The organism is Brevibacillus sp. TJ4, from assembly GCF_044627595.2.
Lineage (GTDB): Bacteria > Bacillota > Bacilli > Brevibacillales > Brevibacillaceae > Brevibacillus.
Map to the genome: position 1 here is coordinate 3,760,172 of NZ_CP185865.1, position 52,329 is coordinate 3,812,500.

General features: G+C 54.0%; 46 protein-coding genes, 14 tRNA genes, 1 rRNA gene and 2 riboswitches (2 of these 63 only partly in view). Of the genes, 3 read left to right on the forward strand and 58 right to left on the reverse strand.

The genetic code is table 11. The features are described 5' to 3' along the window. The 5 genes in view from purF to purC are tightly spaced (at most 3 nt apart) and all read right to left on the reverse strand, a layout consistent with a single transcriptional unit that may run on beyond the window. Positions 1 to 972 carry the 5' portion of an amidophosphoribosyltransferase gene (gene purF, locus ACAF76_RS18450; protein WP_421617140.1) on the reverse strand. Its footprint begins 447 nt before the window's first position, so 972 of the gene's 1,419 nt are visible here — the first part of the coding sequence; it begins with the start codon at positions 970 to 972; its stop codon lies beyond the left edge, outside the window. Further along, positions 957 to 3,200 (reverse strand): phosphoribosylformylglycinamidine synthase subunit PurL, encoded by a 2,244-nt coding sequence (purL, locus tag ACAF76_RS18455; RefSeq protein ID WP_421617141.1) that lies wholly within the window; start codon positions 3,198 to 3,200, stop codon positions 957 to 959. Before purL ends, purF begins: the two co-directional genes overlap by 16 nt. Continuing rightward, positions 3,181 to 3,873, reverse strand: a complete 693-nt coding sequence (purQ, locus tag ACAF76_RS18460) for a phosphoribosylformylglycinamidine synthase subunit PurQ (protein ID WP_421617142.1) — start codon at positions 3,871 to 3,873, stop codon at positions 3,181 to 3,183. Before purQ ends, purL begins: the two co-directional genes overlap by 20 nt. Before the next feature lie 3 nt (positions 3,874 to 3,876). Further along, positions 3,877 to 4,125 carry a phosphoribosylformylglycinamidine synthase subunit PurS gene (purS, locus tag ACAF76_RS18465; protein WP_421617143.1) on the reverse strand — a complete coding sequence of 83 codons (249 nt, stop codon included), beginning with the start codon at positions 4,123 to 4,125 and terminating at the stop codon, positions 3,877 to 3,879. After that, on the reverse strand, positions 4,118 to 4,837 hold the full coding sequence (gene purC, locus ACAF76_RS18470; RefSeq protein WP_421617144.1) for a phosphoribosylaminoimidazolesuccinocarboxamide synthase: 720 nt from the start codon (positions 4,835 to 4,837) through the stop codon (positions 4,118 to 4,120). The genes purS and purC overlap by 8 nt, the downstream gene beginning before the upstream one ends. Before the next feature lie 279 nt (positions 4,838 to 5,116). On the opposite strand from purC, the gene ACAF76_RS18475 reads away from it, so the two are divergent. After that, positions 5,117 to 6,316: an iron-containing alcohol dehydrogenase gene (locus tag ACAF76_RS18475; protein WP_421617145.1), complete on the forward strand. Its 1,200-nt coding sequence runs from the start codon at positions 5,117 to 5,119 to the stop codon at positions 6,314 to 6,316. Positions 6,317 to 6,397: 81 nt separating this feature from the next. Further along, complete coding sequence (locus tag ACAF76_RS18480; protein ID WP_421617146.1) at positions 6,398 to 7,513, forward strand: aminopeptidase; 1,116 nt, start codon at positions 6,398 to 6,400, stop codon at positions 7,511 to 7,513. Positions 7,514 to 7,591: 78 nt separating this feature from the next. Here ACAF76_RS18480 and ACAF76_RS18485 read toward each other — a convergent pair whose 3' ends face one another. The 39 genes from ACAF76_RS18485 to ACAF76_RS18675 form a co-directional block, all read right to left on the reverse strand. After that, positions 7,592 to 8,902 carry a VWA domain-containing protein gene (locus ACAF76_RS18485; protein WP_421617147.1) on the reverse strand — a complete coding sequence of 437 codons (1,311 nt, stop codon included), beginning with the start codon at positions 8,900 to 8,902 and terminating at the stop codon, positions 7,592 to 7,594. Positions 8,903 to 8,951: 49 nt separating this feature from the next. Then, on the reverse strand, positions 8,952 to 9,608 hold the full coding sequence (locus ACAF76_RS18490; protein WP_421617148.1) for a Tad domain-containing protein: 657 nt from the start codon (positions 9,606 to 9,608) through the stop codon (positions 8,952 to 8,954). 5 nt (positions 9,609 to 9,613) lie between these two features. After that, entirely contained in the window at positions 9,614 to 10,027 is a 414-nt protein-coding gene (locus tag ACAF76_RS18495; RefSeq protein WP_421617149.1) for a TadE family protein, read from the reverse strand. A 37-nt stretch (positions 10,028 to 10,064) separates the two neighbouring features. Beyond that, complete coding sequence (locus ACAF76_RS18500; protein WP_421617150.1) at positions 10,065 to 10,781, reverse strand: hypothetical protein; 717 nt, start codon at positions 10,779 to 10,781, stop codon at positions 10,065 to 10,067. Between the two features lie 46 nt (positions 10,782 to 10,827). After that, positions 10,828 to 11,670 (reverse strand): hypothetical protein, encoded by an 843-nt coding sequence (locus tag ACAF76_RS18505; protein ID WP_421617151.1) that lies wholly within the window; start codon positions 11,668 to 11,670, stop codon positions 10,828 to 10,830. 15 nt (positions 11,671 to 11,685) lie between these two features. After that, on the reverse strand, positions 11,686 to 12,903 hold the full coding sequence (locus tag ACAF76_RS18510; protein ID WP_421617152.1) for a hypothetical protein: 1,218 nt from the start codon (positions 12,901 to 12,903) through the stop codon (positions 11,686 to 11,688). Between the two features lie 106 nt (positions 12,904 to 13,009). Next, the gene (locus ACAF76_RS18515) at positions 13,010 to 14,452 is read right to left on the reverse strand and encodes a vWA domain-containing protein (RefSeq protein ID WP_421617153.1); all 1,443 of its coding nucleotides are present in this window, start codon (positions 14,450 to 14,452) and stop codon (positions 13,010 to 13,012) included. A gap of 25 nt (positions 14,453 to 14,477) precedes the next feature. Further along, on the reverse strand, positions 14,478 to 15,713 hold the full coding sequence (locus ACAF76_RS18520; RefSeq protein ID WP_421617154.1) for a vWA domain-containing protein: 1,236 nt from the start codon (positions 15,711 to 15,713) through the stop codon (positions 14,478 to 14,480). 303 nt (positions 15,714 to 16,016) lie between these two features. Continuing rightward, a complete protein-coding gene (locus ACAF76_RS18525; RefSeq protein WP_421617155.1) occupies positions 16,017 to 16,232 on the reverse strand; it encodes a hypothetical protein in 216 nt (71 codons plus the stop codon). Positions 16,233 to 16,353: 121 nt separating this feature from the next. Next, positions 16,354 to 17,295, reverse strand: a complete 942-nt coding sequence (locus ACAF76_RS18530) for a type II secretion system F family protein (protein ID WP_421617156.1) — start codon at positions 17,293 to 17,295, stop codon at positions 16,354 to 16,356. 4 nt (positions 17,296 to 17,299) lie between these two features. Then, the gene (locus ACAF76_RS18535) at positions 17,300 to 18,226 is read right to left on the reverse strand and encodes a type II secretion system F family protein (RefSeq protein WP_421617157.1); all 927 of its coding nucleotides are present in this window, start codon (positions 18,224 to 18,226) and stop codon (positions 17,300 to 17,302) included. Then, a complete protein-coding gene (locus tag ACAF76_RS18540; protein ID WP_421617158.1) occupies positions 18,204 to 19,583 on the reverse strand; it encodes a CpaF family protein in 1,380 nt (459 codons plus the stop codon). The genes ACAF76_RS18535 and ACAF76_RS18540 overlap by 23 nt, the downstream gene beginning before the upstream one ends. A 12-nt stretch (positions 19,584 to 19,595) precedes the next feature. Continuing rightward, complete coding sequence (locus ACAF76_RS18545) at positions 19,596 to 20,753, reverse strand: AAA family ATPase (protein WP_421617159.1); 1,158 nt, start codon at positions 20,751 to 20,753, stop codon at positions 19,596 to 19,598. Positions 20,754 to 20,756: 3 nt separating this feature from the next. Then, positions 20,757 to 21,584, reverse strand: a complete 828-nt coding sequence (locus ACAF76_RS18550; protein WP_421617160.1) for a flp pilus assembly protein CpaB — start codon at positions 21,582 to 21,584, stop codon at positions 20,757 to 20,759. Between the two features lie 150 nt (positions 21,585 to 21,734). Then, positions 21,735 to 22,181, reverse strand: coding sequence for a prepilin peptidase (locus ACAF76_RS18555; RefSeq protein ID WP_421617161.1), 447 nt, complete (start codon positions 22,179 to 22,181; stop codon positions 21,735 to 21,737). 255 nt (positions 22,182 to 22,436) lie between these two features. Next, complete coding sequence (gene ggt, locus ACAF76_RS18560) at positions 22,437 to 24,047, reverse strand: gamma-glutamyltransferase (protein WP_421617162.1); 1,611 nt, start codon at positions 24,045 to 24,047, stop codon at positions 22,437 to 22,439. Positions 24,048 to 24,119: 72 nt separating this feature from the next. Beyond that, entirely contained in the window at positions 24,120 to 24,659 is a 540-nt protein-coding gene (locus tag ACAF76_RS18565; RefSeq protein ID WP_421617163.1) for a chromate transporter, read from the reverse strand. Further along, positions 24,656 to 25,237 carry a chromate transporter gene (locus ACAF76_RS18570; protein ID WP_421617164.1) on the reverse strand — a complete coding sequence of 194 codons (582 nt, stop codon included), beginning with the start codon at positions 25,235 to 25,237 and terminating at the stop codon, positions 24,656 to 24,658. Before ACAF76_RS18570 ends, ACAF76_RS18565 begins: the two co-directional genes overlap by 4 nt. Before the next feature lie 20 nt (positions 25,238 to 25,257). After that, complete coding sequence (locus ACAF76_RS18575) at positions 25,258 to 26,244, reverse strand: ABC transporter ATP-binding protein (protein ID WP_421617165.1); 987 nt, start codon at positions 26,242 to 26,244, stop codon at positions 25,258 to 25,260. Then, a complete protein-coding gene (locus ACAF76_RS18580) occupies positions 26,241 to 27,215 on the reverse strand; it encodes an ABC transporter ATP-binding protein (protein WP_421617166.1) in 975 nt (324 codons plus the stop codon). The genes ACAF76_RS18575 and ACAF76_RS18580 overlap by 4 nt, the downstream gene beginning before the upstream one ends. An 18-nt stretch (positions 27,216 to 27,233) precedes the next feature. After that, positions 27,234 to 28,064, reverse strand: a complete 831-nt coding sequence (locus tag ACAF76_RS18585; RefSeq protein WP_421617167.1) for an ABC transporter permease — start codon at positions 28,062 to 28,064, stop codon at positions 27,234 to 27,236. After that, positions 28,064 to 29,020, reverse strand: a complete 957-nt coding sequence (locus tag ACAF76_RS18590; RefSeq protein WP_421617168.1) for an ABC transporter permease — start codon at positions 29,018 to 29,020, stop codon at positions 28,064 to 28,066. The genes ACAF76_RS18585 and ACAF76_RS18590 overlap by 1 nt, the downstream gene beginning before the upstream one ends. 46 nt (positions 29,021 to 29,066) lie before the next feature. Next, positions 29,067 to 30,635, reverse strand: a complete 1,569-nt coding sequence (locus ACAF76_RS18595) for an ABC transporter substrate-binding protein (protein ID WP_421617169.1) — start codon at positions 30,633 to 30,635, stop codon at positions 29,067 to 29,069. A 116-nt stretch (positions 30,636 to 30,751) separates the two neighbouring features. Continuing rightward, positions 30,752 to 31,228 (reverse strand): Lrp/AsnC family transcriptional regulator, encoded by a 477-nt coding sequence (locus tag ACAF76_RS18600; RefSeq protein WP_421617170.1) that lies wholly within the window; start codon positions 31,226 to 31,228, stop codon positions 30,752 to 30,754. Positions 31,229 to 31,516: 288 nt separating this feature from the next. Then, positions 31,517 to 31,987 carry a nucleoside deaminase gene (locus ACAF76_RS18605; protein ID WP_421617931.1) on the reverse strand — a complete coding sequence of 157 codons (471 nt, stop codon included), beginning with the start codon at positions 31,985 to 31,987 and terminating at the stop codon, positions 31,517 to 31,519. Positions 31,988 to 32,051: 64 nt separating this feature from the next. Continuing rightward, on the reverse strand, positions 32,052 to 33,941 hold the full coding sequence (locus ACAF76_RS18610; protein WP_421617171.1) for an FtsX-like permease family protein: 1,890 nt from the start codon (positions 33,939 to 33,941) through the stop codon (positions 32,052 to 32,054). Continuing rightward, positions 33,916 to 34,686, reverse strand: a complete 771-nt coding sequence (locus ACAF76_RS18615; protein ID WP_421617172.1) for an ABC transporter ATP-binding protein — start codon at positions 34,684 to 34,686, stop codon at positions 33,916 to 33,918. Before ACAF76_RS18615 ends, ACAF76_RS18610 begins: the two co-directional genes overlap by 26 nt. Positions 34,687 to 34,753: 67 nt before the next feature. Beyond that, the gene (locus ACAF76_RS18620; RefSeq protein WP_421617173.1) at positions 34,754 to 35,770 is read right to left on the reverse strand and encodes a sensor histidine kinase; all 1,017 of its coding nucleotides are present in this window, start codon (positions 35,768 to 35,770) and stop codon (positions 34,754 to 34,756) included. Beyond that, positions 35,770 to 36,465 carry a response regulator transcription factor gene (locus tag ACAF76_RS18625; RefSeq protein ID WP_421617174.1) on the reverse strand — a complete coding sequence of 232 codons (696 nt, stop codon included), beginning with the start codon at positions 36,463 to 36,465 and terminating at the stop codon, positions 35,770 to 35,772. Before ACAF76_RS18625 ends, ACAF76_RS18620 begins: the two co-directional genes overlap by 1 nt. A gap of 83 nt (positions 36,466 to 36,548) precedes the next feature. After that, positions 36,549 to 37,064, reverse strand: a complete 516-nt coding sequence (locus ACAF76_RS18630; protein WP_421617175.1) for a sigma-70 family RNA polymerase sigma factor — start codon at positions 37,062 to 37,064, stop codon at positions 36,549 to 36,551. 295 nt (positions 37,065 to 37,359) lie between these two features. Next, positions 37,360 to 38,655: an adenylosuccinate lyase gene (gene purB / locus ACAF76_RS18635; RefSeq protein WP_421617176.1), complete on the reverse strand. Its 1,296-nt coding sequence runs from the start codon at positions 38,653 to 38,655 to the stop codon at positions 37,360 to 37,362. Between the two features lie 16 nt (positions 38,656 to 38,671). Further along, complete coding sequence (purK, locus tag ACAF76_RS18640; protein WP_421617932.1) at positions 38,672 to 39,814, reverse strand: 5-(carboxyamino)imidazole ribonucleotide synthase; 1,143 nt, start codon at positions 39,812 to 39,814, stop codon at positions 38,672 to 38,674. After that, a complete protein-coding gene (purE, locus tag ACAF76_RS18645; protein ID WP_421617177.1) occupies positions 39,814 to 40,299 on the reverse strand; it encodes a 5-(carboxyamino)imidazole ribonucleotide mutase in 486 nt (161 codons plus the stop codon). Before purE ends, purK begins: the two co-directional genes overlap by 1 nt. A gap of 342 nt (positions 40,300 to 40,641) precedes the next feature. Beyond that, the gene (locus tag ACAF76_RS18650; protein ID WP_421617178.1) at positions 40,642 to 42,015 is read right to left on the reverse strand and encodes an NCS2 family permease; all 1,374 of its coding nucleotides are present in this window, start codon (positions 42,013 to 42,015) and stop codon (positions 40,642 to 40,644) included. A 123-nt stretch (positions 42,016 to 42,138) separates the two neighbouring features. Then, a riboswitch (purine riboswitch) is annotated at positions 42,139 to 42,240 on the reverse strand. A 98-nt stretch (positions 42,241 to 42,338) separates the two neighbouring features. Then, entirely contained in the window at positions 42,339 to 43,877 is a 1,539-nt protein-coding gene (gene guaA, locus ACAF76_RS18655; protein ID WP_421617179.1) for a glutamine-hydrolyzing GMP synthase, read from the reverse strand. A gap of 132 nt (positions 43,878 to 44,009) precedes the next feature. Continuing rightward, positions 44,010 to 44,111: riboswitch (purine riboswitch) on the reverse strand. 20 nt (positions 44,112 to 44,131) lie between these two features. Continuing rightward, positions 44,132 to 46,381, reverse strand: coding sequence for a transglutaminase TgpA family protein (locus tag ACAF76_RS18660; protein ID WP_421617180.1), 2,250 nt, complete (start codon positions 46,379 to 46,381; stop codon positions 44,132 to 44,134). Between the two features lie 3 nt (positions 46,382 to 46,384). Next, positions 46,385 to 47,605, reverse strand: coding sequence for a DUF58 domain-containing protein (locus ACAF76_RS18665; protein WP_421617181.1), 1,221 nt, complete (start codon positions 47,603 to 47,605; stop codon positions 46,385 to 46,387). A gap of 12 nt (positions 47,606 to 47,617) precedes the next feature. Then, entirely contained in the window at positions 47,618 to 48,571 is a 954-nt protein-coding gene (locus tag ACAF76_RS18670) for an AAA family ATPase (RefSeq protein ID WP_421617182.1), read from the reverse strand. Positions 48,572 to 48,888: 317 nt separating this feature from the next. Then, a tRNA-Gly gene (locus ACAF76_RS18675) sits at positions 48,889 to 48,964 on the reverse strand. A gap of 492 nt (positions 48,965 to 49,456) precedes the next feature. On the opposite strand from ACAF76_RS18675, the gene ACAF76_RS18680 reads away from it, so the two are divergent. Further along, entirely contained in the window at positions 49,457 to 49,813 is a 357-nt protein-coding gene (locus ACAF76_RS18680) for a hypothetical protein (protein WP_421617183.1), read from the forward strand. Between the two features lie 117 nt (positions 49,814 to 49,930). Here the strand turns inward: ACAF76_RS18680 and ACAF76_RS18685 are convergent. The 14 genes from ACAF76_RS18685 to ACAF76_RS18750 form a co-directional block, all read right to left on the reverse strand. Then, positions 49,931 to 50,012, reverse strand: a tRNA-Leu gene (locus ACAF76_RS18685). 43 nt (positions 50,013 to 50,055) lie between these two features. Next, positions 50,056 to 50,131 (reverse strand) — tRNA-Lys (locus tag ACAF76_RS18690). A gap of 7 nt (positions 50,132 to 50,138) precedes the next feature. After that, positions 50,139 to 50,213: transfer RNA gene (locus ACAF76_RS18695), tRNA-Gln, on the reverse strand. A gap of 5 nt (positions 50,214 to 50,218) precedes the next feature. Next, positions 50,219 to 50,294 (reverse strand) — tRNA-Thr (locus ACAF76_RS18700). Positions 50,295 to 50,308: 14 nt separating this feature from the next. Further along, positions 50,309 to 50,384, reverse strand: a tRNA-Phe gene (locus tag ACAF76_RS18705). Between the two features lie 31 nt (positions 50,385 to 50,415). Continuing rightward, a tRNA-Asp gene (locus ACAF76_RS18710) sits at positions 50,416 to 50,492 on the reverse strand. Between the two features lie 139 nt (positions 50,493 to 50,631). Then, positions 50,632 to 50,708 (reverse strand) — tRNA-Met (locus ACAF76_RS18715). Between the two features lie 51 nt (positions 50,709 to 50,759). Beyond that, positions 50,760 to 50,835 (reverse strand) — tRNA-Val (locus tag ACAF76_RS18720). A gap of 80 nt (positions 50,836 to 50,915) precedes the next feature. Next, positions 50,916 to 50,992 (reverse strand) — tRNA-Glu (locus tag ACAF76_RS18725). Between the two features lie 14 nt (positions 50,993 to 51,006). Continuing rightward, positions 51,007 to 51,091, reverse strand: a tRNA-Leu gene (locus ACAF76_RS18730). 7 nt (positions 51,092 to 51,098) lie between these two features. After that, positions 51,099 to 51,175 (reverse strand) — tRNA-Met (locus ACAF76_RS18735). A 36-nt stretch (positions 51,176 to 51,211) separates the two neighbouring features. Then, positions 51,212 to 51,302: transfer RNA gene (locus ACAF76_RS18740), tRNA-Ser, on the reverse strand. Positions 51,303 to 51,309: 7 nt separating this feature from the next. Next, a tRNA-Asn gene (locus tag ACAF76_RS18745) sits at positions 51,310 to 51,385 on the reverse strand. 55 nt (positions 51,386 to 51,440) lie between these two features. After that, positions 51,441 to 52,329: ribosomal RNA gene (locus ACAF76_RS18750) — 23S ribosomal RNA — on the reverse strand; it runs 2,040 nt beyond the window's last position.

Consider the following 52,329-nt stretch of genomic DNA (forward strand, 5'->3'; position numbering starts at 1 on the left):
GGTGCGGCCCACATAGCGGTTTTTGATCAGGCCGATCTCGTACGGAATTCCTGTCGCTTCGGCAAATCCGATCGCCGCCGAAATGCTGGAATCCGGTACACCTGTCACCACATCGGCTTCAATCGGCGACTCGATCGCCAATTGCTTGCCCAGCCGTTTGCGCGCCATATGGACGTTGATCCCGTCAATATCGCTGTCGGGACGGGCGAAGTAGATGTATTCAAACGTGCAAATCTGGCGCTGTGTCTGCTGCGTAAATTTCTTTTCGTGTATTCCCTGCTCGTCGATCACGATCAGTTCGCCGGGCTGTACATCGCGCCAGTATTCCGCCCCGATGATGTCAAAGGCGCATGTCTCGGAGGCGACGCAAATCGCATCTCCCAGCCGTCCCAGCGAAAGCGGGCGCAATCCGTTGGGGTCGAGGGCGATCACCAGTTGCTTCTCGTTCATTACGAGCAACGCGTACGCTCCCTTGATGTGCTGCAAGGCATCCTCGACCGCACCCGGCAGGTCGCTTTTTTCCGAACGGGCGATGAGATGGGCGATGACTTCCGTGTCGCTGGTCGTTTGAAAAATAGAGCCCTTTGCTTCCAAATCTTTGCGCAGGACGTCAGCGTTGACGAGATTTCCGTTGTGCGCGACCGCCATGCTTCCCTGGGCGTAGCGGAAAAACAGCGGCTGCGCGTTTTCGATCTTGCTGGAGCCGGCGGTGGTGTACCGCGTATGGCCGATGGCGATGTGACCGCTGAACTTTTCCAGATCGCCTTTGCCAAACGCTTCAGATACCAATCCCATGCCGCGATGCTTATACCACTTCACACCGTCGGAGGCGCAGATTCCTGCGCTCTCCTGTCCACGGTGCTGCAAGGCATGCAATCCGAGATAGGTCAATGTAGATGCTTCCTTGTGGTTGTAAATGCCAAAGACGCCGCATTCTTCATTCAGTTTGTCCCAGATTAGCTGATCAAACATGGAATCGCATCCTTCCAGGCTTCTTTCACCTCACGTACGGAGGTGTGGATCGCTTCTTTGCCGTTCACGTTCACCACGAGGCTGTCTCCGCCGGTCGTCCCGATCACCTGGGCTGCTACCCCGCGCTCGGCCGCCAGCGCCAGAATCGCCTCTGCATGCTGTTGGTCAGCGCTGAGCAAAATACGCGATTGCGACTCGCTAAACAGCAGGACGTCAGGACGCAGCGAGCTGTCCAGCGTCACCTGTGCGCCGATTTCCGCCTGGAAGCAGGATTCTGCCAGCGCTACGCCAAGTCCGCCTTCCGACAGGTCGTGCGCGGATTGCACCAGCCCTTTGCGGATCGCGTCGAGCACGAGCTTTTGCACAGCCGCTTCCTTGTTCAGGTCGATTTGCGGCGGACGTCCGGAGATCGATCCGGTCACAAGCTTTTGATATTCGCTTCCGCCCAGCTCGGCAAAAGTCTCGCCGATCAGGATGATCGCGTCTCCTTCGCGTTTGAAATCCTGGGTCGTAATATGGTCGACGTCTGCGATCAAGCCTACCATCCCGACAGTCGGGGTCGGATAGATCGCATCACCGCTGCGTTCGTTGTAGAAAGACACATTTCCGCCGATTACAGGCGCATCCAGCGCGAGGCAAGCCTCGCTCATGCCCTCGCACGCTTTTTCAAACTGCCAGAATACTTCCGGCTTCTCCGGGCTGCCGAAGTTGAGGCAGTCGGTAATCGCCAACGGCTCAGCACCGGAGCAGACGACGTTGCGCGCCGATTCGGCGACAGCGATCGCACCGCCGACTTTGGGGTCGAGGTAGACGTAGCGTCCATTGCAATCCGTGCTCATCGCCAGCGCCTTGCGAGTGCCGCGCACCATTACCACGGCGGCGTCAGAGCCCGGCTTTACGGCAGTGTTGGCGCGAACGATGTGGTCGTACTGCTCGTAGACCCATGCTTTGCTGGCGACAGTCGGCTGGGCCAGAAGCTGTTTCAGCGTCACATTCAGGTCAGACGGTTCGCTGATCGCTGCCAGCACGTCAACCTGTGCGTTTTTCTCGTAATACGCAGGCACTGCGGACGGGCGGTGATAGACAGGTGCATCCTCAGCCAGACTGTCTACCGGCACCTCTGCCACTACTTCCCCTTTGTGCAGCAAGCGCAGCATGCTGTCGTCAGTCACCTTGCCGACGACGGCGGAGGCGAGGCCCCATTTGTCAAATATCGCGATTGCTTCTGCTTCTTTGCCGCTCTCGACGACGACGAGCATGCGCTCCTGCGATTCGGACAGCATCATTTCATAGGCAGACATGCCTGCTTCCCGCTGCGGCACCAGGTCGAGATTCATCTCGATGCCGTTACCCGCCTTGGATGCCATCTCCGAGCTGGAGCTGGTCAATCCGGCGGCGCCCATGTCCTGGATGCCGACGACGATTCCCGCATCGATCAGCTCCAGGCAAGCCTCCAGAAGCAGTTTTTCCATAAACGGATCGCCCACTTGTACAGCCGGGCGCTTTTTCTCCGATTCTTCGTTCAGTTCCTCCGACGCGAAGGTAGCGCCGTGAATCCCGTCACGTCCCGTGCTGGAACCGACGTAGATCACCGGGTTGCCGATCCCCGAAGCCACGCCTTTTTGAATCTGGTCGTGGTCCAACAGGCCGACGCACATCGCGTTTACGAGCGGATTGCCTTCGTAGGTCGGATCGAAGTTGACTTCGCCGCCCACAGTCGGGATTCCGATACAGTTGCCGTAACCGGCGATCCCTGCCACCACGTGCTCAAACAAGTATTTTACGCGCGGGCTGTTCAACTCCCCGAAGCGCAGCGAGTTGAGCAGGGCAATCGGGCGCGCCCCCATCGAAAAGACGTCGCGGATAATTCCGCCGACACCGGTAGCAGCGCCTTGATACGGCTCGATCGCGGACGGGTGGTTATGGCTTTCGATTTTGAATACGACTGCCTGGTTGTCCCCGATGTCGACAATCCCAGCGCCCTCGCCCGGTCCTTGCAGAACACGCGGCCCCTTGGTAGGGAATTTGCGCAGCACAGGCTTGGAGTTTTTGTACGAGCAATGCTCCGACCACATGACGCTGTACAGACCCGTCTCCGTCCAGTTGGGCTTGCGGCCGAGAATGTCGACCACACGCTGGTACTCGTCGTCAGTCAGTCCGATTTCACGGTAGAGCTTCTGATCGGCAATTTGTTCGGCTGTCGGTTCTTTATGCGTGAGCTGTGACACTGTTTCGTTCCCTCCACGTCTTCAGGATCGAGGTAAACATGCGGCGTCCGTCGTCCGATGTCATCCACTTGTGTACGGCGCGTTCCGGGTGCGGCATCATGCCCAGGACGTTGCCTTTTTCATTGCAAATGCCGGCGATGTCTTCCAGCGAGCCGTTCGGGTTCTCACCGTGATAGCGGAACACGATCTGCTTGCCCGCCTTCAATTTTGCCAGCGTCTCTTCATCACAGTAGTAATTGCCTTCGCCATGCGCGATCGGAATGTGAATGACCTCGCCCTGGGCGTAATCGCGGGTAAATGGCGTGTCGTTGTTCTCCACCTGCAATGCAGACAGCTTGCAGCGGAATTTCAGCGAGCGGTTGCGCAGCAAAGCTCCTGGCAACAGTCCCACCTCGGTCAAAATCTGGAACCCGTTGCAAATACCCATGACCAGCTTGCCTTCTTCAGCCGCTTTCACCACTTGCTCCATGACCGGCGAAAAGCGGGCTACTGCTCCACAGCGCAGGTAGTCTCCATAGGAGAAGCCGCCTGGCAACAAAATCACGTCGTAGGCAGAAAGGTCGGTATCGGAATGCCAGACGTAATCGACCGGCACTTCCATGACGTCTTCCACAGCGTTGTACAAGTCAATGTCGGCGTTGGAGCCGGGAAAAACGATGACAGCTACTCGCATGGCTCAGCCCTCCACGATCTCATAGCGGTAATCTTCAACCACCGTATTGGCCAGCAGCTTTTCGCACATGTCGCGGACGCGCTCTTCCGCCTGGGCACGATCGTTCGTTCCGAGCTCCAGCTCCATGTACTTTCCGATGCGCACACTTTTCACCTCGTCAAATCCGAGTGTGTTGAGCGCTCCTTTTACAGCGTGTCCTTGCGGGTCCAGCACACTCTCGCGCAATGTTACGTATACGACTGCTTTAAACATGGACGTCTCCTCCCAATCGTTTCAACATTTCCTTGTACGCTTCCTCGACATTTCCCAAATCGCGGCGGAAGCGGTCTTTGTCCAGCTTTTCGTTTGTTGTGGAATCCCAGAACCGGCATGTGTCCGGCGATATTTCATCTGCCAAGAGGATGTTTCCTTCCGGCGTTCTTCCAAACTCTAGTTTAAAGTCGACCAGCGTGATGTTTCGCTCACGCAAGTACGGCTGAAGCACTTCGTTTACTTCCAGGCCCATCCGCTCAAGCGTTGCCTGGTCTTCCTCACTGGCGATCCCCAAAACCTTGATGTGGGACGCGTTCACCAACGGATCGCCCAAGGCGTCATCCTTGTAGTAAAACTCGACAACCGGGTGCGGCAGCACGGTGCCTTCGGCCATACCCAATCGCTTGGCCAGCGAGCCGGCAGCAATGTTGCGAACCACGACCTCCAACGGAATGATCTCCACTTTGCGCACCAGTTGCTCGGTAGCGGACAACAGACGAATGAAATGGTTGTCGATGCCGCGCTCTTGCAACATCGTGAAAAAAATCGCGGTGATACGGTTGTTCAGTTCACCTTTTCCCGTAATGTGCGCTTTTTTCTCCCCGTTGAAGGCGGTCGCGTCATCCTTGTACTCCACCCAGTACTGATTCTCCAGGGAAGTCCGATAAATGCGCTTCGCCTTTCCTTCATAAAGTTGTTCTTGTTTTTCCACAACAGAAGCCACCTTTCCCAGCAAAAAGGTTGAGATTGACTAAATATACGAACGATTCAACTACATTAAAACATAAACATACGCATTTATCAACGAAATATCCCGTTCTTAACTTCGACAAATGTTCGGATATTAAATGTTATTTAACCTGACATGAGTGTTATTGTTCGCAAAATAGCGCGTATTGGTATTCGAACTGCCGACCGCGACATCTTTGCCTTCATTCTGTGATACACTGAATTGGGAAGAATTACGTGTTAGAAGGAAGGTTGTTATCCGATGATTCCGTTTGAAGTCTCTTTTCCTACCTATATCCTCTTTGGCACCAACACGATTGACCAACTGGGCGAACAGGCAGCGAAACTGGGCAAAAAAGCGCTGCTCGTGACCGGGGGAAGCTCCGCAAAGCGGACAGGTCTGTTGGATCGCGTGCAAACCTTGCTCAAACAAGCCGGTCTGGACTTTGTTCTGTTTGATAAAATCGAGCCCAATCCCCGCACTACCTCTGTAGACGCTGCTGCTGCGCTGGCGCGGGAACACGGCTGCGACTTCGTCCTCGCTGTAGGCGGGGGCTCTGTCATGGACGCGTCCAAAGCGATCGCCGCTGCCGCCGTCTCCGGAAGACCGATCTACGACTACATGCGCGGCAATCCCAAAGGAACGGCCAAGGACCTTGTCCCCGTCCAGGAAGCGTTGCCGCTGCTGACTGTACCGACAGTGGCTGCCACCGGATCGGAAGCCAACTGGACGAGCGTGCTGACCCACTGGGAGACGCATGAAAAGTCGTCGATCATCGGGCCTGCACTCTATCCGAAAATCTCCATCCTCGATCCGTCGCTTACGTACACCGTTCCCGCCAACGTGACGGCTGAAGCGTGCGCCGATATTTTTTCGCACATTTTTGAAAGCTATCTGATCAGCGCCGAAGGGACACATGTACAGGACGGAATTTCCGAGACGCTGATTCGTCTTTTGGTCACATATTCGCTTGTCGCCATCGAACGGCCGGATGACGAAGAAGCCCGCTCTACGCTGCTGTGGACCAGCACCTTAGGCATCAGCCCGTTTGCCCTCGCCGGACGTGGCGCTGGCATGCCGCTGCACGGGGTCGAGCATCCGCTGAGCGGTCATTTCGACATGGCTCACGGCCGCGGTCTGGCTATCCTCTCGCTGCCGTACTTCGAACAGATCATTTTGCCGGAGCGGCCGGAGCGGCTCGCCCGGATGGGACGCAACTGCTTCGGTCTGGCAATCGAGGATGAGCAGGAATGTGCCCGCGCGACCATCGAAGCGGTACGCAACTGGTATGAACAGATGGGCATTACGCAGCGCCTGTCCGATTTCGGCGTCACTCGCGAAGCGTTGCCGGCGATGGCGGAAGAAGCGATCCGGATCGGCGGTCGCGGCCTCGGATACTTGCCCAGCTCGCGCAATCTGAATGCCGATGATGTCGTCGCGCTGTACGAGGCATGCCTGTAGCTTTTGCTGGTGGAAACCTGCAACCAAGTTATGCCATAATGAACCCAGAAAAAATTTTTTATCAAGGAGGCTGTTGGAGACATGGCAGATCCCCGGATTCAAGAATTGGCCAGTCGCCTGATTCGTTATTCACTCAATCTGCAAAAGGGAGAAAAGCTGCTGATCGAAAATACAGGACTTCAGCCGGCGATGGTTCGCGCTCTCGTCCGTGAAGCGTTCGCTGTCGGCGCGCTGCCGCTGGTGACGCTAAAAGACGAGCAAGTGCTGCGCGCGCTGTACGAAGGGACGAGCGATGAGCATATGGCGCTTATGGCCAAGTTCGAGTATGAGCGGATGAAAGAGATGGATGCCTATATCGCCATCCGCGCCTACGAAAACATCAACGAGCTGTCCGATGTGCCCGAGGACAAAATGGGCATTTACTCCCGCCTCTTGTACCAGCCTGTACATACAAACGAGCGCGTCGCCAACAAGCGCTGGGTCGTCCTGCGCTACCCGAACAAGTCGATGGCGCAGCTCTCTGGCATGAGCCTGGAGCGATTCGAAGACTTCTACTTCGACGTCTGCAATCTGGACTACGCGAAAATGTCCAAGGCGATGGACCCGCTCAAGGAACTGATGGACCGCACCGACCGCGTTCGCATCGTCGGACCGAACACCGATCTTCGCTTCTCGATCAAAGGTATCGGCGCCATCAAGTGCGACGGCAAGCGAAACATCCCGGACGGCGAAGTGTACACGGCTCCCGTACGCGACTCGGTTGAGGGAACGATCTACTACAATACGGCCACGAACTACCACGGCACTTCCTTTACCGACGTGCAGTTTACGTTCAAGCAAGGAAAGATCGTCGAGGCGACCAGCTCCAACACCAAAGCGCTCAACGACATTTTGGACACCGACGAAGGAGCTCGCTACATCGGCGAATTTGCGATCGGCTTCAACCCGCACATTCTGCATCCGATGCAGGACATCCTGTTTGACGAAAAGATCGCCGGCAGCTTCCACTTCACGCCTGGCAATGCCTACACGGTGGCAGACAACGGCAACCGCTCCTCCATCCACTGGGATCTCGTGCAAATCCAACGCCCCGAGTACGGCGGCGGCGAAATCTGGTTCGACGACGTACTGATCCGCAAAGACGGCCGCTTTGTCCTGCCGGAGCTGCAAGGTCTCAACCCGGAGAACCTGGTGTAAGGACCGCTCCCTATGCAAAAACGGCTGCTCGCCCGGATGTTTCCCGGACGGCAGCCGTTTTTTTTTCGGAGATATCGATTATCCTCCGCTGTATTTTTGCTCGATCTCCCTGCGCATTTCGCTGTATGTCTCGGTCGTCAGGTTGACCAGGTAATGGATCAGCTCATCCTTTGAGCGTGCGATAAACGCTTCCCGCTCCTGCTTCTTTTGCGTCAGGTACGCTTGCGCCTGGCTGCCGATCCTCCCCGTCTGGGCGAGGTAGTTGATCGCCGCCTCGATATTCAGGCTTTCCCGCCAGTTTTTGTCGTACCAGTCGCGGTCGTAGGCATCCACCCATTTTTTCCGGTCGATCAGGACCGCATCCACCTCCGACAGCGCATCCCGCTTCCACTGCTCCCATTTTTCCGCAATTTCCCGGGCGCGCTCCAGCTCCTGCCTGAATTGCTCCTGATTGGTCACATTGGCGTACAGTCCTTCCGAAGCCTGGGCAATCTCCTTCAACTGCTTCTGTCCCTCGGCGTTGACGTCAAAGCCGATGACGTTCAAAAGCGGCATCACCGTTGACTCGGACAACTCTCTGGCCACTTGCACCGGATCGCCGCCGCATGTTTCGATCCCGTCGCTGACCAGGTAGATGATATTCGTGTTCTTGTCCGCCGGAAAATGAGACAAGTCCTGCTCGGCCAACCGCAGCGAATGGGCAATCCCTGTCCAGCCACTCGGCGCAAACTGTTTCAATGCCTGATCCAGCCTCGCCTCGTCATATGCCTGCAACTGGTAGACCAGATCGCTGCTGCTGCAGGAAAGCTGTTTGTCGGCTTCGGAGCCTGTGCCTTTGTGTCCGTAGACGCGCAAAGAAATCCTGGCTTCCGGCGGCAGCGCCTGTGCGAATTCCTTGATCGCTTCTTTGGCCAGCTCCATTTTGGTTGTTTCCCCGATCTTTTCCCTCATGCTGCCGCTGGCGTCGAGTATGATCTGCACATTGAAATTCTCCCGGAACAACAGGCGGGAATCTCCGACATCCGGATCGCCAAAGGAAGCCATGCGCCAGCGGTCTACGACCATCTGCGGGCTGAGGTAATCCTCTGCAAACAGCCCGAGCAGCTCCCCCCAATACACTTCGGTCATGGAGCTGTCGAAGCCGTCCGGCAGCGGTGGCAAGCGGTTCAGAATATTGGCGATCTCCTCGCGATACGGGTAATCCGCTCGGTAAAAATGCGTCCCGGCCAGTGCCCCGGGCTGTGAGGCGACCAACTCCTGTGTCGTTTGCGGCAAGCGGGGAGCTTCCGGTGCCGCGCCTGTCAGCGCTGCCCCCCATGAACAGCCGGAAAGCGACATGGTCAGGACCAAGCCGCTCAGCATGCGTCGCCATTTTCTTTTGAATGCCATGATGTGATCGCCTCCCCGGCGTCTGGTTTGTCTGCTGTGTCGTTATGTCCTACAACGTGATCTGATTGCGGTACCATCTCATCTTCCCGGCAAACCCGATGGGCCTGCTTTGCGCGCTCTGTTTCACCTGTTCCGTGTGACTGTTCAGAAACTCCAGTCCAAATGTTTCGCTCTCGTAGCGCGCGGATGTCTCTACCGTAATCCGCAGGTCACTGTCAAAGAACGTGATGACCGACCCGCTGCGCGTCGCTCCGTTTCCATCCAAAATCCCGCCGACGACCCCGGGTATTTTCCCCTGCGCTCGCACCAATCCTTCTTGAATATATGCTTGCAGGGCGGGATACATCGGAATCGCCCAGTCCAGCACATCATCGATGGCATTGTAGCGGACCTCGCTTTCGGACCAATCAGGGTTAGATGCGCGCAGCGCCATCAATCTTTCCCCGACCAGCGTCGAGATGTACACCGGATTCGTCCAGCTGGAGAGCGAAGCATCGTATAGTTTAATGGCAACTTCCACTTCTTCGTACACGATTTGTACGGCTGCGATACTCGCCTGCTGTGCGCTGTTGGCCGCCACTTCCTTGTCCACGAACACAGTCGACATGTTGTAGAGCAGCGTAAACATGATCAGCGTCATAAAGAAGAAAATCGTCAGGACGAAGACCGTCACATTCCCGCGCTGGTTGCCTAGCACTTGTTTCACCGCTCTCATCTCATCACCCGTCCCCGAACTTCTCGGCCAAGCGAGATGACCTTGTCTTCTTCCGCCATGTTTTGCTTAATAAAGTCCGGGATGAAGAAAAGGTCGAGGTCGACGCCAATTCTTGCGGTAAAGTAGCTGCCGTCATAGGAAATGAGCGATCTCCCGCTGTCGTAGGAAATCCCCGCGCCGGCGGAGCTTACGATGTGCCGCGCAGCGTTCATCGCCTCGTCGGTATTTCTCGTGACGGCATATACCTTGGCCGCTTCATTCGCTGCCGATTGGGCGATGATAACCGCGTAGACACCGGTTAAAAACTGCCAGAGAATCAGCAGAATGAGAAAGACAAACGGCAGGATTCCGATGAACTCCACAGTGACAGAGCCTTTTTCATTTTTCAGGTAGTTGTTGGCCACACCCATCCGAAATGTTCACCTCCGTTTGCTGTTCCATGCCCGTCTATCCTTCTACCGCCGTCGCTGCCTGTGCGCTTGTGGTGTGCATGCCCTCTTCGCTCCATTTGTAGGTGTACATCGTGAACATGACCGCCAAAAACGGAAAGATCAGCACTGTCAGCAGCAGTTGGGTGAAAAATACCGCTCCGAAGCTGGTCGTGATCGAAATGACAGAGGCAAGCCCGATTACGCTGATCAGCCACTGGATGACGCTCGACAGCAGCAGCAGGCCAAAGAGCGGAACGAAATGCCGCTTGCCGAGTTCATACGCCGACCGCATGCACTTCCAGGGCGATTTCTTTTTCAACACGACCAGAAACGGCGTCAGGTAAAACAGGATCAAGACGATCACTCCCGGTACGGCAAACAGCATCAAGCCGACACATACCGCCAGGACGTAGACGATCCCGAACAAAAACACCGAGAAGCCTCTCTCGAAAAACGTGCGAAACGCATGGCGCAGCGGCCGTTCCTCTCCCTCCAGATCGCTGATCACATATTGGGCAAAGACGACCTGCACGACAGTCAAAAACAATAGCAGCAAAAACAGATTGTAAAAGCTCGAGACTACCGGCGCCCCGGTCAGCGCAGCCAGGAAATTGACGTAATTCATCGTAAAATTGTGTACCAGCAAGAACGGCAGCAAAATCACGGCTGACAACAGCAGCAGCGATTCAATATTCCGCGTGTAAAACCGGATGCTTTCCTTTAGCGGATTCACGGACATGCACCTCCTTTGTCACCGAAAATCGACTCCTGCGTTTTCGTTATCCGGGATTGCGCAGAATGGAAAACACCTTCTGCTGCATGATCTCCTTGTTCTTCTCCTCAATATCTTGCTTCATGTCCTCGACAGTGCGGTACGCAACACCCTTTAGTTCCACATCCCGAATCGATTTTTCCATCGTTTTTCGGACCCCGGGTCTTTTGTAATCGCTGAGCAGACGGAGCAGCTTTTGGGCGTTTTTGCGCTGCTCTCCCAATGTGTTCTCCACCGATTGAAGCCAGCCGTACAGACGATCCACAGCGTCTTGCACATCCACCTGCATGCGTACGCCCCGATACAGCAGAAAATCAGACTCGTATAAAATTTCCCGGATCAGTCGGATGTCATCTTCTATCACGTAATGACGGGCGAGAAACTGCTTGTGATAGCCCAGTCCGGTAGTATACATCCCCTGCAGTTTGGCAAAAGTGTCGACCATATACGTACACACTTCAAGCAAATCGTGGGCGTCTTTGCGGGTTTGTGCATCCATCTGCTGCTCGCAATGCGGGAGCAACTGGCGCAGGTAATCCCGCTTCTGTTCGTACATCCATACCGGTTTATCCTTATCCCTTGCAAATGTCGTCAGGAAATTGGTTGCCGAGTTGTTATGGATCATAAAGCGTTCGAGTACCGGCAATGCTTCCGCACGCGGCGGCACACTCCCATCCTCGCGCAGGATCAAATATCCGACTGCCTCTTTTTTGCCGATTCGCCAGTACTGGACATTGTAATAAAATCGCTCATCGAGCAGGGCAGCATGATTAAACAGTTCCGGTTTTTCCAGGAAGCGTTTGTACCTGTCGATTTGTTGACGGATTTCTGCTGTCTCTTTTACAACCACGTGCTACACCCTCCGTTATGAAAAGATGGATTTCACCCATCCGACTGCATTGCCAATTCCTTCGCGGACCCAGTTGATTCCTTTCTCCAAGGCTCCTCCTGTTCCCTTGTTGATCCATTTTACCAGTCTGCTTCCGCCCCACAAGACTCCTCCGGTAATGACGAGTGCCGCTGCTACCGTCTGTCCGCCCGGGATGACAGCAGCGATGATTCCCGCATCCATCAGGCTGCTTCCGAGGCTGCCTACCCCGTCCACAAACTTTTCGTTTTGCTGGCTTTGACTCAGATTGGGATTATACGCCTGACCAAACTGGGTGAAGGTATTGTACACGTCAAACGGCAGGGCGATCGCAGCCACGCCGGCATTGAGGCCTGCAACAATTCCCGGAACCCGGACGGTATTCGCAGCCCCTGCGGCGCCTTGCAAGCCGTTTGTAACGGAGCGCTGCGTATTCACTCCGCCTAACACCGAGCTAGGATTCAGTTGCGAGACGAACTTGTAGCTGTCGTAAGCCCCTTTGGCTCCGTAAATGTCCAGCGCGCCGCCGGTCAGGTCAGCCCATTTGGAGCCTTGCACGCTAATATCAAGCCCCTTTAGCCCAACCTGAAACAAAAAGTGGGCGTAGCCGCCTGCTCCCTGGCCAGCCGTCACGGTTCCACTCTCCAGCAAACCGGCCGAATAGCCAAGTGTTCCTCCGAAAATGTCTTTAAAGGTCAGCTCCATCGCCTTGTAACCCACGGTCTCGCCAAACGGAACTGATTCAAGCGATCCGCCGTCCAAGGCTGGCGGGGTACTGTTCGGCGGCTGTATAGAAGGCGCCTCGATGCCAGGCGTCTGGGAAGGCTGCGCGCCACCCTGAGCCTGCAAATCGGGTACAGTTCCACCAGGGTTTTCGAGGTTTGGTACCGTGCTGTTCGGAGGTCCCAATGCAGGGGCAGTTCCATTCGGCGTTTGAAGTCCGGGGACGTTGCCCGCTGGCGGTTGAAGATTCGGCGTGGTGCTGTTCGGTGATTCCAGCACAGGTGGACTTCCAGGCGGGGGCTCCAGATTCGGAACCTCCCATTGCGGTGCTTCCAGATTCGGCATCTCCCACTGCGGAGCCTGCAAATCCGGTGCTTGCATTTGGGGGGCTTGGTACGTTTCCCCTCCCAGATTGGGTACGTACGGCTGTGCCAGTACCACCACCGGGAATGCATTCATCAACAGAATCAAAAATGCGAAGATACCCGCCAACCAAGGCCTTCTCCCTCTACTTCGCACGACCTTTACCCTCCTGTTCATATCCTCAATTTCACTTCACGCAAGCGGGGACAGGCGTTGGCTTTGCCCCTCGCGTCATCTAATTTCCTGGCACATTCGCATGAAACTGCCGGTTGATCGCGTCGATCGTTTCCTTGTAGGTACTTTCATTCAACTCATCAAGAAAAGCTTCTATCTCCCTTCCACGCTGACGGGATATCTTTTCCTGTTCGTCCTTCATCTTTTCCAGTGCTTCTATTGTTTCTTTGTCTAATACCTTCAAACTTTGCATGCTTAAAAAAGCGGAGAAAAGGTTATAGCTTTCCCTTTGGGCAGTCAACTGCCAGTTGGAACCATACACGCTGATATCTAATGCTTGCGCCAAATTGGCGGAAAATGCGTCATATGACGCTCCGCTCTTCCAGTCTCTCCACTTGCGGGCCATTTCTTCGGCCTGCTTGAATTCCTTCTGCAGCTCCTGTTGATTCTGGATCAGCACATACCGGCCTCCCGCAGCTTCGGCTACCTGCTTCAATTGCCGCTGCGCGTCCCCATCCGCACCGAAGCCCACGACATTGACGATCGGCGTCACATCGGAGTTGGCCAATTGTTTTGCCACCTCTACCGGATCGCCCCCGCATGTCTCGATCCCGTCGCTGACCAGGTAAATGATATTCGTGTTCTGCTCGCCATTGTACGCCTGCAAATCCTGTTGCGCCTGCTCCAGGGCAAGGGCGATCGGGGTCCATCCTGCCGGTTTGAACTGAGCCAGTGCACCGTCGAGCTTCTGTTGGTCGTATGCCTGCAGCGGATACATCACATCGCTTTTGCTGCAGGAAAGCACCTTGTCTGCGTCTGATCCGGTTCCTTCATGTCCGTAGACGCGCAGTCCTACCCGGGCATCAGCAGGAAGAGAAGCAGCAAACGAACGAATCGCATCCTTCGCCGCCTCCATTCTCGTCTTGTTCCCCGCCAAGTGGGCCATGCTGCCGCTCGCGTCCAGTACAATCATCACGTTGTACTGCTCCTTGAACTGAAAGCGCGGATCATCCATATCCGGGCTGCCGAATGAGGCCAGCTTGATCCTGTTGATGATGTCCTGCGGCTCCGGGTAATCCTCGGCAAACAGACCGAGCAGACCGAGGTAGTACAACTCCAGCGTTTCGGCATCCGGGTTTTCGATGTTCGGAAATTCCCTGAGCACCTTTTCGATCTCCTTGCTCTGCTGGCCGTACGCAGTTCCAGCAAAGCGGCCTGGGGGAAGGCTGTAGAACTCCTCCGCCGTTTCCGGGCGTTTGGTCAGACCTTCAGGGATGAATGCTTTCAATGCCTCAATTTGCGCTTCCCGGCTCGAATGGGCGCGTTCTGCCGGGTTTTCTTTGCCGCCTGTCTCTTTACCTGTTTCCTGATCGGTCGTGGGCAAGGAGGAGCCTGACGAATCTATCCCGACATATTGCTCTTCAGCCGAACAAGCTGAGAGGCTGAACAAACAAACAAAAAGGATAGCAAGCCATACTAGAACCTGTTTCCTTTGTCTGCTCATCTTCCCCTCCTCCCGTCCGTATTTCCTAATTTCCTGCTACATTTTCGTTAAATTGCTGATTGATTGCGTCAACTGTTTCCTGATACGTCTTGTTATTCAGTTCGCGGAGGTAGCGTTCCAACTCCCTGCCATGCTCCTGAATCCGTTTCTCTTGTTCTTTGCCGATTTCCTCAAGTTGCGAGACCGTCTGCCTATCCAATATTCCCAACCTTTTCAAATCCATAAAAGCATTGAGAAAATTGTGGCTCTGCGCCCGTCTTTTATCGTTCCAATAAAACGCGTACTCGTGGATGTCTAGGGAGCGCTGTATTTTAGCACCAAACGACTCATGATTGACGTCGTTTTTCCACTCCTTCCACCGGCGCGCAATTTCCTTGGCCTGCTCGAACTCTTTCTCCAATGCCGCTTGATCCTGAATCAGCACATAACGGCCACCTGCAGCTTCGGCCACCTGTTTTAGCTGACGCTGCGCTTCCCCGTCAACCCCGAACCCGACGACATTGACGATCGGCGTCACATCGGAGCTGGCAAGCTGCTTGGCGACTCCTGCGGGATCACCACCGCATGTCTCGATCCCGTCGCTGACCAGGTAAATGATATTTGTGTTCTGCTCCCCTTTGTACGCCTGCAAATCCTGCTGTGCTTGCTCCAGGGCAAGGGCAATCGGCGTCCAGCCTGCCGGTTTGAACTGAGTCAGCGCACTGTCGAGCTTTTGTTGATCGTACGCCTGAAGCTGGTACATCACATCGCTTTTGCTGCAGGATGCTGCTTTATCTGCTTCTGATCCCGTCCCTACATGACCGTAGACGCGCAGTCCAACACGGGCATCGGCAGGAAGGGAAGCGGCAAACGAACGAATCGCATCCTTCGCCGCCTCCATTCTCGTCTTGTTCCCCGCCATGTGGCCCATGCTGCCGCTTGCGTCCAGCACAATCATCACGTTGTACTGCTCCTTGAACTGAAAGCGCGGATCATCCATATCCGGGCTGCCGAATGAGGCCAGCTTGATTTTATTGATGATGTCCTGCGGCTCCGGATAGTCCTCGGCAAACAGACCAAGCAGGGCGAGGTAGTACAATTCAAGCGTTTCGGAATCCGGATTTTCGATATCGGGGAATTGTTGGAGTACCTTTACAATTTCCTCATGCTGCTTGTCGTATGTGGCACCGGAAAAAAGGCCCGGGGGAAGGTTGTAAAAATCCCCTACTGTCTCTGGCAGTTTGGTCAGACCGTCAGGAATCAATGCTTTGAGTGATTCCAACTGCTTCTCCCGGTCGTTGGAGGTTTCTGGATGTGGCGCTTCTCCTGTGTGATGATTGTCGCCCGAATCACCGGGTTGGGTAGTTGAAACATCAGGAGCAACGGGTTCCGGTTCTTCCGACGAGCAAGCAGACAAGCAAAGAAGGCTTGCCATGAGGATAGCGAATACTCTTATCTTGTTTAGGTTCATGACGACATCGACACCCCCGATTCCTTTTGCATCCATCATCTGATTTCGTTATGTATAAAGATGCTGGCATGGTGGAATTGTTTGCCCGCATCTTTTTTATGGCTCTTTTGACCGTTACTTATTGCCGATTCCTTCAATGATGTTCGCCAGAGTATCTGCAACTGCTCTGCCAACTGTTTGCGAATCGCCTTTGAAGAACAACTGGATTGAAGCAAACACAGCGAGAATGACACCTGCCAGCGCGATCCACTCAATCGCTTGCGCACCTTTTTGATTGTTCAAAGAAACGAGCATTTTGGAAAAATACTTTTGAATTGTGTTCGTCAACATATACCATTTCTCCCTTCAAAAATCGGAAAATTTGTTTTCTTTTACCATTCAAAGACTTTAATGAGCCTTGTCAAAAAGCGTTCTCTGACGAGGTATCACCTCCTCCGAATAGCTGCAGGTTTTAATTGCCAAACATGCCGGAGAACATCGAGGTGTTCTCCAGGATGTTCAACACCATCAATCCGCCGATCAGGGCAATTGCCGTAGGCGCGACGACAAACGTGGTGATCAGGGTTACTTTTGGCGAGGCTTTCGCCGCCTTTTCCTTGATCAGCTCCTTGCGTATCCGGCGCATGTTCTCGGATTGGATTTTGAACGTCACCGCGATCGGAACGCCCAGGCGCATCCCTTGAATCAACGCTTTGATCAGCATCTGAAACTCGGGGTTGTCGTTGCGCCGCAGCAATTGCTGGTATGCCTTTTCGCGCGGGACTCCGAGATCAAGCTCCTGATTGAAGCGGGAAAATTCCTCCTGCAGGGGTCCGGGGAAAAACTGGATGACGGCGCGAAGCGATTGATCCAGACTCACGCCCGCCTGCAGCGTGACACTGACTGTGTCGAGGAACTCGGGCAAGTCGTAGCGAAGCTGGTTTTGCCTTTCTTTCGCGCGCCGCTTCAGCAGGATGATCGGCAAAAAGTATCCAGCCAGCGGCCATACGATCAAGCCGTACGTAGAGAACGGAAACCCCAGGACAAACAGGACCGTACCGATGATGAAGCCGATTAAGGTCAGCAGGATTTTCGTGCCCTGAAAGCGTTCGACGCTGAGATCGTAGGGGCGGCCCGCCTTCAAAAGCCAATCCTCCACCTCGTGCGACTCGCTGAAAAAATTGATCCGCTGCCCCAATTGCGCGTAGTCATCGCTGTGCTGCAGCAGTTTTTTGATCCATTTCTCGGAAGTCGTCTCCCGTTTGCGCAGTTCGAAGGCATTCCGCCTGCCCACGGTGTCGTGTACGTGGTTGAGCAGCCTCTCCTTCTCCACGGAGTAGCGGTAGGCTTCTTTCAGGAAAATGCCGTAAAACAGCAGAAACAAAAACAGACTTGTAATCATTAGCGCGTCCATAGCTTCACACCTTGATATTGGTCACTTTTTTGACCAATACGTAGGACAGGATCGTCCCCAGAATAAACAGAACCAGCAGGACGAGGCCAAAGCCGGAGAAGAGCGGATCGATGAAGCCTTTGTTCATCGTGTTCATCATCAGCACCAGAGCAATCGGCATGATCGGCACGAGGATGGAGATGTAGCGCTGCTCCGCTGTCATCGTCTTGATCTCCTGGTTGACGATCCGCCGGTCCTCCAGCGTCTCCGCCATCTCCTGCAGCACTTCGCTGAGGTTGCCCCCGGCTCGCCGCTGGATGAACAGCGTTGCCGCAAAGATGCGGAAATCCCGGGTTGGGATGCGCTTTTCCATATCGGCCAGCGCCTTGTCGAAGCTGACGCCCAATTGGATCTCACGGGCCATCCGCTTGAACTCCTGACCGGCCGGCTGGGGTATTTCCTTGGCCACCAGCTCGATTCCCTGCGTCAGCGTGAGCCCTGCCCGCAGCGAGTTGGCAAGCAGACGGCAGACCTCAGAGAGCTGGTCGTTCAGCCGCTCCTGATACTTGTTGCGGCGGACGAGAAAAAGCAGGTTTTGCAACAGAAACATACAGCCGAAGCCGATGATCATGTTGTAGGGAAATTTCAGCCCGACGACGCTGTTGAAAAAGAAGGCCAGCCCCAGCGATCCGACCAGGAAAATGCCGTAATACTCGGACGGTGTCAGGGCGATGTTGGCCCGAACCAGCCTGGTCTGGACCTCCTGGGCGTGCGGCGTGCGGTCGAAACGGTCGCCCCAGACGAGCAGAAAACTTTTGCGCTGGGATTTGACGTCGTACCACTCTTCCGCTTTTTTCTTCCACTCGGTCTTTTTCGCCCGGTAGCCCAGGAATTCGTAGATCCCCCAGGTCCCGAGCAAGACAGCCAGACTAAATAGGATGGAGATGCTCACGCCTTTTCACCTCCCCTGACGTAAACAGCGACTCGTCGATGTCGATTCCGAACGTCCGCAGCCTTTCCAGCGAACGTGGAATGACTCCGGTCGGGGTAAAATACCCCAGCACCTCGCCGCGCTTGCCCATGCCGACACGCTGGAAGCGGAAAATCTCATGTACTTCCGTTTGCTTGTTCGGCCCGGTGTACACCTCGGAGATGGAGACCAGCTTGCGGGTCCCGTCGGACAGACGCGTCACCTGCACGATGTAGTCCAGGGCGCTGACGATGTACTCGCGAATGACCGAGGAGGGCAACTCCATCCCTGCCATGATGACCATCCCCTCCAAGCGGTTGAAGGCATCTTGCGGGCTGTTGGCATGCACGGTGGTGAGCGAGCCTTCGTGCCCGGTGTTCATCGCTTGCAGCATGTCGAACGCTTCAGCCCCGCGCACCTCCCCGACGATAATCCGGTCCGGCCTCATCCGCAGCGAGTTGCGAACCAGATGGCGGATCGTGATCTCGCCTCGTCCTTCCATGTTTGGCGGGCGCGCTTCCAGACCGACACAGTTGGGACGGTCCAGCTTCAGCTCCGCCGAGTCCTCGATCGTAATGACCCGCTCGTAGTGGGGAATCGCCTTGGATACGGCGTTGAGCAGCGTCGTTTTCCCGCTACCCGTCCCCCCGGAGATCAGCACGTTCATTTTGGCCTGGACGACAGCCTGCAAAAAGAAGGACATTTTGCTGTCAAACGTGTTGAAGCCCATCAGGTCATCCATGGAAAACGGGTCTTTGCGAAATTTCCGGATGGAGACGAGCGTGCCGTTGAGACTGATCGGCGGAATGACGGCGTTCACCCGGCTGCCGTCCTTCAAGCGGGCATCGACCATCGGGGAGCTTTCGTCAATGCGTCTGCCGAGTGGAGCCACGATCCGGTCGACGATATGGCGCAAATGCTCCTCGTCGCGGAATTTCAGGTCGGTCAACTCCAGGCGGCCCTTTTTTTCGATGTACACTTCCTTGTGTCCGTTGATCGAAATCTCCGTAATCTCCGGGTCGGCCAAAAGCGGCTCCAACGGTCCCAGACCGACCGATTCATTAATCAGCCGCGTGAGCAAAAGCTCTTTTTCGTTCCGCGGGATGACGACCTTTTCTTCGGACATGTACTGCGAGACCATGCGCTCGATGGCCAGTCGCATCTCTCCCGGAGCCAGGCTGGTCAGCCGCTCCAGGTTGGTTTCGCGCAAAAGACGCGATTTGTAATGTTCCGCCAACTCGTCAATGTAGGGATTGTGGTAAGCGGGAGCCGCTTCCGGACGAGTCGACAGTTCTTCCTGTTGTTCGTTCTTCTCTTCCTTGCGTCGGAATAGTGCCACGCGCAACCCCTCCTATGACAGCTTTGCCAGAACCCATTTGCGAATGTCTTTGGCAGCGGGGACCAGCTTTTTCTCGTTTGCCACCCGCTGCAACGGAAGCCCTTGGTTGACGGCTGCCTGCACACCGCGGTGATCGCGGGAAATCTCCGCTGCGATCGGCGTGCTGATCAGTCCCTTGAGATCCGCCACGTTCAATTCGTTGTCGCGTCCCTTTTGATTGACGACGATCTCCAGCCGTCCCTCCGTATCGATCCGCAGCTTTCGGAACAACTCCTCCACCAGCCGGTAGGTTTGCACAGAGGGGGTATCCAGGTTCATCACGTAGTAGATCGCATCGGATTCCTCGAGTGCGGTATAGGTAATCTCGTTCATATGCGTCGGCAAGTCGAGAATGACGAAATCATAGCTGCGTCGGCTGGCCCGAATCAGCCGGCTGATAAAATCCTCCGGCATGTTTTCTGCTGTCTCTGCGTCTCGGGGGCTGACCAGCACCTCCAGCTTGGAGTGGCTTTCACGCTGTGCCACATTGCGGATGTGGTTCTCGTTCATCTCGTTCATCACCGGGACAAGATCGGCCAGCGTGCGGCCTGCGTCCAGCGAGAAGAATGTCTCTACGCCGCCGTACTGCAAATTCAGATCGATCAGCAATACGCGGGCCGTCGACTCCAGCTTCAATGCCTGGGCGAAGCCTGTCGCCAGTTGCGTACGTCCGCTTCCTCCCTTGCCGCTGTAAAAGGCGAACACTTTTCCCCGCCCCCGGACAAACGCCTTGCCGGTAGCGACCGCCCCTTTTTTACGCTGCTGATGCTGCGCCAGCTCGTTAATCTTCTCCAGCCGATCGGTCAGCAGCGCCAGTTCATCCGGGAGCAAAATGTATTCGATCGCCCCGGCCCGCACAACGTCGCGCAGCAGGGCGAAATCCTGCTTCTCCGTCAAGAAAATGATGACTCCCTCCGGAAGTTCACCCTGTATGTATTGGACCAGTTCCACTCCCGTCCCGTCTTCCGGCTGCACGATCAGCACGACATCCGGAGCGATCCGGTCGATCTCCTTTTTTACTTCACGGGAGGTTGTAAATTGCACGCTGTACTGCGAAGCGAGCGCTTCATGCAGCATTTCCCGGATGGAGTCGGTGTTGGTCACGACGAGTATTTTCATATCTGCATTCATTGCTTAGCCTCCTGGATTCGGTACTGGTGTAGTCTGGGCTGGCGCTTGCGGCGTACCTGCATCTGGAGCAGGTGGCGTCTGCTGACCGGCCGCAGGAGGATTGGTCGAAGTCGGAGGCGCCGGCTGCTCACCTGGCACCTGGGGTGTCTCCCCTGTCTCGGTCTGCGTCTGTGTCCCCTCCTGTGGAGGCTGCTCGAATGGCTGCGGAATACCCAACTCTCCCTGTCCGACATTGGCTTTGAGGATTCGCATGACATCTGCGTAGTGCTGCTGATGGATAAAGGCGGGCACCTGTTCAAACGGTATCTCCAGGGCCACGCCGCGGAATTCGTCGTTCGACTTGGCGACCATCGCGACCGGGACGTCTTTCATAAACACCTCTGTCACTGGCTGACCGCCGGCCTTGTGGGAGACGATCACATCCACGCGGTCCAAAGCCTCCAGTTGCTGGTCGAAAATGATATTTCCCGAAGAGTAGACCGTCACCAGCCGATTGTTCTGGTCACGTACAGTCGTCGCCGGCTTGATGATGTTTTTCGTGATGATGTCTCCCGCTGACAACGGAACGACCGTCACCTGGTTTTGCAAGCTCGCCATTTCGGTCACGTAGGAATCGTCTGCGAACTTCTTCGGAATTTGCCGCGGTTCAAGCTGATCCGGCAGTATGAGGGAACGAGAGGGGATATCCCTGCCTGCCACATAAATCTCCACCATTTCGCCTAGCTGTTCATTCATGTCCTTGATTTTTTGCAGAAACAAAAAGCCTGCTATTGCCGCCAACAACAATGACAGCGTCAAAAAGATAATGGCACGACGTTTGGATTCCAACATGCGATGATTCCCTCTCCTTGTCACAAAGCATTTGTATCTTTTGTCTCTCAGGCATTGTACCTGATAGCATAAGCAGAACATTGTCGAATAATGTCGATTTTAATGTAAAAATGGAAAATTAAGGCAAAAGTCACATATTCACTGTAGGCTCTAGGTAATGAATGCCATTCCAAACAAGAGTGCCGCCCCGCTGGCAATAAACGGTGCCATCGCCATTTCGGCAGCCGCTTCCCGTTTTGTGACTTTCGATAGAATCCAGAGCGGAATCGCCACTGCTCCGGCAATTAGGTAAGTAAGTCCCATCGAAAGAAGTCCGGCCTGCCATCCCAAGGCTGCACCGACCATCGCAAACAGCTTGATGTCTCCACCGCCCAACTGCCCCTTGCTGACCATTGCCATCACCAGAGAGATGCCGCCCAAGATCGCTGTTCCGAGCGCTGAATCAGGCAGTTTCTCCGGTTGGGTAAACGCGTAGTAGAGCAAAAAGTAAGCCGTTGCGGGAATCGTAAGCCAATCGTAAATCAGCCGTTGGCGTACATCCGTGTAGACGGCTATCGCCAAAAAGACAAGCATGGGTATTATGACGTATGCAGACAATCCGCAATCTCCTCCTTTTTGCTTCTGGGAGATAGTACCATGCTCACTGACGGAAATTTGGTAAATTATGTTGCAAAAACAAAAAAATTTATTGAGCAAGTTTTTTAAAAACCTTTTGGTTGCTTGTTTTTTCACTTTTCTGACGTCTTATGTTAGATGTATCTTATAAAAAAATAAGACTATCCCGCTCGTCCGTTAGACGTAGAGGAATAGTCTTATCAACTTGAATATTGGCCTTTGAGCCGTAAGCCTGGATTACCAGGCTGCGATGCATCCGTCGGTACGCATATCCGTTCCGCCGATCAGCACACCGTTTTCATCACGCCAGATGATTTGACCGCGACCAAAGTAATTGCCCGGCTGCGCCCACTTGATGTCATGCCCTTTGCGCACCAGCGCCATCGCGATGTGCTCGGGGAAATGGTGCTCCAGCTCTACCGTTTTTCCTTTCATCCATTGCCAACGCGGTGCGTCCAGGGATGCTTGCGGGTTGAGATGGAAGTCGACTGTGTTCATCACGACCTGGACATGTCCTTGCGGCTGCATGAAACCGCCCATCACGCCGAATGGCCCGACTGCCTTGCCATCCTTGGTCAAAAAGCCCGGAATGATCGTATGGTAGGTGCGTTTTCCCGGCTCCAGACGGTTGTCGTGACTTTCGTCCAGCGAGAAGTTGTGGCCGCGGTTTTGCAGCGCAATGCCGGTATCCGGCACGACGACACCCGAACCAAAGCCCATGTAGTTGCTCTGGATAAAGGAGACCATATTGCCTTCACCGTCAGCGGTACACAGGTAGACAGTCCCACTGCTGCGCGGATCGCCTGGTTCCGGAGTAATCGCCTCGTCGCCGATCAGCGCGCGGCGGCGGTCTGCATACTCATCGGAGAGCAGCTCCTCCACCTTCACCTGCATGTCGCGGCCCTCGGTGATATATTTCAGACCGTCTGTAAACGCCAGCTTCATCGCTTCAATCTGTTTGTGGTACGTATCTGTCGTATCCTTGGCATCAAAGTTGAAGCCTTTGAGGATGTTCAGCGCCATCAGCGCAATCATCCCCTGACCGTTCGGCGGAATCTCCCAGACATCATAGCCACGGTAGTTGACGCTGACCGGTTTGACCCATTCCGGCTCATAGGCAGCGAGGTCTTCTTTGGTCAGGAAGCCGCCGCACTTGCGGGAAAACGCGTCGATTTGTTCAGCCAGCTCACCGCGATAGAAGCTCTCGGCGTTCGTCTCGGCGATCAGGCGCAATGTTTTGGCATGACCCGGCGACTTCCAGATGTCTCCTGCCTGGGGAACGCGGCCGTCCGGGATAAAGGTGCTGAACCAGTGTGCGAATTCTTCACCTGTAAACTCTTTTTTGAACTTGTTGTAGGCGATATTCCAGTAGCGTGCCAGCGTCGGCGACAGCGGGTAGCCTTTTTCCGCGTAGTCAATCGCTGGCTGCAGCACCTCTGTCAGCGGCAGGCGGCCGAAACGCTTGGACAGCGCAGCCCATGCTGCCGGAGCTCCCGGAACGGTGACAGGCGTCCAGCCGTACATTGGCATTTCCTCATGCCCTTTTGCTTTCACTGCCTCAATGGAGATGCTCTGCGGAGCCGGTCCGCTGGAGTTCAGACCGTACAGCTCGTCTTTGATCCAGACGAGAGCGAATGCGTCTCCGCCGATCCCGTTGGAAGTCGGCTCGACTACAGTCAGACAAGCGGCTGTGGCGATTGCCGCATCAACGGCATTTCCGCCTTTCTTCAGGATGTCCAGCCCTGCCTGGGCAGCCAGTGGCTGAGAAGTCGCGACCATCCCGTTTTGGGCAAACGTCGTCATTCGGCGAGATGCGTACGGATATTCCAATGCGTCAAATTTGGTCATGTAAATGCCTCCTTGTTGTTCTTCCGATCCTTTACACGTATTGCGATTCACATCCGGGAGCGTCACAAACCATTATGCTGGTGTACCGATGAAGAAGTAGCCGTAAGCCATTGCGATAACAATGACCAGCGCAGGATGCAGCTTCCATTTCTCCAGCAGCAGGAACGCAGCGACTGTGAGGATTGCCGTTTGCATCCAGCCGATCCCTTCGATCGCACCCAGCAAAAACTGATACGTCATCACGCCCAGCAAAACCGTCACGATCGGTCGAACGGATTGGGTCATCGCCTTAACCTGTGGTGCCTTTCGGAAAATGTGAATGAACTGCAACAGGAGAATCATAGCGATGGCCGTAGGCGCCACTGTCGCAAACAGGGCTACAGCAGCCCCGGGAACACCGGCTACCTGATAGCCGATATAACCGGCAAGTTTGGTCGCGATCGGGCTTGGCAGCGCATTTCCTACAGCCAATACTTCACCGAATTCTTTGACGGTCATCCACTTGTACGTGTCGACCACTTCGTTTTGAATCAAGGGAATACTGGGTGGGCCTCCACCGTATCCCAGGATGTTGGAAATAAAAAAGGCCCAAAACAATTGCAGGTACGTCATGCCGCTCCCTCCCTGTCGTCCCTGTTCTTCCGCTTGCGGATCGACCAGGTCGTGTAGGCAAAGGAACCTGCCAGCGCAACCCCTACGACGATTCCGGGATGCAGGTCAAGCAGGACCAGCGCGACGACTGACAGTGCCAGCCAGACTGCAGCTCCCATTTTGCTGGAGGAGCCTTGCCAGCCTTTTTGCAAAAACTCCCACGTCATTACTCCTGTCATAACGACAATCACGGGGCCGATCGCCTGGACCATGCCGTAGACGCCAGGGGCGTCCTTGTACCGGTATATCACCTGCAACAGCGCGATCATCACGATGACGATCGGCAGCACTACGGCAATATTGGCCACCAGCGCACCCTTCCAGCCTTTTACCCGATAGCCGATGTAAGCCGCCAGCTTGGTCGCAATCGGTCCGGGAAGGGCGTTTCCCAGCGCCAGATTGTCAGCAAATTCGTCATCGGTTACCCATTTGTACTTTTTGACACATTCGGTATGGAAAAGGGGAACCATTGTTGGTCCTCCCCCAAAACCGAAAATGCCTATGCGAAAAAATGCGAGAAACAACTGCCAGTAAATCATGTCTTGCCTCCATCCCGCCTTTATCGGCCAAGTTCACCCGACTGCACCAAATGGCAGGATACCAATTGTCCCGCTCCGATGTCGGAAAGGCTCGGCACCTCGGACTTGCAAATATCCGTTGCAAACGGGCAACGCGGATGGAACGTACAGCCACTCGGCGGATTTGCCGGGCTCGGCAAATCGCCTGTGAGCAGAATCCGCTCGCGTTTTTGCTTTGGTTTTGCCACCGGTACAGCCGACAACAGTGCGCGTGTATACGGATGGCTCGGGTTGTCAAACAGTGTTCGCTTATCGGCGATTTCCACGATTCGTCCCAAGTACATAACCGCAATCCGGTCGCACAAATGCTTCACAACCGACAGATCATGCGAGATAAACATCAACGTCAGGTTAAACTCTTTGCGCAAATCCTTCAGCAGGTTGAGAACCTGCGACTGAATCGACACGTCCAGCGCCGATACCGGCTCATCCGCAATGATCAGCTTCGGCTTGACGACCAGTGCGCGCGCGATGCCGATCCGCTGGCGCTGTCCGCCAGAAAAGTCATGCGGATGGCGATCGAGATGTTCCTTGCGCAAGCCGACGACCTCGATGATCTCTTCGATCGTCTTCTCCCGCTCTTGCGGTGTGCCGATATTGTGGACCATCAGCGATTCCATCAGGATTTGCCGGATCGTCATGCGCGGATTGAGCGATGCGTACGGGTCCTGGAAAATCATCTGCAGGTCTTTGCGCATGCGGCGCATTTCCTCTTTCGGCAGCTTGGCCAGATCCTTGCCCTCGAACAGCACTTCGCCTGCCGTCGGCTCCAACAGGCGCAGGATCGTCCGGCCCGTCGTCGACTTTCCGCAGCCCGATTCCCCTACGATCCCGAGCGTTTCGCCCGGGAAGACTTGCAGATCAATACCGTCTACAGCCTTGACGTATCCGGTCGTCTTTTTCAAAAATCCGCTTTTGATCGGAAAATGCTGCTGCAATCCTTTGACTTCCAAGAGAGGTGTGTTCATTGCGCTTCTCCCCCTTCCGCATACAGCCAGCAGCGGCATTTGTGCCCGTCAAGCTGCAACAGCTCCGGCGCTTTTTCTTCGCAAATCGCCATTGCCTTGGAGCAGCGCGGCGCAAAGCGGCAGCCTTTTGGCATCTGATGCGCCAGCGGAACCGAGCCCGGAATCGTCTCCAGGTACTCGCGCTCCTCTTCCAGATCGGGCACCGAGTTCATCAGACCGATCGTGTACGGATGCATCGGGTTTTCAAACAGGCTTTCGACGTCAGTCTCTTCCACCACTTGACCGGCGTACATGACGATGACCCGGTCGCACATCTCGGCGACGACGCCCAGATCATGCGTGATCAGCATGATCGACGTACCTGTTTTTTCTTTCAGGTCGCGCATCAGATCGAGAATTTGCGCCTGGATCGTTACATCCAGCGCAGTCGTCGGCTCGTCGGCAATGATCAGCTTCGGATCACAAGACATCGCCATCGCGATCATCACGCGCTGCCGCATACCACCCGAGAGCTGATGCGGGAATTCTCCGTAGATTTCTTCTGCGCGAGGCATTCCCACAGCCTTGAGCATGGCGATCGCCCGCTCCTTGGCCTGCTCCTTGCTTACTTTCATGTGAAGCAGAATCGCTTCCTCGATCTGCCTGCCAACCGTGTGCAGAGGATTGAGCGATGTCATCGGCTCCTGGAAAATCATCGCGATTTCATTTCCACGCACCGACTGCATCTCTTTTTCCGACAGCTCCAACACATTTTTGCCGTTGAAACGAATCGTCCCTTCCGATTTTCCATTCGGAGGCAAAAGCCGCATGATCGACAAGCTGGTCACGCTTTTTCCGCAGCCCGATTCGCCTACAACGCCGAGCGTTTCACCAGCACGGATGGAGAAGTCGACACCGTCAACGACACTGACGACACTACTGCCATTGCGAAACCGTGTTCTCAGTTGTTCTACTTCCAAGATGGTCGTCATCTGCCCCACTCCTTAATCTTATTTTCGTGCCCGCGGATCTAATACTTGCTGCAAGCCGTCGCCCAGCAGGTTGAATCCCAGAACGACCAGGAAGATCGCGATGCCGGGATAGTATGTTGCATAAGGTGCGACAGTCATCAAGGACTGCGCCTGATTGAGCATGCTTCCCCAGGAAGGAGTCGGCGGTGTTACGCCAAGCCCCAGATAAGAGAGCGACGCTTCCGCGATAATCCCGGCAGCCATCGCCAATGTAGCCTGAATCACGATCGGGTTCACGGCGTTTGGCAGGATGTGACGGAACATGATGCGCGCGTCCTTTACCCCGACCGAGCGAGCTGCCTGTACATATTCCATATTGCGAAGAGACAATACCTGTCCCCGGGTAATGCGGACAAATTCAGGGGCAAAACCGATACCGATCGCCAGCATGGCGTTTCCGAAACCGGCACCGAGGACGGCCGAGATCGCCAAGGCGAGGATCAGGAACGGGAAAGCCTGCATCGCGTCGACCACGCGCATGACGATCCACTCGTCCCAAAAGCCGCGATAGTAACCGGTCAAAAGCCCGATCGGAATACCGATGGCCATGGCAATTCCTACAGAGATAAGCGCTGCTTGAATCGAAATGCGCGCGCCATAGACGACACGGGAGAAAATGTCGCGTCCCAAATCGTCAGTCCCAAACAAATGCTCTCCACCAGGAGGAAGCAAAATCTTCTCGTAATTCTGTTCATTCGGATCAAAAGGTGCAATGTAGGGCGCAAAGATCGCTACCACAATCAGAGCGAGGATAATCAGCGCTCCGATGACGCCCAGTCCGTTTCGGAGAAGCTTTCCAAATGCCTTCATTATTCACTCGCTCCTTTCCCAGCCTTGATGCGCGGATCGATGACCGCATACAGGATGTCGACTACCAGGTTGACGATCACGACCATGATCGCGGCGACGAGGATCGCCCCCTGAACCGTTACGTAATCCCGTTTGAATACGGACTCGACAATCAGACGTCCGAAGCCTGGAATGGAGAAAATGGATTCAGTAATGACCAACCCGCCCAACAGTCCGGCGACCATCAGACCGGAAGCGGTAACCACGGGAACCAGCGCGTTGCGCAGAGCGTGGCCAAGAATGGTGCGCACTTCATTCAATCCTTTTGCTTTCGCTGTGCGGATGAAGTCCATGTTCACGACATCGAGCAGCGAAGACCGTAGCATTCGCATCAACACGGCGGATTCCCGCAGCCCCGCGGCTACACAAGGCAAGATCATCGCCATCAGGTTGCGCACCGGATCTTCAGAGAACGGCACATAACCGGAAGACGGCAGCCATTGATTCTCAACCGCGAAATAAATAATCAGCATCATTGCCAGCCAGAAGCTGGGGATACTCATACCGCCCAAAGCGGCAAATGTACTTGTATAGTCAACCCAGGTCCCACGGCGCACCGCAGCCAAAATCCCTGCCGGAATCGCAATCAGGATGGCTACGAGAAACGTCCCGATGGTTAGTTCTACAGTTGCTGGCAATCGTTGCAATATCAGGTCGGAGACCGGTACATTGTCCGTAATCGAAGTTCCCAGATTGCCCTGCAGCACATTTCCCAGCCACGAGAGATACTGCAATACGATAGGCTTGTCCAGGCCAAGTTCTTTTCTCAATGCCTCATACGCTTCTGGTGTCGCCTCTTGTCCTAAAATGACCCGGGCGGGATCGCCCGGGATCAAATGAATCAAGGAGAATGTCATAATCGACACCAGCAAAAGAATCGGGATTGTCAGCAATAAGCGTCTAACCACGAACATCATGACACATCCTCCTCATCTTGCTGTTTTTCTGTCGTGCAGGCTGTTATTACTTGTCCAGTTTTGCCGTACGGATCAGACCATCTGGGTAGTATTCCACACCAGACACTTTGCTGCTGTAACCGATCAGTACGAATTGGTGGTACAGGTACGAGTAAGCACCTTCGTCGTGAATGATCTTGCTTGCTTGATCGTAAAGCTCTTTACGTTTTGCAACATCTTGCTCGGCACGCGCTTGCTCTACGATTTCATCCAGTTGCGGGATGGAGATGCGGCCGTAGTTGTTCAGGTTTCCGGTAACTACGAAGTCGTAGAAGTTCAGATCCGGGTCAGGACGACCAGACCATCCCAATTGCATTGCTTCAAACTCGCCTTTTGCTCCTGCATCCAGCAGTTGACCGTACTCTACTTTTTCCAGAACTACATTAATATTGTGTTGTTTCAGCATGTTTTGAACGACTGCACCCAACTGCTCGTTCTCAGGAGAAGTGGTGATCATCAGCTTGAATTCGAAGCCGTTCGGTTTGCCGCCTTGCTCCAGCAGGCTCTTGATCTCGTCTGCATTGACCGGTACTGGGCTGTTCAGCTCTTCATTGTACGCCATGTTTCCTTTCGGGAAGGCGGTACGAGCTGGTGCTGCATAGCCGTCAAAGAGAACTTTTACGAGCGCGTCGCGGTCAATCGCACGGTCTACAGCGGCACGCAAGTATTTGTTGTCAAACGGAGGACGGCTGTTGTTCAGGTGAAGACCTTGGTACCCCATACCGGATTCGGTAATCATTTCGAAGTTGGCATCTGCTTCCAGTGCAGGAATTTCTTTTACAGGTGTTTCATCGATGATGTCCAGCATGCCGGAGCGCAGGTTCTGCACCTTTGCAGTTCCGTTTGTGAAGACGCGGTAGTTGACTTCATCCAGCTTCACTTCGCCGCCCCAGTAGTTTTCGTTTTTCTTCAGGGTAACGCTGTCGCCTTTGACTTGTTTAACAAACACGAAAGGTCCTGTTCCTACCGGGTTGTTCACGTAGTCGTCTCCGAATTTTTCAACAGCGGCAGGAGATACGATCATACCTGCACGGTCTGTCAATACAGCCAGGAATGGTGCGAATGGCTGGGTGAGCTGTACTTGCACAGTGCTGTCATCGACAACCGATACGGACTCAACGAATTTCAGTTCGCCTTTACGTCTCGATTTCTCTTCATTAATGTTGCGGTCGAAGTTGAACTTCACTGCCTCAGCGTTGAAGTCAGTTCCATCGTGGAATTTGATGCCTTGCTTCAGTTTGAATGTGTACGTTTTTCCGTCTTCGGAAACTTCGTACGTATCTACCAGCATAGGAACGATTTCGCCTTGCGGATTGAGGTCAAACAGCTTGTCATACAAGCTGGCGTAAACCTGACGATCGTACAGCGAAGTCGAAATATTCGGGTCCATCGAAGGCGGGTCTGCTTTCAGACCGATGTTCAGGACTTTTGGTCCAGCCTGGGTTGCCTCTGGTGCATTCGTTTGCGGTGTGCCTTCTGTAGCACTGCCTCCGCCGCTGCTTCCGCATCCTGCTACGAGGAGAGCGGTTCCCAATACGGCGCTAAGTAATGTTTTGCTCATTGTTTTGGAAAACATAAATAACCCCTTCTCTCTAGTATTTTTTACCATCTGACAGTTTAGTTTATTGTTAATCTTTTCTCACTCTCTTTCCGTCTGATGGCATTCCCCCTTCCAAAGAACTATATCGGTTTCTAACGGATAAATTTGTACTTCGATTTTAAAATTTTTAGTTCATTTATCACATTTACCCGCAAGATTCCCGGAATTTTGTTCAGTTTGTTCAGCAAAAATTGCGACAATTCTTCGTAGTCTCTTACCAGGATCTGAATAATCAACTGGTAGTCACCCGAGGTCAATACAATCAAGCGAACCTCGACGATATCATTCAAAGTAGCTACAACGTCATCCAGCTTGGTCGCTTCTACCGCAACCTGGATGAAAGATTGTACGTTGAGCCCCGCTTTGACAGGGTTTACGACTCCCACCAGACTCAAGATGCCCTCATCCTGCATTTGCTGGACGCGCATCCGCACCGTCTTCTCGGTGACGCCTAGTTCTTTTGCAATGGTAGTGAAAGGCAAGCGAGCATTGTCTTGTAGAGCGCGTACAATACCGTAATCAATATCATCCAATTGCGGGTACAGTGATCGACGATATTTGTCTTCCATAATCCCCCTGCCTTCGACTCGAAAATCGAGAAAAAAATATATATCCGTCTTTTTGAAACAATTTTAAGACGATTTACGATATTGTTTAGTTACTATAATACGAATTTCGACAAATCGCAACACTTATTCTGAAAATTTATTGATGAAAACATTTTCAATCTATCATTTTTTTAAAAATCTAGTGACAATTCTCGATAAGGAGTTTTTTTGCATAAAAATAGAGCGTATTCGAACAACCTGAATACGCTCTGACCCGCTCTTGCAACCTACAAAAATTACCTGTTGCTCCTAGTATTCGATCCGGTTCTGCGATTCCTTCCACGCTTCAAACGGTCCTTTTTCCCGGGCTGGATCAATCCGGTAGAAGGGAATGGAGCGCTGCTCGTACGGCAGTTTGATCTGCTGGTAAATAAAATCGTCGTCGAAACCGGCCTTGGCTGCGTCTTCCTTCGTATATCCGTAGTACACCTTGTCCGGACGGGCCCAGAAGATCGCACCCAGACACATCGGGCACGGCTCACAGCTCGTATACAGCTCGCAGCCGACCAATTGAAAGCTGCCCAGATGCTTGCACGCTTCCCGGATCGCCTGCACCTCTGCATGCGCCGTCGGGTCATTGGTCGCCGTGACTTCATTTCTCCCGGTCCCGATGATTTTGCCGTCCTTCAGTACGATCGCTCCGAACGGCCCGCCGTGGCTTGTAAGCACATTTTCCACTGCCAAATCGACAGCTTTGCCCATCCATCCTGTTTGGTCCATATTCATCAATGCCTCCTTTTTGCTCTCGCCATTCTATTGTTTGCTTGCATTGTCAAGCGTATGGCTAGTACAGGGAACGCTTCAAATGGAACAGGTAGCGGTTGCGAATAATCCAGAAGTAGATCGTCTGCACGACCACAAAGCTGGTCAAAACGATTGCCGTAGGCTTGACGACCGAACCGACAAACATGAGATCCAAAAAGCTCTGCAGCGATACAAAGGCGACTACGCTATGCACGATCGCGACCAGAATCGGGACGAAGAACAAAAGGGCGATCTGGATCGTCACGACGCGGGTAAGCTCGCTTTCTGACATACCGATCTTGGAAATGGCCCGGTACTGTCTCTTGTCGCTCTCCAAATCCGTGTACAGGCGGAAGTACAAAAAGCTGGCTGCCGCCACGAAAAACAGCAGACCGACGAACAGGCCGATAAACAGTGCGGTGTTGGCCATCTGTTTCATGCTGTGGTACACCGGGGCGCGAGATTTAAAGTAAAATCGTTCGTCTTCCGCAAGTGTACCGATCTCTTCCTCAAGAAACAAGCTGATCTGCATCGTTTCCTTCCAGGCAGGGATCGCATAGCCGTAGCGGATTTCTTCCCGGGATGCGCGCACCTGCTCGTACACCGGATCGGGCACCACGGCCAGACGTTCAAAGCCCAGCCCGCTGAACAGCGGCAGCACCGCTGCGTCCTTCTTGACCGCCAGACTGCTTCCTCCCACGATCAGCCGCTCCGGCGCAAACTCGTCCCCGAACCATTTCAGAAAAACAAACGCCTCTTGCTCGCCAATCTCGATTTTTTCCTTGCCCGCCGCCCTGGCATACGTGTTGTACACAGACAGCTTGACTACGCCAATCCTCTCATCCCCCACTTCTTCGGGCAGGACGCGGATCATCACCTCGTGCCGGTCAAATGACATGCCTGAGCTCTCCAGTTGGCTTTCGATCAGTCGCAAATGCTGTAACTGCTCCGGGTTCTCCCGTTTGGAATGGTATTCAAACGCGTACGGATTAATACGCAGCACCGTTTCCTGAATCGAGGCCGCCAGCGACGCCAGCGTTCCGATCGCGCAAAAGGCAACCGTCGAAACGATGCTGACGAGAAAAAACATCCGGGCGTTGTCCTTCATCCGGTACGCCATGTCGGAGAGAGTCAGCAGATTTGTTTTCCGCCAGTAGAAAACGCGCCTTTTTTTCAAGATGCCAATCAGAAACACGCTAAGCTGAGTAAACATCAAATAGGTGCCGAGCACGGTCATCAAGCCGACCGGCATCAGCAGGACAGCGACGTATACGCCTTCCGCTGTCAACGCGAGGATGTAGCTGATACCCAGGAGCGCGGTAGCGAGTACCGACAGGGTAATCGACGCTTTGGGGTCGGCTTTCGGACGCTGGCTTCCCTGCATCAGCTCGAGGATGCTGCGGTTGCGCAACAGCAGCACCGTAAAGACGGATATCGCCACAAACAGCAGGGTAAACACCACTACGGTCAGGGCGATCGCTTTCAGCGGAACATAAAAGGGCAATGCCTGCACGTCCAGCAAAAAGCCGGCGAACTGGAAGAACAGCTTGGCCAGCACCATCCCCAGACCGATGCCGCAGACGATGGCCATCGCACCGATCAGCAGATTTTCCAGGACAATCAGCAGATTTCGCTGCAAGGGAGTCATGCCGTGTACGAACAAGATGGCAAACTCTTTCTCGCGCTTTTTCAAAAAAGCTCCCACGCAGTAAAACAAAAAGAAGAAAGCAAACAAAAAGATGATGTACTCCGCAATCACCATTCCCGTCGCGACGGAGGCGTGAATTTTTTCCGATTCGATGCCCGGATGAAAAATGAACATCGCATACACGAAAAAGATCATCACGGAAAAGACACTGGAAAAAAAGAAAGCAGCGTACGTCCTCTTGTTTCGCCACACATTGTTAAAGGCGAATTGTCGAAAGGTCATAGCTGTTCCCTCCCAGAAACGACAGCGCATCGATGATCTTCTGGAAGAACACCTGGCGATTTTCTCCCCGGTACATTTCGTTGTGGAACTGCCCGTCCTTGATGAAAATGACCCGGTGGCAATAGCTCGCTGCGACCGCGTCATGCGTGACCATCATCATTGTCATGTTGTACGCCTTGTTGATCGTCTCCAGCGTCTCCATCACTTTCCGGGACGATTTCGAATCGAGGTTGCCGGTTGGCTCGTCCGCCAGCAAAAGCGACGGGGAATGGATGATCGCCCGGGCGATCGCAGCCCGCTGCCGCTCGCCTCCCGATACCTCGTACGTGTACTTGTGCAAAATATCCTGAATCCCCAGCTTGATCGCTACGGAGTGCAGCTTTTCTTCCATGATCGGGACCTTTTCGCCCTCCAGGGTCAAAGGCAGGACGATATTTTCCCCCAGCGTCAACGTCTCCAGCAGATTGAAATCCTGAAAGACAAAACCGAGCTGGCGGCGACGAAACAATGCCAGCTCTCTCTTTTTCAACAGGTGGGGATTGCTCCCATTGAGAAACACTTCCCCCGACGTCGGTACGTCAATCGTGGAAATCAGGTTCAAAAGCGTCGTCTTGCCGCTCCCGGATGGTCCCATGATGCCCACGAACTCGCCTTTTTGAATCGTAAAATCAATATCGGTCAAGGCCCGGTACGTCACCTTGCCTCCGTAAATTTTGCTCAGGCTTCTTACTTCCAGCATTTCCATGCCAATCGCCTCTCTCTCGTACTTCTTGATCTACTATACGAAAGCACGGGCCTGCCCAGCTATCGAATTAACTTTCATCTGCCTTACGATCTTGTAAGGTTGGGACAACGGCGGAAAAGAGGATGCGCACAGTCGTGCCTTCTCCTACGACCGAATCCAGCTCGACTTCATGCCCGAGCCGCTTGCTGATCTCCTTGACGAGGTAGAGCCCCATGCCGGTCGATTCGGCGTACTTGCGGCCATTTTCTCCGGTAAAATACGGCTGAAAGACGCGACGGATGTCTTCGGGCGGTATCCCGATTCCGTAATCCTGCACCTCGAGGACGACTCGCTCTCCCCGCTCGTAGGCGCGCACGGTCATCTTCGTGCTCTTGCCAGCGGAATACCGCACGGCGTTGACGAGCACCTGGTTGAGCATGAACATCAGCCACTTCTCGTCTGATTCCACCCGCCACCGCTCGTCCACCTGCAGTTGGGGGTAAACCTGATTGCGTATAAAGTAGCGCTTGTTCTCCGCGACTGCCTGCTGTACCAGACTGTGCAGATTGACAGGCTCGATCAAAAAGTCCTGCTCAAAATTGTCCAGCCGTGACAGGTAGAGGACGATCTCCAGGCCGCGCTTTAACCGGTCCACTTCTTCGCGGATGCTCTCCGCTTTCGGATCGTCTTCGTCCTGCATCATCAGGTAGATGACGGAGATCGGTGTCTTCATTTGATGTGTCCATTGCTGAATAAATGTAATATGATCGCGCTGCTTGTTTTCGTAAGCGTGCAGTTGTTCTTTGTAGAGGCGGTACTGCTCCAGGTTGATCTCGTCAAATGCCCGGCAGAGCGGAGCGTTGCCATGTGTCTGCGTCAGCTCCTCCAAAGACCGGACAGGTTGGCTGAGCCGCTGGTAGATCGCGCGGTGGGTCAGATAGCGCACGACCAGAAAAGCGCCCGCAAAAAAGACCGACAGAAAGACGGCGTAGACCATCAAGGAAGGATTCCAGTACCCATCCATCGCAAAAATCAGAATGACGAGCACAAGCTGGATGAGAAAAAAAGCGCAAAACGCCCACTGGTCTCGAAAAAACAACCGCATCATACTTCCTCCCAGTACGCCTTGAGGCGGTATCCCGCACCGCGTACGGTCTCGACGGCTCCGTCCAGTCCAATGTCTTTGAGCTTGCCGCGCACGCGCGTAATGTAGACGTTCAGCGTGTTTTCGTCCACGAATTGCTCGTCCCAGAGCTTTTCCAGCAGGCGCTCCCGGCTGACCACGCGCGGGTACTGGTTCATCAGCGACTCCAGCAGCAAGGCTTCTTTTTTGCTCAGCTCGATCCGGGCCTCATCGAGACACAGCTCCATCCGCTCCATAAACAGCTTGAGCCCGGCTACCTCGACCGTCCGCTCTCCCTCCTGCGGGGCGTACATGCCGTAAGCACGGCGAAGCTGGCTGCGAATCTTGGCGAGTACGACATCGTAGTCAAACGGCTTCGTAATGTAGTCATCGGCTCCGTTTTCCAGCGCCATCACCTGGTCCATCTTGCTCTCGCGGGCTGAGATAAACAGGATCGGGCAATTGGATACGCGCCGCATCTGCCGGCACCAGTAAAACCCGTCGAACTTGGGCAAATTGACATCGAGCAGAACCAGCTCCGGACGCACCTCCGAAAAAACCGTCATCACGCGGTCAAACTGTTCGACGTTGACGATGTTGTATCCGTATTTTTCCAACTGGCTTTGCAACAACTGGTTTATTTTCGGATCGTCTTCCACGATCATAATCGTCGACATGTATCCGTACTCCTCTCACTATGGGGCTTCCCCTACCTTTACTATACCAAAATACCAAAAAAGGATGGAGTTGTTCTCCATCCTTAGTCTGATCTCTGCATCAATTGCTGCAATTTTTTAATTCCGCGAAAGTGCAGGATCTTCACTGAACTCTCCGTCTTCCCGAGAATCTCCGCGATCTCGCTCATCCGCAAGTCTGCCAGGTAGCGCAGCGCGATGACGTTGCGCTGGTCTACGGTCAGCCTGTCGACCTGCTTCCAGACACCAGCTGTCATTTCTTTGGACAGGCACCACTCTTCGGGCAGCGCGTCCGTCGCCTTGATGAGGCGGAACATTTCTCCGTCCACCGGACATTCCCGTTTCTTGCGCATGTAATCAATCAGCGCGTTGTGGGCAATCCGGAAAATCCACGCCCCGAACGGATGACGGCGGTCGTACTGCTCCAGCTTGGAGTAGACTTTGATAAATACGGTGGTCGTCAAATCCTCGACGTCCCACACATTGTTCACACGGTAACGAAAGTAGCGATATATTTTCCCGGAGTATTCTTCGTATATTTGCTGATGGCTCAACTTTGGATACATCTGTGCGGTATTCATCATCAATCTCCCATTCCCTCGTTCGCATCGTTGACTTCATTCTAAAGGAGAGAGGTAATGGGAACCATCGAGTTTACTTTCAGATACCTTACAGTTTTGTAAGATTGTTTTTTCTGCTTGTAAGAAAGGCTTAAACAGTGCTGCAGATCGCGTGGCTATGTGCAAGGAGGCGGCAACAGGGAACATCGACAAGCCTGCCTTTCACGACGGTACCGGGCGAAAAACGCAAACAGGCTGTCCCTCACGTCATGCGACATGCGGGACAGCCTTCCCATCCGTGGTGCGATTTACGGCACTAGTCCAAGCCCAGGCGCTTGAAAATCGTATCCACGTGCTTGAGGTGGTAGCGGTAGTCGAAGCAGGCATCGAGGTCTTCCTTGCTTAACAGGGAAGTAACCGTCTCGTCTTCTTCGACAATGGCACGGAAGGAGCGCTGTTCTTCCCACGCCTGCATCGCGCGCGGCTGTACGGTATCGTATGCCTTTTCGCGGCTCATGCCTTTTTCGATCAGCTTCAGCATCACCTGCTGGGAGTAGATCAGGCCAAAGGTGCGATCCATGTTGCGTTTCATGTTCTCCGGGAAGACAGTCAGGTTTTTCACGATGTTCATAAAGCGGCGCAGCATGTAGTTCAGCAGCTGCGTCGCATCCGGCAGAATGACGCGCTCCACGGACGAGTGGGAGATGTCGCGCTCATGCCAGAGCGGTACATTTTCGTAGGCAGACAGCATGTGGCCGCGAACGACACGCGCCAGGCCGCAAATGTTTTCGCTGCCGATCGGATTGCGCTTGTGCGGCATTGCCGAGGAGCCTTTTTGCCCTTTGGCGAACGCTTCTTCCACTTCGCGCATTTCGCTTTTTTGCAGACCGCGAATCTCTGTCGCAAACTTCTCCAGCGAAGTCGCGATCAACGCGAGCGTCGCCATGTACTCGGCGTGGCGGTCGCGCTGCAAGGTTTGCGTCGAGATCGGCGCAGGCGACAGTCCAAGCTTTTCGCATACGTACGCTTCCACGAACGGATCGATGTTGGCGTACGTGCCGACAGCGCCGGAGATTTTGCCGTATGCCACTTCTTTTCGCGCTGCGCGGAAACGGGCCAGGTTGCGCTTCATCTCCTCATGCCAGAGAGCCAGCTTCAGGCCGAATGTAGTCGGTTCTGCGTGTACGCCGTGCGTTCTGCCCATGCAGACGGTGTTCTTGTGCTCGCGAGCCTTGTCCGCGAGAATGGCGATAAAGTCTTCGAGGTCTTTTTCCAGGATTTCGTTCGCCTGGCTGAGCAGGTAGGAGAGAGCGGTATCGACCACGTCAGTAGAAGTCAGTCCGTAGTGAACCCACTTTTTCTCTTCGCCCAGCGTTTCCGAGACAGCGCGGGTAAAGGCAACCACGTCGTGGCGAGTCTCTTCTTCGATTTCATAGATGCGGTCGATGTCGAAGCGGGCATTTTCCCACAGCTTTTGCACGTCTTCCTTGGGGATGACGCCGAGCTCGGACCATGCCTCGCAGGCGAGAATCTCCACTTTCAGCCAAGCCTTGAACTTGTTTTCTTCCGTCCAGATGGCGCGCATCTCCGGTCGTGAATAGCGTTCGATCATGTTTGTACCTCCGTTTTTATGTCCAGATTTCCAGTTTCTCGATCATGTCCAGTGCTTCCTCTACCGTCGGGGCAAGGACGTTGAGATGACCCATTTTGCGCTTTGCTTTGCTCTCTGCCTTGCCGTACAGATGAAGCTTGGCGGAACGTGGCAAGCTCTCGACGCGTTCCAGTACAGGCTCCAGATGCTCGCCCAGAATGTTCACCATGACGACAGGAGAGAGCAGATCGGTCGCTCCCAGCGGCAGGTTGCATACGGCCCGCACATGCTGCTCAAACTGCGAAGTGACGCACGCTTCCATCGTGTAGTGGCCGGAGTTGTGCGGACGTGGGGCCAGTTCGTTCACGTACAGCTCACCGTCGGCAGTAAGGAACATCTCGATGGCAAGCAGCCCGACCACATCCAGCTTCTCCACGATCGTACGGGCGATTTGCTCTGCCCGTGCACGCACCTCATCACTGACGCGGGCGGGCACAATACTGAGGTGCAGGATATTTTCCAGATGGACGTTTTCCGCAGTCGGAAAAACGGCAAGCTCGCCGTCGGGATTGCGGGCCGCGATGACGGACAGCTCCATCTGGAAGGGAACGAACTTCTCCACGATCAGTTCCGTTCCCGCTTTCTGCAAGGTGTCATACGCTTCTGCCAGCTCGTCCTCGCTTCGTAACACCCATTGTCCTTTGCCGTCATAGCCGCCTGTCGCCGTTTTCATTACAGCCGGCAGGCCAAGATCGCGCACTGCCTGCTTGAGATCATCCAGACTCGCCACGACGCGAAACGGTGCCACAGGGATTCCCAGCTCCTGAATCGCCGTCTTTTCGCGAATCCGATTTTGCGTGATCCGCAACAGCCTGCTTCCCTGCGGTACGTACGACTTGCTTTCCAGCACTTCAGCCACACGCGCATCGACATTTTCGAATTCATAGGAAATGACATCGCTGACCGCCGCGAGCTGCAAGGCGGCCTCCACATCGTCGTAAGAAGCGATAATTTGCCGGTCTGCCGCTTGTCCGCACGGCGCATCCGCTGTCGGGTCCATCGTCACAAAGCGATAGCCCATCGCCCGCCCCGCCAGTGCGATCATCCGTCCCAACTGGCCGCCACCGAGAATACCGATCGTCGCTCCCGGTTTAATCAGTCTGCTCGTCTGGTTTTTCATCACAGTTCACTGTCCTCCAGCACTTTTTTGCGCACTGCATCACGCCGTGCCTGGAACCGCTCCTGAATCTCCGGGTATTTGATGCCCAGGATTTGCGCAGCCAAAAGTCCGGCGTTGATTGCTCCAGCCTTGCCGATCGCCACAGTCGCGACTGGAACCCCGCCCGGCATCTGGACGATGGACAGCAGGGAATCGAGTCCGTTCAAATTGGATGATTTGACAGGCACACCGATGACCGGCAGTTCTGTTTTCGCAGCAACCATTCCCGGCAGATGGGCCGCTCCGCCCGCTCCCGCGATGATCACTTCCAACCCGCGGCTCTTGGCGCCCTCTGCATATTCGAACATCAAGTCAGGCGTCCGGTGGGCAGATACTACTTTCTTTTCGTACGGAACCCCCAGTTCGTCCAGGATCGCACAAGCCTCTTGCATTGTCTCCCAATCCGATGTGCTGCCCATAATGACACCCACCAACGGTTTGTCCATGAGAACTCCAGCCCCCTATGTCCTATCTTTCAGAAGAAAGCCCAACCGCCGATCAGCAAGATTGCCGCACTCGTCGCCTGGGCTATACATGTCTGTTTTTCCTTCAACTTCTTCAGTGTAGCAGGGGGAAACTTTATCTGTCAACATCGCTTCCGAACATTTAGAAAAGGATTTGCTTTTATCATTCGGATTTAATCTGTCTTGCTTGTCAAGCGCTCCCTTTTGCACATCGAGGCCAGAGTCGAATCGTTCCCCTACTTCTGCTTATTCCCTACTATGCCCAAAAAGAAAGGACGGCTTCTCTCCCGAAGAAAGAAAACCGTCCTAATATGGTTTGAATGTCTATTCGCGCAACCAGATGAAGTAAGCGAGGAAAACGAGGAACAGCACGTACATCGCCGGATGGACTTCGCGCGCTTTTCCTTTCAGCACTTTCAGCACCGGGTAGACGATAAAGCCGGCCGCAAGCCCGGTCGCGATACTGTACGTCATCGGCATCATCAAAATCGTCAGGAACGCCGGGAACGCCTCTTCCAGCTCATCCCATGCAATTTTGGCGATGTGAGACGCCATCAGCACCCCGACGATAATCAGGGCAGGCGCAGTGACAGCAGATGTGACTACGGCCAAAAGCGGCGAGAAGAACAAAGCAAGCAGGAACAGGAGCCCCGTCACGACAGAAGCAAAACCGGAACGTCCGCCTGCTGCGACACCTGCCGCAGATTCGATGTACGCGGTAGTCGTCGACGTCCCCATTACCGCACCAGCCATCCCCGCCATCGCATCAGAGGAGAACGCTCTGCCCGGGCGCGGCAGCTTGCCGTCTTTCAACAAGCCAGCCTGGTTGGCAACCCCGATCAGCGTACCTGTCGCATCGAAGAAATCCACGAACAGGAAGGTCAGGACGACGATCAGCATATGGACCGTAAACAGAGTCGATGGGTCAAACAGGTATTCAAAGGCTGCACCAAACGTCGGCGCCATGCTTGGCGGCAGATCAAAAATGCGATCCGGTACGGCTACCAACCCGAAGAACATCCCGATGACCGCCGTTGCGACCATCCCTACAAAAATCGCAGCGGGCACTTTGCGGGTCATCAGCACCGCTGTCAAAATCAGTCCGAACACGGCAAGCAGAGCATTTTTCGCCGCGACAACCTGCTCCGGCGTCAGGTTATCCTGGAAGAAGGTCAAATGACCGAGTGCGACGAAGGTCGCGTCATCAGCGACGATAATGCCGGCATTTTTCAGACCAATAAAGGCGATAAACAGACCGATCCCCGCAGACACCGCGTATTTCAGGCTTTGCGGAATCGCGTTGACAATCGCTTCACGGATGCCCGTCAACGACAGGATCAGGAAGATCAGACACGACAGGAAGACGCCAGCCAACGCCTGCTGCCAAGGGATTTGCATGGTCAAAACGACTGTGTAGGTAAAAAACGCGTTCAACCCCATCCCCGGCGCCTGCGCAATCGGCAAGCGAGCGAGAAATGCCATCAGCAGCGTACCAAAGGCAGCAGCCAATGCAGTCGCGGTAAATACAGCGTTAAATTCCGGATAGTTTGCCTTCAGTTCAGGCGGCAGATCAGCACCGCTGAGAATAAACGGGTTTACCGCCAAAATGTACGACATCGCCAAAAAGGTCGTGATCCCGGCAATAATTTCCCGACGATAGTTGGTGCCTAGCTTATCAAACTCAAAATACTTGCGCACCGAAATGTCCCCCCACAAATTTGGATTGACAGTAAACAAAAAAGGCCGAGGCGCTTGCTTAACGCCTCGACTCCAAAAACAAAACGTCCGGGTGCAATAAGAAAAATAAGTACGATATACCAAGCCCGTCGACATTTTGTTCGTAGTCAGGTCGTTTATGGCAACCTCGTAGAGACTCCTGAACCCTATTATCAGGAATATACGAACCCTTTTATTCATCTGTCACATCGAAAAGTGTAACAGGTGGCATACTAGCTGTCAACGGAAAATACGAACATTTATTTTTTCTTATCGCGAAATATCCGGTTTTTTTACTTGACTGTTTACTCCCACTCGATCGTCGCCGGCGGCTTGGAGGTGATGTCGTACACAATGCGGTTGACGTTGTCCACCTCGTTTACGATGCGGGTCGAAATTTTCTCCAGCACATCCCACGGGATCCGTGCCCAGTCTGCCGTCATCCCGTCGATAGAAGTAACGGCGCGAATACCTACCGTGTAGGAGTAGGTCCGCACATCGCCCATTACCCCTACGGTCGTCATATTCGGCAGCGCTGTAAAATACTGCCAGATGTCACGGTCAAGTCCAGCCTTGGCGATCTCTTCGCGCAAAATGGCATCCGATTCCCGAACGATCTCCAGTTTTTCCTCTGTGACTTCACCCAAAACGCGAATACCGAGGCCAGGACCCGGGAACGGCTGGCGCCATACGATTTCGTCAGGCAGGCCAAGCTCTGTACCCAGCTTGCGAACCTCATCCTTGAACAGCGTTTTCAGCGGCTCGATCAGCTTGAATTTCATGTCTTTCGGCAGTCCGCCTACGTTGTGGTGCGATTTGATCGTGTGCGCTGTCGCTGTTCCGCTTTCCACGATGTCGGTATACAGCGTGCCTTGGGCCAGGAAATCCATGTCCTTCAGCCTGGCAGCTTCTTCATCAAATACGTAAATAAACTCGTTGCCGATAATTTTCCGTTTTTGTTCCGGGTCGGAAACGCCTTTCAGCTTGTCCAGGAAACGCTTGCGGGCATCGATCTTGATCACTTTCATCGCAAACTTTTCGCCGAACGTCTCCATTACGCTTTCCGCTTCGCCTTTGCGCAGCAGGCCGTGATCGACGAACATGCACGTAAGCTGGTCGCCAATCGCCTTGTGGATCAGGGCTGCCACCACAGAGGAATCGACGCCGCCACTGAGGGCACATAGCACCTGCTTGTCACCTACTGTTTCCCGGATGCGCACAATCTCTTCTTCAATGAAGGAGGACATGCTCCAGTTTCCGCTGCAGCCGCAAATGTTGAACAGGAAATTGCGGATAAACTCCGTCCCTTTTACCGTATGACGCACTTCCGGATGGAATTGTACGCCGTACAGGTTGCGTTCAGGATGGCTGATCGCTGCTACCGGGCAGCTGTCGCTCTCGGCGTCGATCACAAAACCTTCCGGAAGCTCCACTACCTTGTCCGAGTGGCTCATCCAGACAATCTCGTTCGCATCCCAGCTTTCGAACAGGTTGTGCCCGGCTTTCAGACGAAGCTCTGCTTTTCCGTATTCGCGTTTGCCCGCACGCTCGACTTTTCCGTTCAGCATATGGCTCATCAACTGCATGCCGTAGCAGATGCCCAACACCGGCAGACCCAGCTCAAAAATCGCCGGATCTACTTTCGGTGCGCCTTCTTCATATACGCTCGCAGGACCTCCAGAAAAAATGATCCCTTTTGGGTTCAGCTCTCTGATTTTTTCCACTGGCGTATTGTACGGCAACAGCTCGCTGTACACGCCCAGATCGCGAACGCGACGAGCGATCAACTGGTTGTACTGTCCGCCAAAATCGAGTACGACGACCATTTCCATTGACTTGTCCATCATAATCCTCCTTCTCCTGTTGCACAGGGCTTGCGATTGCGTAAGCTCCCTTAAAAAAACCGGGACCCGCCCCCGAAAAAAACGTACGGCGGCAGAGTCCCAGCTAGTGTACACATGTGCAGTTGCATGTACATTCCCAAGTGCTCTCCTCGTAGTCACTCAATTTACGGTTGAGTGGTAGACACGTTCAGGCCCTATTCCTGAGGTTATACGAGACTCATTGATCGTCATTCTAGCAGATGGCAATCCAATATTCAAGGCTTCAGTTGACGGACCACTTTTTCCATCAGTTCTTCCGCAAACTTCCGCGCCTTCTGCTCCATTCCCTTCAGACCGTAGACAGCCTGTTCGTACAGCTCCGTCAAGTAGCGCAAATCCTGGCGCTTTTCGCCCGGCATGCTGATCCGGTTTACGTACTCGCGCATCGTCTCGCCCTCTTGCCTGCGGGTGTAGAAGCTCTCCACCATTCGAATCATCATCCGGTAGCGATCCTGGTACGCGCCGCTTTCCAACTGGTCCATCTTCCGGCGCAGCCACCAGACAGCAATCTCTCTTCGCCTCTTCCAGAGCGTGTAGGCCGCCAAAACCACTGCGCCAATACCTAGTGCGTTTGCCCACCACGGCAAACTGAATCTGCTGCTGGATACATAGTCGCCTTCTTCGAGACGGTCGAGGCGATCGTTTTCAAAGTCCAGCGGAAGCTGTGGCGTCGCTTCCGGCAAAGGTACAGGAGTCTGACTCGTCTCTTCGCGCAGATCGTAATTGATCCGCAGCGGAGAGCTGAAGCTGCTCGTCGCCTCGAACGGAACCCAACCGAGATCCGGGAAGTACACCTCTACCCAGGAATGGGCGTCGTTGTTGCGTACTTCGATAATCTGATTGCCATTTTCGTCCGTTCCGACCTGTTCGCCAGGCGCAAAGCCTTTCACCCACCGCGCCGGAATGTCCAGCGTGCGCAGCATCACTGTCATCGACGTGGAAAAGTGATCACAGTAGCCGCGATAGCTTTCAAACAGAAAATGATCGACAAAGTCCTGCCCGTTCTCCGGGACCGGAACATCCGTCGTCTCGTAGCGATACTTCCCGCCGGAACGAAGATAGCTTTCGATCGCGCGCACTTTTTCATACGGAGTAGTGGCGTTTTTCGTAACCTCCTGCGCCAGCTCGCCTACTCTGTCAGGCAAGGTTTCCGGCAGTTGCAGATACTTTTCGCGGATTTCCGCCGGATAGTTGGTCCCCGCCTGGGTGATCGCCTTTTCGCTGACGATCGGCACTTCCGCGTGGACCTTGTACTGGTTCAGCTTCATCAGCAATGTGTTGGGACCGACTATCGGCACTTCTCTTCCGGCTTCTTCCGGTCTTCGGGATGATTGAAAGACGTTGATCTTCCCTGCCCGCACTTCCAGTTGCTGATTGGTCACATCGTACACGACCGTCGCATGCCCCGGGCTGAAGTCACTCACCTTTTTCAACTGTCCCGGGTAAAAGATCGTGGAGTACTGCAACGGTCCGGAAAAGTCCAGCATCGCCTCCACCTCTTCGACTTCCTGGCCGTGGAACAACTGGTCGCTCCACTCGTAATTCTCCAGGTCGAGGATCGCCTCGTATTCGCGCTCCCCTTTTTCCCAGCCCATGCCGGTATAGACATCCTTGGAGTCACCGCGCCAGTAGCTCTGCTCATTGGTGACGGCGACAAAGACGAGGGTATCATCCTGCATGAAAGGCCCGCCCAATTGCTGGTCGTTGTTGTCGTAGCCGACCTTTTTCATGCCGACGCCCCCGGTTCCCTGCTCAGAGCCCATCAGGTAGGCGACAGGATCAGGCCAGCTCGGGTCCTTCTTCGGTGCCGCGTAGGCAAAACCGACGCTCACAGCGATGATCACCAGAGGAGCAAGCAGCGAATTCGCCAGTACCCAACCGCGTTTCCCGGTAAAAGTCGCGTTTTGGCTGACCTTGCCCAAATGCGTGATCGCCAACAGCAAAAATCCGAAAATGAGCGCGCGCATGATGCCGCCATCCGCCTCGTACGGCATAAAGGTATCGAGAACGGCCAAATACAGCTCCGACATGACGACAAACCAGAGGACCTGCCGCTGCTCCAGTACCAGATAGCTGATGAGCGAGGCGAGCGCGATCAGCATCACGTCAAACAGCAGGTTGCGGGATATCGGATGCATCTCCAGCCACTCTTGCTGAAAGGCGAGCGGAATATCGCGGACAAATTGGCCGTACACCGCTTCCAGCCACTCCAGATCCCACAGCGGAGATTGGATGAATGTCGCATGCAGCAAGACGAGAATTCCCAGCAGCTTGACGGGGAAAGTCAACCACCGATACGGCACAAACAAGTCAATGATCAAAGAGATGGCTACGATTGAATAGAAGGGCCACAAGAACCCGGTATCTGTCAGGCTTTGCAAGGGCAGCAGCCACTCCCGCAAAAGCAGGAAGAGAAGCACCGCAGCACCCCATTCCAAGACACTGGGCAGTTTCCATATCTTCATTCTTTACGCACCCCCCAGTTGCTTCCATTCGCTGCAATCTTCGCTCTGGATAGGTGTACAGAGTACCTTGTTGGCAGCAAGCAAGTGCAAGGCGCGTGTTTGCTCGGCAATTGCAGTCGGAGAGCCTGTGGATGTGCCCTGGATATGGAACAGTTGGACTCTCTTGCCCTTTTGCGCCAAAGCGATCAGCTTGCTTACTACCTCTTTGTCCAAACGCGGCGTGATTACCATCAATGTCACGCCGTTCGCCTGCTCCAGTCCCTCGCGTCCGAGTACGCGGGAAAATGGCTCTGCTCCCTCCGGCATGACACGCGCCAACTGGTCGAAGACGCGCAGGAAGTGAGCGTGTGACAAAGCGGGCGAAAACGCAATCCGCTCCGCCTGGTTGCAAACAAAGCCATAGTGGTATTGATTGCGGTTGGCAAAAGCGATCAAACTCGCGGTAACGCGGACAGCGAGTTCAAACAGTTGTGGCTCCTGCGCCGGGTAGCTTCTTTTCTCCACGTCGAGAAAACAGACGGTATGATTCATCGCCTGATGTTCGAACTCCTTGGTCTTCAGCCCCGTTCCCCGCGCTGACGCTCTCCAGTGAATCTGGCTCAGCCGGTCTCCCCGCGTGTATTCGCGGACACCTCTTACGGCTGCCACGTCGTCGGAATAGCGGTTGGCGACATGGATCGTTCCGCTCAGGCTGCCATCTCCCAACGCCCAGCGATCCAGTACCTGGTAGGACGGGTAGACGAGAAATTCGTCCGACAGGCGAAATACTTTCTGCCTTTCAATAAATCCAAAGAAATCGCCCCCGCTGATCACACACTCCGCCAGCTTGTAATGCCCCCTGGGCAGTTGGGGAATCGCGTAGCGAAACTCCACTTCCCGCCGAAACCAAGGAAACAGAAGCTGTCGGTGCGGTTCATACACGCCGATCAGCCGGTCGGGCAGTCGGTCCACGACCATGTTCCAGCCAAACGGGAACCAGATCTTCCGCCGCAAGCGAACAGTGACGATGACCTCGTCGCCTTCCTGCAGCCGATTGCGATCCAGCCGGCGCTCTACCTCCAGAGTAGAAAACATCAGGAAGTAGACGAGAAGCTCATAAACAAAAAACACAAGACTGCTGTAAAACAAAAACCAACTGGCAAACCCGCCCTGAAATTTGGCAAATACGTACGTGATCAAGACAAGCCCGATGACCTTGGCTTTTCCCAAGCGCTGCTGTCTCATCCGGCCATCACCTCAGTTCACCGGAACTCGGGTCTCAGCCAAAATAACAGTCAGGATTCGTTCCACTGTCGCCCCATCCAGCCGCGCTTCCGGTTTGATGATCATGCGGTGTCCGAAGACGTACGGAACCAGTTCCTTCACATCGTCGGGAATGACATAGTCGCGTCCGCGCACAAACGCCAGTGCCTGCACGGCCCGGTACAGCGCGAGCGATCCCCGCGGGCTTACTCCCAGATAGACGTGCTGGTGGTCACGCGTCTTGTGGCACAGGCGCACGATATACTCCTTGATGCCGTCTGATACGCGCACCGCTTGGGCCTGCTCCTGCAGCTGTCTCAGCTCCTCCGATGTGACGACTGCCTCCAATGTCTCCAGCGGATTGCCATCGGAGAAGCGGGAGAGCATGTCTGTCTCCTCCTTGACGCTCGGATAGCCCAGGCGCAATTGCATCAGGAAGCGGTCAAGCTGCGCCTCCGGCAAGGGAAACGTCCCTTCGTACTCCAGCGGGTTTTGCGTAGCCATCACAAAAAACGGCCGAGCCAACTGATACGTCGTACCGTCTACTGTAATCGAGCGCTCCTCCAATGCTTCCAAGAGGGCCGACTGCGTCTTCGGCGACGTCCGGTTGATCTCATCTGCCAGCACTACGTTGGCAAACAGCGGCCCCTGGCGAAACTCAAACTCCATGCTTTTCTGATTGAAAATAGCGACCCCGGTCACGTCGGTAGGCAACAAGTCCGGCGTAAACTGAATTCTTTTGAAATTTCCTCCAATAGACTTCGCCAAAGCGCGAACCAGCATCGTTTTTCCTACTCCGGGGACATCCTCGAGAAGGACATGGCCATTTGCCAGAAGAGCAGTAACCGTCAGCTCAACAACGGAACTTTTTCCAATCAGCACCTTTTGTATATTCGCGATCAGGCTCGCCACAGCGGGATGAGCATGCTCTACTTTAATCGGGTTCATGTCGGCAACAACTCCTGTTCCATAGTAGTGATTCTGACAGGTATGTGATCATATCGGTGATTCGTTTTTTCTTTAATTGTTTTTTGCAAACCAATTCATGGCACGCCATGAACTCAGCAAGTCCAGAAAAAGCACTCTATTCCTAAAGTAATGGATAGGAAGGGTGGTTACAAGGAAAAATTCAATGGAATTCCCTGAAAAATGTAAAAGATTCTTCCTGCGTATAGTACAAAAAAAGAGTAGGATGCTCGCTCCTACTCTTCGATTTCTTCTATGCAATATGGTAATTCGTCGCCTTCCCAGGCTTCGGAACATCATGGAGCGGACGACGGGTCTCGAACCCGCGACCTTCGCCTTGGCAAGGCGACGCTCTACCAATTGAGCTACGTCCGCATGGTATGTACTGTGCACTTGTCTTGTCGTTCCATCGACACAAAAGAGTATAGCACGTATATATGTGAATGGTCAAGTTTTTCTTTGTGTTTATGGAGAAAATCTTGTTCTTCCCTAGCTGCTACTTGCTGTCTTGCGCAAAACCAGTTATGAAGCATTGTTTTTCCACTGAAAAAGTTTCTTTTGTGTAAAAATATGGTAATATCAGTCATATCAGCAACGTCTCTTGCTTACACTGTACATGACTGCAGGTGTTTTTAGCTGCACTTGCGGCCAGTACAAAAGAGGCTCCCACAAGGAGCGAAGCAAACTGTCATTGTAGACCTCCTTGCTTTCGGGCTCACAAGGAAAGGTCTACTTCTTTTTGGGAAAGCATCACAAAAAGGTTAGGAAGGTTTTCATATGGCAAAAAAATACTCGCTGCCTGTATCATACTCAGCATCTATGCAGTCAGCGACCTGGTGTATTTCCCCGGGTTGCAGGTTCGGTCATTTGAATGAAACGATCGCGTTCGATAAAAACAAAATAGACTCCATTCACACTCGAAGCAATCGAAGAGAAGTCTCGATCACGGACCCTAGCACCATCGACATCATCCTCGACGATTTGGCCAAACTGGAGCTGCGTCAAAGGAAGTATGAATCAGACATGAACAAGTCTACTCGTTCTGTAACGGGGGGGAAGTATTATATCGAACTGGAGGATCGTGGTGAACTGGTCGAACTGATATATCTTTCGGGGAATTTGGTCACATTCTACGGGTATAGTACCGGGGAAACAACTGTCTACGAAATCGCAAATGATCCTGTGCTTGAGTTTCCCGGCATATTTCACTCATTGCAGGAGTAGTAGTCTCTTGCTTGTAAAAAAGAATGCCCAGTTCCATCCGTACATTCTCTCTTCGCGTATCTGGATATTTTTCCGATAAAATAAAAAAAGCCTTGATCTCTCAAGGTTTAAAGCAGATGGTGCGGGTGAAGGGACTTGAACCCCCACGGTTGCCCGCCAGAACCTAAATCTGGTGCGTCTGCCATTCCGCCACACCCGCATGTATGCTGTCAATTCGTCAATCGTCAAACGTAGATAAAAACTGGTGAGCCATGAAGGACTCGAACCTTCGACCCTCTGATTAAAAGTCAGATGCTCTACCAACTGAGCTAATGGCTCGTGAAAATGGCTGGGGTACTAGGATTCGAACCTAGGAATGACGGAGTCAAAGTCCGTTGCCTTACCGCTTGGCTATACCCCAAAAAATGGTGCCGGCGATAGGAATCGAACCCACAACCCCCTGATTACAAGTCAGGTGCTCTACCAATTGAGCTACACCGGCACAAATTATTCAAATGGTGGCTCGGGACGGAATCGAACCGCCGACACGAGGATTTTCAGTCCTCTGCTCTACCGACTGAGCTACCGAGCCTCAATTGTTATGACGACCGCCAAAAAAGAAATGGCGGAGCTGACGGGACTCGAACCCGCGACCTCCGGTGTGACAGACCGGCGTGAACTCCAACTTCACCACAGCTCCAGTGTGTACAGCATCATCTTTTCTTATGTACGAGTATGTATACTTGGCAAAAGAAAAGTGCCTACAGTGTACAAGAAGAATTATTGGTTGCACCCTGCGGGTACTACCTTTCCTTTCCGACGTAGTACGGAAAGAGTATTGGTTGCGGGAGCAGGATTTGAACCTGCGACCTTCGGGTTATGAGCCCGACGAGCTACCGAGCTGCTCCATCCCGCGACAATATGAATCTGAACCATTCTCGCCGCAATCCTAGTGCGTACAAGAAAGTGGTGGAGGCTGACGGGATCGAACCGCCGACCCTCTGCTTGTAAGGCAGATGCTCTCCCAGCTGAGCTAAGCCTCCATGCTCCCTACAAAGGACTCTCCCACATAGGTATTCTCCATTGTAGGGTATCCAAAACTGACTGCAATCATTTATGTTTTTGGTGACCCGTAGGGGATTCGAACCCCTGTATGACAGCGTGAAAGGCTGCTGTGTTAAACCGCTTCACCAACGGGCCATATGAATAGTAAATGGTGCGGTCGGCGAGACTCGAACTCGCACGGGTCGCCCCGCCACCCCCTCAAGATGGTGTGTCTGCCAATTCCACCACGACCGCAGGGTTTTGGTAGCGGCGGAGGGAATCGAACCCCCGACCTTTCGGGTATGAACCGAACGCTCTAACCAGCTGAGCTACACCGCCACATCTGTTATTTCATTACGTGAAAGGTAAAACAAATGGCGGAGAGTGAGGGATTCGAACCCTCGCTACGCTTGCGCATACTAACGGTTTAGCAAACCGTCCCCTTCGGCCTCTTGGGTAACTCTCCGTATTTATGGCTCCTCGGGACGGACTCGAACCGCCGACCGATCGGTTAACAGCCGATTGCTCTACCAACTGAGCTACCGAGGAACAAAGAAGGATTATTCCTTCAAAACTGGATCTGCATGCATGCCGTGGATTGTGTGTGGATAAGTCCTCGACCGATTAGTATTCGTCAGCTCCACGCGTTGCCGCGCTTCCACACCGAACCTATCAACCTCATCGTCTTTGAGGGGTCTTACCAGCTTGCGCTGTGGGAAGTCTCATCTTGGAGGGGGCTTCACGCTTAGATGCTTTCAGCGCTTATCCCTTCCGCACATAGCTACCCAGCTGTGCCACTGGCGTGACAACTGGTGCACCAGCGGTGCGTCCATCCCGGTCCTCTCGTACTAAGGACAGCTCTCCTCAAACTTCCTGCGCCCGCGACAGATAGGGACCGAACTGTCTCACGACGTTCTGAACCCAGCTCGCGTACCGCTTTAATGGGCGAACAGCCCAACCCTTGGGACCTACTTCAGCCCCAGGATGCGATGAGCCGACATCGAGGTGCCAAACCTCCCCGTCGATGTGGACTCTTGGGGGAGATAAGCCTGTTATCCCCAGGGTAGCTTTTATCCGTTGAGCGATGGCCCTTCCATGCGGAACCACCGGATCACTAAGCCCGACTTTCGTCCCTGCTCGACTTGTAGGTCTCGCAGTCAAGCTCCCTTCTGCCTTTACACTCTACGAATGATTTCCGACCATTCTGAGGGAACCTTTGGGCGCCTCCGTTACCTTTTGGGAGGCGACCGCCCCAGTCAAACTGCCCACCTGGCATGGTCCTCTCGCCCGATAAGGGCGACGAGTTAGAAACTCCGTACATCAAGGGTGGTATCCCACCGACAGCTCCACAGAGGCTGGCGCCCCTGCTTCAAAGCTTCCCACCTATCCTGTACATGATGCACAAAGTTCCAATACCAGGCTACAGTAAAGCTCCATGGGGTCTTTCCGTCTTGTCGCGGGTAACCTGCATCTTCACAGGTATTATGATTTCA

What these genes read in the sequence shown, in the direction of transcription:
- purB (WP_421617176.1), bottom strand. Translation starts at nt 38,655, where the DNA reads ATGATCGAACGCTATTCACGACCGGAGATGCGCGCCATCTGGACGGAA.
- purS (WP_421617143.1), bottom strand. Translation starts at nt 4,125, where the DNA reads ATGTTTAAAGCAGTCGTATACGTAACATTGCGCGAGAGTGTGCTGGAC.
- ACAF76_RS18585 (WP_421617167.1), bottom strand. Translation starts at nt 28,064, where the DNA reads ATGAAGGCATTTGGAAAGCTTCTCCGAAACGGACTGGGCGTCATCGGA.
- ACAF76_RS18575 (WP_421617165.1), bottom strand. Translation starts at nt 26,244, where the DNA reads ATGAACACACCTCTCTTGGAAGTCAAAGGATTGCAGCAGCATTTTCCG.
- ACAF76_RS18565 (WP_421617163.1), bottom strand. Translation starts at nt 24,659, where the DNA reads ATGACGTACCTGCAATTGTTTTGGGCCTTTTTTATTTCCAACATCCTG.
- ACAF76_RS18665 (WP_421617181.1), bottom strand. Translation starts at nt 47,605, where the DNA reads ATGAGACAGCAGCGCTTGGGAAAAGCCAAGGTCATCGGGCTTGTCTTG.
- purQ (WP_421617142.1), bottom strand. Translation starts at nt 3,873, where the DNA reads ATGCGAGTAGCTGTCATCGTTTTTCCCGGCTCCAACGCCGACATTGAC.
- ACAF76_RS18625 (WP_421617174.1), bottom strand. Translation starts at nt 36,465, where the DNA reads ATGTCGACGATTATGATCGTGGAAGACGATCCGAAAATAAACCAGTTG.
- ACAF76_RS18670 (WP_421617182.1), bottom strand. Translation starts at nt 48,571, where the DNA reads ATGAACCCGATTAAAGTAGAGCATGCTCATCCCGCTGTGGCGAGCCTG.
- ACAF76_RS18605 (WP_421617931.1), bottom strand. Translation starts at nt 31,987, where the DNA reads ATGGACCAAACAGGATGGATGGGCAAAGCTGTCGATTTGGCAGTGGAA.
- ACAF76_RS18515 (WP_421617153.1), bottom strand. Translation starts at nt 14,452, where the DNA reads ATGAGCAGACAAAGGAAACAGGTTCTAGTATGGCTTGCTATCCTTTTT.
- purE (WP_421617177.1), bottom strand. Translation starts at nt 40,299, where the DNA reads ATGGACAAACCGTTGGTGGGTGTCATTATGGGCAGCACATCGGATTGG.
- ACAF76_RS18495 (WP_421617149.1), bottom strand. Translation starts at nt 10,027, where the DNA reads ATGGGTGTGGCCAACAACTACCTGAAAAATGAAAAAGGCTCTGTCACT.
- ACAF76_RS18660 (WP_421617180.1), bottom strand. Translation starts at nt 46,381, where the DNA reads ATGAAGATATGGAAACTGCCCAGTGTCTTGGAATGGGGTGCTGCGGTG.
- guaA (WP_421617179.1), bottom strand. Translation starts at nt 43,877, where the DNA reads ATGGACAAGTCAATGGAAATGGTCGTCGTACTCGATTTTGGCGGACAG.
- ACAF76_RS18525 (WP_421617155.1), bottom strand. Translation starts at nt 16,232, where the DNA reads ATGTTGACGAACACAATTCAAAAGTATTTTTCCAAAATGCTCGTTTCT.
- ACAF76_RS18550 (WP_421617160.1), bottom strand. Translation starts at nt 21,584, where the DNA reads ATGTTGGAATCCAAACGTCGTGCCATTATCTTTTTGACGCTGTCATTG.
- ACAF76_RS18545 (WP_421617159.1), bottom strand. Translation starts at nt 20,753, where the DNA reads ATGAATGCAGATATGAAAATACTCGTCGTGACCAACACCGACTCCATC.
- ACAF76_RS18595 (WP_421617169.1), bottom strand. Translation starts at nt 30,635, where the DNA reads ATGTTTTCCAAAACAATGAGCAAAACATTACTTAGCGCCGTATTGGGA.
- ACAF76_RS18530 (WP_421617156.1), bottom strand. Translation starts at nt 17,295, where the DNA reads ATGGACGCGCTAATGATTACAAGTCTGTTTTTGTTTCTGCTGTTTTAC.
- ACAF76_RS18590 (WP_421617168.1), bottom strand. Translation starts at nt 29,020, where the DNA reads ATGATGTTCGTGGTTAGACGCTTATTGCTGACAATCCCGATTCTTTTG.
- purK (WP_421617932.1), bottom strand. Translation starts at nt 39,814, where the DNA reads ATGAAAAACCAGACGAGCAGACTGATTAAACCGGGAGCGACGATCGGT.
- ACAF76_RS18610 (WP_421617171.1), bottom strand. Translation starts at nt 33,941, where the DNA reads ATGACCTTTCGACAATTCGCCTTTAACAATGTGTGGCGAAACAAGAGG.
- ACAF76_RS18600 (WP_421617170.1), bottom strand. Translation starts at nt 31,228, where the DNA reads ATGGAAGACAAATATCGTCGATCACTGTACCCGCAATTGGATGATATT.
- ACAF76_RS18475 (WP_421617145.1), top strand. Translation starts at nt 5,117, where the DNA reads ATGATTCCGTTTGAAGTCTCTTTTCCTACCTATATCCTCTTTGGCACC.
- ACAF76_RS18630 (WP_421617175.1), bottom strand. Translation starts at nt 37,064, where the DNA reads ATGAATACCGCACAGATGTATCCAAAGTTGAGCCATCAGCAAATATAC.
- ACAF76_RS18620 (WP_421617173.1), bottom strand. Translation starts at nt 35,770, where the DNA reads ATGCGGTTGTTTTTTCGAGACCAGTGGGCGTTTTGCGCTTTTTTTCTC.
- ACAF76_RS18580 (WP_421617166.1), bottom strand. Translation starts at nt 27,215, where the DNA reads ATGACGACCATCTTGGAAGTAGAACAACTGAGAACACGGTTTCGCAAT.
- ACAF76_RS18485 (WP_421617147.1), bottom strand. Translation starts at nt 8,902, where the DNA reads ATGGCATTCAAAAGAAAATGGCGACGCATGCTGAGCGGCTTGGTCCTG.
- ggt (WP_421617162.1), bottom strand. Translation starts at nt 24,047, where the DNA reads ATGACCAAATTTGACGCATTGGAATATCCGTACGCATCTCGCCGAATG.
- ACAF76_RS18570 (WP_421617164.1), bottom strand. Translation starts at nt 25,237, where the DNA reads ATGATTTACTGGCAGTTGTTTCTCGCATTTTTTCGCATAGGCATTTTC.
- ACAF76_RS18480 (WP_421617146.1), top strand. Translation starts at nt 6,398, where the DNA reads ATGGCAGATCCCCGGATTCAAGAATTGGCCAGTCGCCTGATTCGTTAT.
- ACAF76_RS18615 (WP_421617172.1), bottom strand. Translation starts at nt 34,686, where the DNA reads ATGGAAATGCTGGAAGTAAGAAGCCTGAGCAAAATTTACGGAGGCAAG.